Consider the following 57,671-nt stretch of genomic DNA (forward strand, 5'->3'; position numbering starts at 1 on the left):
ACAATGGAATTATTAGTGAATTTTCAACCTGCTAATAACGGAGTTGAACAATGCCTATTAAAAATAAATCGTTAGTTTTTCAGCAAACCCTAATTAGTAAATAAATAAAGATTCCTGCCATGATGAAACGAATGTATTTAACACTACCCTCATTGATTTTTACGATCCTTGTCCTTGCCTCGTGCAACCGGTACACCGATTATTCCAATGTACCTTATGAAGAAAACGACCCTCCGGCCTGGGAAGATCCCACAGTGTTCCAAATTAACAAGCTGGCACCGCGGGCACATTTTATCCCCTATAAAACTGTTGACCAGGCCCGCGCCGAAAATAAATGGCAATCGCCTTTTTTGCAGTCTTTAAACGGAACATGGGAATTCAATCTTTCCCAAAACCCCTCGGAACGCCCTTACTGGTTTTTCAAAGATGATTTTGACACCCGCGACTGGGACGAAATAAAAGTACCGTCGAACTGGGAACTGGAAGGTTTCGACTATCCGATTTATACCAACGTAACCTACCCGCACGAAAAAACACCGCCTGTCATTCAGGATCATTACAACCCGGTGGGTTCGTACAAACGTACGTTCTCCATTCCATCCGACTGGGACGGCAAAGACATCATCCTGCATATTGGCGCTGCCAGTTCAATGGTAAATGTTTGGGTGAACGAAGAATACGTGGGTTACAGCGAAGACAGCAAAACTCCTGCAGAATTCAATATTTCCAAATTCCTGAAACCCGGAGAAAATTCGCTTGCCATCGAAATTTTCAGGTGGTCTGATGCCTCTTATCTCGAGGACCAGGACTTTTGGCGGATGAGCGGAATCACCCGCGACATTTATCTTTTAGCCCGAAATCCACAGCAAATTAAAGACTTTAAAGTGCTCTCCGGGCTTGACGAAACCTATACCAACGGTCAGTTCTCACTCGCCATTGATGTGTTAAACGAGGGAGAAAGTGCCGGCGCAACGGAAATTGAGGCTGTCCTTTACGACAATGGCAACGAAGTGGCAGCTTTTACAGAAAGTGTCAGCAACGGAAAACAAAACATTCAGTTTGAGGAAGAAATACCCAACGCAAAATTATGGTCGGCTGAAATCCCCAACCTTTATGAGCTGATTATCACCCTGAAAAACAATGATGAAATCGTGGAGGTTATCAGGCAGGATGTAGGTTTCAGAACCATTGAAATCAAAGATGCAATGCTTCTTGTAAATGGTCGGTACGTTTATATGAAAGGTGCCAATTTACATGAACATCACCCCGTCAACGGCCATGTGGTTGACAAAGAAACCATGCTGAAAGACATCGAGGTGATGAAATCGCATAACCTGAATGCAGTGCGCACCTCGCATTATCCGCAACCGGAACTCTGGTACGAGCTCTGCAATGAATACGGATTGTACGTGATTGACGAAGCCAATATTGAATCGCACGGAATGGGGTATGGCGACGAATCGCTGGCAAAAGACGAAGACTGGAAACAGGCACACCTGTACCGCACCAAAAACATGTACGAACGCGACAAAAACCAGCCAAGTATTGTCACCTGGTCGCTGGGTAACGAAGCCGGCAATGGCGTGAATTTTATGGCCACTTACAATTACCTGAAAATGGCCGATCCAACACGGCCGGTGCAGTACGAGCAGGCTCACGGTGGCGAAAACACCGATATTTTCTGCCCCATGTACATGCACATTGAAGGGATGGAACGTTATACACAGACCAATCCCACCAAACCGCTCATTCAGTGTGAATATGCGCACGCAATGGGAAACAGTGTGGGTAACCTGCAGGATTACTGGGATGTGATTGAAAAATACGATGTATTGCAAGGTGGTTTTATCTGGGACTGGGTCGATCAGGGACTGCTGACAACCAACGAAGAAGGCGAAGAGTTTTTTGCTTACGGCGGCGACTTCGGGCCCGAAGATGTGCCCTCCGACGGAAATTTCTGTCTCAACGGCCTCGTTGAACCCGACCGCACTGTAAAACCTCATTTGCTGGAAGTGAAAAAAGTTTACCAGCACATCGGGTTCGAGCCGGTTGATTTGCAAAAAGGCATTTTCAGCATTAAAAATAAATATGCATTCCGAAATCTTTCCGATTTCAATTTTACATGGGAAGTAACCGGAAATGGCGAAACCATAAAATCAGGTGAACTTGAAAACATTAACCTGAACCCGGGAGAATCGGAAAATGTAACGGTTGATGTTTCATTGCAACCCGAACCGGGAGTGGAATATTTCCTGAATGTTTCGGCCAGTTTGAAGGAAAAAGACGGGTTGCTGGAAGCCGGAACAGAACTGGCTGCCGAACAGTTTGAGCTGCCCTTTTCTGCTCCTGAAAAAATGCTAGCAGTTGCCGGTATGCCGGAAGTTTCAGTTGATGAAACCGACAATGAAGTAGTTGTTTCAGGAGAAGGATTTACCGTTACTTTCGACAAAAATGCAGGCCTCATTTCAAGCTATAAAACGGGTGATCGCGAATTCCTTCAATCAGGTCCGGTGCCCAATTTCTGGAGGGCTCCTATCGACAATGATTATGGAAACAACCTGCATAATCGCAGTCGTGTTTGGCGAAAAGCAGGCGAAAACCGGCGAATTATAGCTGTTGCTGTGAGCAGAAAAGCGAACAACCTCGTTGAGGTAGAATTCAAATTTGACCTGGCAGATGAAAACAATGAAAAAATTGCCGATTATCGTTCCTCTTACTCGGTTTACGGTTCAGGCGATGTGTTAGTTGAAAACCATTTCAAAATGACAAAAGATGACCTGCCCGAAATTGTGCGCATGGGAATGAACCTGGTAATGCCACACGAATACGACCAGATGACCTGGCTGGGGCGTGGTCCGCATGAAAGTTACTGGGACCGAAAAACTTCGGCATTGGTGGGGCTTTACAACGGAGCCGTCGCTGACCTTGGTTGGGAATACCTGCGTCCGCAGGAGAACGGTAACCGGACCGATGTGCGCTGGGCAGCCATCACCAACCCAGAAGGTTACGGTTTGTTTTTCGATGGCAGACCGCTGCTGAACGTGAGTGCGCACCATAACCTGCTGGAAGATTTTGAGTCGCCGGAACGCACCGACGGACGCCAGGTGGAAGGTGTACGCGTAGTGAATCGCCACACCACCGATGTGAAACCACGAGATTTGACGTCGGTAAACATCGACTACAAACAAATGGGCGTAGGCGGCGACAACAGCTGGGGAGCATGGACACATGATGAGTACCGCCTCACCGAAGATGAATACAGCTATTCATTCCGAATGAAAGCGATTTCTCCGGAAGATAATCCGAAGGAAATGGGTAAACAGAAATTGTAAAAGACTTATTTTGAGAAAGCCGCAGAGGGAATTTTCGGATCCTCTGCGGCTTTTTTTTGTTTATCCCGGATTACAAATTTTGCCATCTATTGAGTTTCGCTGTATAATTGAGTTAAACAAAAAGCCCCGCCAAAGCGGGGCCTTCTGTTAGGAGAACATGCTAACAATAAGAATCACAGTGATTTCTATTGTTAAATTAGTTAAAAACTGTTGCATAAATCGCAACATCTGTTGCCTTTGTCGAAAAAATTTCCGACTTTTACCAAACAAAGTCAGGCGTCCTTTGATTGGCGTCTTATTTGTCACCATAAAAACATTTAATCAAATCCGGTCCTACCACGGCCGGATTTGTTAGTTAAAATCTTTAATACAAAAATACTTAACATAGAAACTAATAAGAACAATTTTTTGCAATAAAAAATTAAATGTTATCAACCCCAATTTGTTATCACGCTATTAATGAGCAACTTACCTTATTGCTTTCTAGTAAAAGTTTACCAAAACAGAAATAAAATTCTACGATAATCTTGTTTTTTAAATCAAATTTTCGGGTAGAAAAATCTAACTTTTTGAAGCGCTTGGGAATAACAAATTATGTGCTAAACATCTTTATTTGTTGAAAACTATTTTTATGATAAAAAGTTTGCGCCCACGTTTTCCTCCACATATTCTATTCATAAATCAGCTAATTCTTTTTTTTGATTCTTTGTTACTTTTCAACTCCATAAGAAAAGCAAAGCCCGTCTGTCAAGACAAAACCCGAACATTGATTATTTAGTAAAGAATTCATTTCACTGGTAAAACGATTTTATCTTTTTCAATTATCTTTAACCAAATTAAAAACCTGGAACCAATGAAAAATCTGCTTCTTTTGCTGGCAATAATTCTTGTAACTTCCTGCACTACCACAAACAAAAGCAATCTGGATCTCCTAAAAATCCAGGAAAGTAATCCCAAAATCTCCGAACTCAGCCCGGGGACTGTATTTGAAAAAGAAGTGCTTAAAATTCAACCACACTCTGAAAGTCAAAATCTGGTAATTTGGGAAGGCAACGACGCTTCCATCTGGGAAGATGCCAACTACCTGGTTTGCGAAATCTGGCATGCCAACGATTTCAGCGGGGTCATAAATCTTGAGTTTTTCAGGAATGAAAAAGCCGGTGAAACCATTGTGGCACAAAGCGGCGAAGAATCAGGAAATGAAGCAGAAACACCACGAATGGCAGCAAAAATTGGTGTGCTGCCCAAACTAAAGACCAAGCTGATTTTTCCGCTTGAGCACCTGAATGGGCAGGAAATTTTTATGCCCCGTTTCCCCCGGCAACTCAAAGGAACAGTGCTTGGAAACCGCATGAAACCTGAAGAAATTTCGAAGGTTGCTATAAATTTTGCGCCGTGGATGGAGCCCTATTTTATGCCCGAATTTGAAGTGGCAGCCGTTTATCTCACAAAAGAAGTTCCTCAACCGTTCCCGGATTTGGAATCGCCGATTGTTGACAGCCTCGGGCAATGGACTGCGCGCGACTGGCCCGGAAAAACAAAAAGCAAAGCCGAGCTGAAAAATTTGCTGGAGGAGCAGTTAAATTCAGCATCGTCATCCAGCTTCCCCGAAAACTGGAGCAAATACGGCGGCTGGAAAGAAAAACAGTTTGAAGCCACCGGTTTTTTCAGAACGCACCACGACGGCAACCGCTGGTGGCTGGTTGATCCGGAAGGGTATGCCTTCGTTTCAGTGGGTGTGGATTGTATAAGAAACAATGCTACCGGCATGATTTCCGGTCAGGAAGATCTTTTTGAATGGCTGCCCGACTCCACCGATGCAGTTTTTAAAGATGCTTATTCCCGACGTGGCGATCAGGTTCAGGTTGATTTTTACAAAACCAACCTGACGCGCGTTTTTGGTGAAAACTGGCGCGAAAACTGGGAAACCATCACCTCGGGACAAATCCGTGAATTCAGGCTCAATACCATTGGCAACTGGTCGGATATTGAGTACGCCCAAAAAGCGCAGATTCCTTATGTTCTGCCTCTCGGCGGATTTCCTTCCACAGAAATTAAACTGTTCCGCGATTTCCCCGATGTGTTTTCAGAAGAATACCTGCAAAATGCCCAACGATATGCACAACAGCTCAGTGAATTTAAAAACGATCCCTACCTCATCGGTTATTTTCTGCGGAATGAGCCCCACTGGGCTTTTGGTGCGCACGACATTGCCTACGAAATGTTTGCAACGGAACAACCGTCAGAATCAAAAAATATGTTTGCAAAATGGCTTTCGCAACGTTACAAATCGATTGATGATCTGAGTGATAAATGGGGAATCGAATTTGAAAGTTTTGAAGCCATCACCGGGCATATTTTCGAAGATTATCCTTCAGCAATTGCGAAAGAAGATTTCTGGCTTTTTTCTGAAATTCTTGTAAAAAAATATGTGGATGTGCCGTGTGATGAAGTAGAAAAAATCGATCCAAATCACCTGAATCTCGGAATGCGTTACGCGTGGATCAGCAGCGACCTGCTTTACAAAGCCGGCGACCGGTTCGATGTATTTTCCATCAACGGGTATGGAAATCCGGGGCCGCCTGAAACTGCTGAGATTGCAGAAATAAGTGGTAAACCGGTGATGATTGGCGAATTTCATTTTGGCGCCATCGACCGCGGATTGCCGGCCACTGGAATTCAGGGAGCACTGAACCAGGAAGCCCGTGGGAAAGCCTACCGTTATTACCTGGAGCAGGGACTTGCAAGGCCTGAACTGATTGGCATCCATTATTTTCAGTGGCTCGACCAGCCTGTTTTTGGCCGCTTCGACGGCGAAAACTACAACATCGGTTTTATGGATATTTGCAACCGCCCGTACAAAGAGCTGACAAATGCAGCCATCGAAAGTCATTCAAAAATGTATGAAATTGCTGACGGGCAGGAAGCACCTTTTGACGAAGTGATTCAGAAAATTCCATCAATTCATTATTAAAATATGCTAAAAATGACGTGGATTCACTTTTTGCTTTTTGCTGTTTTTTTCTCGTGTACAACAGGAAACGACAATTCTTTTTCAGAAGAAAGTGCAGTTGAAGTTACCCTCAAACCTGAAGTAACCTACCAGGAAATTCATAATTTCGGCGCTTCGGATGCCTGGAGCTGCCAGTTTGTTGGCAACTGGCCCGATGAAATAAAGAACCGAATTGCCGATTTGCTCTTCAGCCTGGAAATAAATGAAGACGGTTCGCCCAAGGGAATTGGCTTGAGTTGCTGGCGGTTTAACATTGGTGCCGGCAGTGCGCGGCAGGGAAATGATTCAGGAATTGACGATCCGTGGCGGCGGGCAGAAAGTTTTTTACAGGATGACGACAGCTACAACTGGGACAAACAAAGTGCCCAGCGCTGGTTTTTGCAAGCAGCCGAAGAACGAGGTGTGGAAACATTCATCGGATTTGTGAACAGTCCGCCGGTGGCACTCACTAAAAACGGCAAAGCCCATTCCGATGGTGGAAATTCGATGAACCTGACGGCTGAAAACCTTCCAAAATTCAGTGAATACCTGGTGGAGGTTATCCAAAATATTCAGCAAAATGAAGGTGTGTTATTTGATTACCTGTCGCCGGTAAACGAGCCACAATGGGACTGGGAAGGCGGTCAGGAAGGTTCACCCTGGAAAAATTCGGAAATTGCCCAACTGTGCCAAATTCTGGGAAATGACCTAAAAAATGCCGGCTTGTCCACGCAGATTGAAATTACCGAGGCCGGGCAGCTCAACCATCTGTACGAAGCGGGGAATGATGCAGAACGCGGAAATCAAATCAGGGAATTCTTTTCGCCAACCTCTGATAATTTTGTGGGCGACATTCCGAACATGGCACACAAAATTGCCGGACACAGCTATTTTACCACTACTAACGATGAGGTTCTGAAGGAAGTACGGACGAAACTTCGCAAAGAAATTGAACAGGTTGACCCGGAACTTGAATTCTCGATGAGCGAATTTTGTATTTTGGGCGATAACGACGGTTTCAGGGGAAACGGCCGTGATTTGGGAATGGAAACTGCTCTTTTTGTAGCCAACGTGATCCATGCCGATTTGACCATTGCCAACGCAAGTGCCTGGCACTGGTGGCTGGCGGTGAGTCCGTACGATTACAAAGATGGTCTGGTTTATATCGACAAAAACAAAACCGGCGGCGATATTTACGAATCGAAATTGTTGTGGGCACTCGGCAATTATTCGCGGTTTGTGAGGCCGGGCGCAACAAGAATTTCTGCAGAATACCCGGAAACTTCGGATTTAAAAATTTCTGCTTTTCAAAACAAAAACGGGGAATTGGTCACAGTTGTCCTGAATCGGGGAAATTCAGGAAAAGAGCTTAAACTAAACCTCCCGGGTAGTTCAAAAACAGGAAGGATTTATGAAACTTCAGAACAAAATGATTTGAAATATTTGAGCGAATTCAAAATAAGGGATGAAATACAAATTGCTCCGCGAAGTGTTACTACACTAGTGTGGAATCAACCATGAACTGTCATTTCGACGACGCAGGAGGAGAAAACTCTATCTGTAGGAGCAGATTTCTCCTCGTAAACTCGTCGAAATGACAGTCACCGGTTATATCATTGCCTCATTATGCCAAAAAAATTGGGTGAGGACTCGAAATGACAATCCCTGATTTTACGTTTGACTTGACACTAAACCGGCTTATTCAAGAATAATCTAATAGAAGGCTCGGGGCGACTAAGATTCAGTAAAACTTAATTCAAGTGTACGATTTTTCTCTTCACTAAACAAATTGCACCTTTTAGACTTTTATAAGAACTCTCAACTTTTGAGATTTTCAATTACCTTTGCGCGAAACAACAAAAAATGGAATTTAAAAATTTCACCTATCTTTTATTAATGCTCGGATCGCTTGCTGTTCCGCTGGCTTTCAGTTTTGAAAAACAGGTGCGTTTTTACACCAAACTGAAATACCTTCTCCCTGCAATTATTTTTACAGGGGCCATTTTCATTATTTGGGATTTACGTTTCGAAGAGCTGGGCATCTGGAAATTTAATCCGGAATATGTAACGGGCATTTACATTTTAAACCTCCCGTTTGAAGAGTGGCTGTTTTTTATTGTTATTCCCTATTGCAGCGTTTTTATATACGAAATCCTGAACGTAAAACTCCCCCACTTCGAAAAGCCCCAAATTTTTGTTGGTGTAAGCCTGGTTTTACTGGTTGTTTTTGCCTTAACGGCTTATTTCTTCCGTGAAAAACTTTACACCTTCTTCAACTTCTTTTTGCTTACCATCTATTTTGGTTACACTGTTTTCCGCAACCGTTTCAAGCAGCACTACACCAAATTCTATCTCACTTATCTTATTGCCCTGGTACCCATGCTAATTATAAACGGAATTTTAACCGCACTACCTGTAGTTGAATACAACGATATGCATATTCTCGGTCTCAGGATTTTTACCATACCAATTGAAGATTTTGGTTATTTCTTTCTGCTGCTGCTAATGAACCTCACCATTTATGAATACCTCAGGAAAACGCAGTTTTATTAACCGTAAAAAAGAACCCGCTGAAAATGAAATTTCTATACAAAACCGGAATTCACATTTATGCATTAGCTATCCGGTTGGCTTCTCTGTTCAATCCAAAAGCCCGCATGGCAATAAAAGGCCGGAAAAACTGGACCAAAAACCTGTCAAAAAAAATTGAGACCAATTCGCGCTACATCTGGTTGCACTGCGCCTCGCTGGGCGAATTTGAACAAGGCCGCCCGGTTATTGAAGAAATTAAAAAGCAATATCCGCAATACAGGATCATACTCACTTTTTTCTCCCCTTCCGGGTATGAAATCCGTAAAAATTATCCGCTGGCCGATATCGTTTCCTACCTCCCTTTTGACACGCCACGAAATGCAAAAAAGTTCCTGAAAATTGTACAGCCCGAAAAAGCATTCTTTATAAAATATGAATTCTGGCACTTTTATATCTCTGAATTACAAAAACAAGGCATTCCGGTGTATCTCATTTCAGGAATTTTTAGGGAAGGCCAGCACTTTTTCAAAAACAACGCCTGGGGGCGCTGGTACAAAAAGATGCTGTTCCGGTTCAAACACTTTTTTGTTCAGAATAAGAAATCTGCCGAATTGCTATCTTCAATTGGTGTTAACAACTTTACCGTTTCGGGCGATACCCGTTTCGACCGCGTAGCGGCTATAGCTGCGGCAGCCAAAGAAATTCCGGCAGTTGAAAAATTCAGGGGCCAATCCAAACTGATTATTGCCGGAAGCACCTGGAAACCAGACGAAGAACTACTTGCAGCATTTATCAACAATACCAGCAATGTAAAAATGATTGTTGCTCCTCACGAAGTTTCAGCTGCAAATATTAACAGGCTGAAACAAATGTTGAAAAAGCCCGCTCAATTGTTCAGTAATATCCAAAATAATGTGCCAGGTGAATGCCAGGTGTTGATAATTGATTCCATCGGGGTACTCTCATCGCTCTATCGCTACGGAGACGTGGCCTACATAGGTGGTGGCTTTGGAGTTGGCATCCACAATATTTTGGAGGCAGCTACCTATGGATTACCGGTAATTTTTGGCCCCAATTATTCAAAATTTAAAGAAGCTGTTGACCTGGCCGAACGTGGTGGAGCCTATGCTATTCATAACCAAAACGAGCTAAACACTACTTTTAAATCATTACTCGAAAACCCTGAAAATTTGAAAAATTCAGCTGCAGTTTGCAAGAAATATGTAGAAAAAAACACGGGAGCCACATCTGTTATCATAAAAAAAGTTTTCAACAAACAGCACAGTTTGGCACACTAATTTCAGGCAAAAAATTGCCCGAAAATTTGATTTTTCGAACCAAAAATCCCATTACAAAAAATTGTGCTTTTTGTTCCTAAATTTAAAAATTTGGTAAACTTTTTTCAAAAAGTAACATGACAAAAATCTGAACTACAGCACACTAACAAATCAAAGTTGATAACTTTTAATTTTTTTATCAGAAATAATATTCCATTTGTTTGCTATCTGTTTTATCTTGCAATGCACAAATCCAAAACAGAAGACAGAACGCTATTTTTACTATAGAAAATTATTAATGTATTAAATATATTAGCTGAACACTATGGCATACGAAGAAGTAACAGTAAAAACCACGAGCGGGGAAAAAATATTTTCGCAGGAAGAAGCGGTAAAAGCATCTCAGGAGTATTTCAAAGGCGATGATTTGGCTGCAAGGGTATGGGTAAACAAATATGCCCTTAAAGATTCTTTCGGAAATATTTTTGAACGTACACCCGACGACATGCATCATCGTCTGGCCAAAGAAATTTCCCGCATTGAAAAAAAGTACCCTAACCCGTTAAAAGAGAACGAAATTTACCAGGTACTTAAGGATTTCAGGTACATTGTACCGCAGGGTGGCCCCATGACCGGGATTGGCAACGACTACCAGGTTGCCTCACTCTCCAACTGCTTTGTTGTTGGCAACGATGGCAACTCCGATTCGTACGGCGGCATAATGAAAATTGACCAGGAGCAGGTGCAGCTCATGAAACGCCGCGGCGGAGTAGGGCACGACCTTTCGCACATTCGCCCAAAAGGCTCACCGGTAAAAAACTCGGCACTTACCTCAACTGGCATTGTTCCCTTTATGGAGCGTTACTCCAATTCCACACGCGAAGTGGCGCAGGATGGCCGTCGCGGGGCACTCATGCTTTCCGTGGCCATTAAACACCCCGATTCCGAAAGCTTTATTGATGCCAAACTGGAACAGGGAAAAGTTACCGGGGCAAACGTATCGGTAAAAATTCAGGATGAATTTATGAAAGCTGTGGGAGAAGAGAAAAACTACGTTCAAAGCTACCCGACAAACAGCAAAAACCCCACCTACAAAAAAGAGATTGATGCCACCCGCCTTTGGAAAAAAATTGTAAAAAATGCCTGGCAATCGGCCGAACCGGGAATTTTGTTTTGGGATACCATTACCCGCGAATCGGTTCCCGACTGCTATGCCGACCTGGGTTACCGCACCGTATCCACCAACCCGTGTGGCGAAATTCCGCTTTGCCCCTATGACAGTTGCCGGCTGCTGGCCATCAATCTGTATTCGTATGTTGAAAACCCGTTTACCAGGGAAGCCAAATTCAACTTCGGACTTTTCAAAGAACATATTCATTTTGCCCAACGCATTATGGACGACATCATCGATCTGGAACTGGAGAAAATAGATGCCATACTTGAAAAAATTATCTCGGATCCGGAAGATGAAGAAATAAAGTTTGTTGAAAAAAGCCTGTGGAGTAAAATCAGGCATAAAGCACAGGAAGGCCGTCGCACAGGAATTGGCATCACTGCCGAAGGTGATATGCTTGCCGCATTGGGGCTGGAGTATGGAAGTGATATTGCTGTTGATTTTTCAGAAGAAATCCATAAAAACATAGCACTTGAATCATATCGGTCTTCTGTATTTCTCGCAAAAGAGCGTGGCCCTTTCTCTATTTACGATGCCAAACGAGAAGCCGACAACCCGTTTATTACCCGGTTAAAAGAAGCCGACGAAAAACTTTACGAAGACATGATGAAATACGGCCGGCGCAACATTGCCCTGCTTACCATTGCGCCAACCGGAACCACCAGCCTGATGACACAAACAACATCGGGAATTGAACCTGTTTTTCTGCCAGTTTACAAACGCCGCCGCAAGGTAAATCCAAACGATAAAGATGTTCGTGTTGACTTTGTTGACGAAGTGGGCGATCACTGGGAAGAATTCACCGTATTTCATCACAAATTTAAAACCTGGATGGAAATACAGGGATACGAACTTAACCGCGAATATACTCAAGAAGAGCTGGACGAAATGGTAAAAAAATCACCTTATTACAAGGCCACTTCCAACGATGTGGACTGGTTGTCGAAAGTGAGGATGCAGGGCCGTATTCAAAAATGGGTTGATCACTCCATCAGTGTAACCATTAACCTGCCATCGACAGCCACCGAAGAGCTGGTTGGAGAACTCTATTTCGAGGCCTGGAAAAGCGGATGCAAAGGTGTAACGGTTTACCGCGACGGCTCACGCTCAGGCGTGTTGCTTTCGAACAATGAAGATGACAACAAAAAAGTAGATATCTTCCCCACAGACCGGCCGGACAAACTGGAAGCCGATGTGGTTCGTTTCCAAAACAACAAGGAAAAATGGATTGCCTTTATTGGGTTAATGGACAACAAACCCTACGAAATTTTTACCGGGTTATCGGACGATGAAGACGGGATTCTATTACCCCGCTCGATAACAAAAGGCTACATTATTAAAAGCAAGGATTCCGACGGAATTTCGCGCTACGATTTTCAGTACGTGAACAAACGCGGCTACAAAACCACTATCGAAGGGCTTTCGTTCAAATTCAACCCGGTTTTCTGGAACTACGCCAAATTAATTTCGGGAACACTGCGGCACGGAATGCCCATTCATAAAGTAGTAGAGCTGGTAACCAGCCTGCAGCTCGACAACGAAACCATTAACTCGTGGAAAGCCGGTGTGGCAAGAGCACTGAAAAAATACATCCCGAACGGGACGCTGGCCGAAGATGCCAAGTGCGCTGAATGCGGCTCGGAAGACGTGGTTTACCAGGAAGGTTGTTTAACCTGCCTCTCGTGTGGAAACTCAAAATGCGGATAATACTGCAAAGGCTGAAACTAAAAAACCAGGATTATCAAATAATCCTGGTTTTTTATTGCCTGTCATGCAAAACAACAGGCCAAAATATGATAATAAAGGTTAGGCTTCAATCATTTTTTTGTAATCGTCGGGTGACAATAAATCATCCAGCTCCGATGAATCATTGAATTTTATTTTTACCATCCAGCCTTTTCCGTAAGGATCTTTATTCACTATTTCAGGCTCATCTTCAAGAGCTTCATTCACTTCTGTTACCTCGCCACCCACGGGCATAAACAAATCGGAAACTGTTTTTACCGCTTCCACGGTTCCAAAGGTTTCGCCTTTATCGAGCTCTTCGCCTTCGGTTTCAATTTCAACAAAAACAACGTCTCCCAATTCACCCTGGGCAAAATCGGTTATTCCAACTGTGGCAATGTCACCATCAACTTTTACCCACTCATGGTCTTCCGTGTATTTTAAATCTGCAGGTATTTTCATAATAATTACATTTTTTTAGTTTTTTTCAAAATTAAAACATTTTCATGAAAACAAAGCCCGAATCCGAAATCGTTTTTCCTGATTTTAAACCAGACCATAAATTTATGCTTCACTTTTCGTATTATTGCAGGGATTGAAATAAATGATTTTGAATATGTATTCAGAAAAAGCAACCTCGATAAAAGCCCTTGAAAAGGCCGCCAAAAAACTCGTTGAGCAGTTTCCCGGTCAGCGGATATTCGCCTTTTACGGAAAAATGGGAGCCGGAAAAACAACATTCATCCAGGCTATTTGCAAAGTTTTAGGATCGACTGATAATGTTATCAGCCCCACTTTTGCGCTCATCAATGAATACAAATCCGCTGAGCAGCATTCCATTTTTCATTTTGATTTTTACCGGATTGAAAGCATGGAAGAAGCATTCGACCTGGGGTATGAAGATTACTTTTTCAGCGGTGAATACTGCCTGATTGAATGGCCCGAAAAAATTGAACCCCTTCTCCCGGAAAACTATGTGGAGGTGAAAATTGAAGCACAGGAAAACGAAAACCGGATAATCACTGCACGAACAGTTTAACCGAACCTGCAAATTCAGCAATTCCCTATTTTGAAAATTGCACATTTGAATGTAACTTGTTACGCCAATTACAGCAAATAATTAGTACTTATGACAACCGGTAAAGAATCATCAGAAAGGGCTTCGGTTTCAAAAACCATGTTAATGCCTCAGGAAGAGACACTCGAAATACAAAGCAGAGGAAAAAAAATGAAAATCGGCATCCCTTCAGACTATTCAAAAGTTGAATACCGGGTTCCATTAACGCCGCAAGCTGTTGACCTTTTAACTTCGTACGGGCACGAAATTTACATTGAAACCAAAGCCGGGCTGCATGCCAGCTACACGGACGATGACTACCGCAAAGCCGGTGCTGTAATTGTTGAAGATAAAGAGGAAGTTTTTCAGTGCGAAATAATATTAAGAGTAGCGCCTTTCAGCACCGACGAAATTGAACTCCTCCGCGGCAATCAAACAGTAATTTCAAATATGCAGATTCAGGCGCACTGCAGCGAATCGATTCAAAAACTGATGCAAAAAAAGGTAACAACTATTGCCTTCGAAAGCATTGAAAACGAAGATGGGTTCATGCCTGTGGTGCATCAGATGAGCCAGATTGCCGGTGCCACTTCCATTACCATTGCCAGTGAATACCTGAGCAACGCCCACAAAGGGAAAGGTGTGCTTTTTGGCGAAGTTACCGGTATAACACCTGCCGAACTGGTGATTATTGGAACCAGCACAGTAGCCGAGTACGCTGCCCGCGCAGCCCTGTCGCTTGGTATTCTTGTAAAAGTTTTCGACACTTCGGTTTACGATTTAAGCAAACTGGAAGAAAAACTCGGTCAGAGAATTTTTACTTCGGTATTTTACCCCAAGGTTCTGCGCAAGGCGCTTGTTTCTGCCGATGCGGTAATTGGAGCCATGTCGTTTAACACTACTCCGAAGTTTAAAGTCTCCGAAGATCTTGTAAAACAAATGAAAGAAGGCTCGGTAATTATCGACCTGAACGCCAGCCAGGGAGGATGTTTTGAAACGTCAACATGTACCAATCTGAATAATCCGACCTACGTTAAACATGGAGTGGTGCACTACTGTGTGCCCAATACGCCGTCAATTGTTTCGCGCACGGCTTCCATTTCGCTCAGCAATATTCTTATTCCCATTTTACTGGCTATTGGCGACAGCGGCGGTGTTGACAATTACATCAAAACGTCGAAAGGATTCCGCAAAGGAGTTTACATTTACCATGGAATTTTAACCAACCGCGAAGTGGGCAACCTTTTTAATCTTCCATCGAACGATATTAACTTGTTGCTGGCGGTATTCTGAAATTTCTTCAACCGATTGAAACAGATAAAATGTTTAATTCATTAAATAAATTCTACCCTTTTAATGACGATCTGAAGCTAAATTTACAGTCCATTTCCGGTGTCAGTCTCGGGCTTTTCCTGTTTTTGCTGTTTTTGCAGCCACTCGATCCTCCTGTTACTGATTTCAACAAAAAATTGCTGATAATTACCGGATATGGAGTTATTACACTGATTTTGCTTTCGCTGCTTCGTATATTTGCCCCCTCGCTTTTCCCTAAATTATTTTTACCGGAAAAATGGACCCAGAAAAATGAAATCGTGCTGCACATCATTTTTGTCATTTTAAACAGTGTTGCCTTTGCCTTTTACACTACCTATGTCGCCAACATTGAAATTACTTTTTCGCTTACGGTAAAAATCGTTTTGATTTCGCTTTTCCCCACGCTGTTTTTAGTCATTATTTATGAATACCACACGCTGAGATTGCGGTTACAACATCTGTTAAATCAAGACAACGATTTCAGTCAACCGAAAGCAGAAAAAGGAAGCGACGACCTCATCGAATTTGAATCGGAAAACCAAGGTGAATATTTTACACTTTTCCCTGAGCAAATAATAGTGATCAGGGCGGCCTCAAATTATGTGGAAATTATTTACAAAGACAAAAACAAGGTTGCCCGGCGATTAATCAGAAGCACGATGAAAAAAACTGAAAAGGAACTTTCGAATGTTCCTTTTTTGCTGCGGTGCCACCGTTCCTGCATTGTAAATTCAAATTATATTCAGCAAGTGCTGAAAACCCCGGAAGGACTCAAATTAAAACTCTACGATTATCCGCGCGAGATAAAAGTGTCGCGGCAGTATGTGCTCTCGGTAAAAAATGCCATGGAGAATCCGGTCTGACCATTTCCGGCTGTCCCGCGCCAGTGGCTTTCGTCCCAAAAGTACCTGAATAGCAACATTCTCCTGCCACAAATCCCTAAAATTTCCTCATGAATAGAACCATTGGTAACTTTGATTTAAAAATCAGATTACCATGAAAATTTTAATGATTTACCCGGAATACCCCGATACGTTTTGGAGTTTTAAACATGCACTCAAGTTTGTATCGAAAAAAGCGGCACATCCGCCGCTCGGGTTACTGACCATTGCACCGATGCTTCCGGAAAGCTGGCCAAAAAAACTTATCGACCTCAATGTTGAAAAACTCAGAGAAAAAGACATTTTGTGGGCCGATGCTATTTATATAGGTGCCATGTCAGCACAATACAAATCAACAGTTGAAGTCATTCAGCTTTGCAAATCATTCAACAAAACTATTGTGGCTGGTGGCCCTTTGTTTACAGAAGATTTTGAAAAGTTTGCTGAAGTGGATCACCTGGTGCTCAACGAGGCGGAAATTACACTTCCCCGGCTTCTCAGGGACCTGGAAAACGGACACCCTAAAAAAATTTACCAAACCGATGAATTTGCCGATATCCGGCAATCACCGGCACCCGATTATTCACTCATAAACCTGAAACAATATTCATCGAAAAGTATTCAGTTTACGCGCGGTTGCCCGTTCAATTGCGAATTTTGCGATATTACGGCACTGCTTGGCCATAAATTGCGAATGAAAACCACGCAGCAAATTTTAACCGAGCTCCAGTCTTTATACGATTTAGGAGCCCGTGATGCTATCTTTTTTGTGGATGATAATTTTATCGGAAATAAAAATGTACTTAAAAAGAAACTGCTTCCGCCGCTCATTGAATGGATGGAAGCACACGGAAATCCTTTCTCATTTTCTACTGAAGCATCAATAAACCTGGCAGATGACCCGGAATTGATGAAATTGATGACACGCGCCGGATTTTCCTCGGTGTTTGTGGGAATTGAAACGCCGCAGGATTCAAGTTTAATGGAGTGCCAAAAAGCACAAAACCGAAACCGTAACCTGATAGACAGTGTAAAATCCATTCAGAATAACGGAATGGAAGTACAGGGAGGATTTATTGTTGGGTTCGATAGCGACACACCAAATATTTTCAAACAGCAAATCGAATTTATACAGCAAAGCGGAATTATATCAGCTATGGTTGGGTTGCTGAATGCTCCTACAAAATCGAGATTGTACCAGCGTTTATACAAAGAGGGCCGCATCCTGAACAAAATGTCAGGCGACAACACCGATGCCACAATGAATTTTATACCGAAAATGAATAAAGAGGTTTTGGCAAATGGTTACCGCGATGTGATCCGTGGAATTTACGCCGGAAAACCTTTCTATCAGCGCATTCGCACGTTCTTAAACGATTTCAACCCACAGGTAAAAGTCCGCACAAAACTCACCTCCAATAAAATTCTGGCAATGGTAAAATCTGTATTCATTATCGGTATTTTCGACACTGACCGGAAATATTACTGGCAGCTGTTTTTCTGGAGTTTGTTCAACCGCCCGAAAGTTTTTCCACTGGCTATTACTTACTCCATTTACGGCTACCATTACCGCCGTGTGTTCAAAAAAATGAATTTCTTTTAAAAGTTTTAGGATTTCAATTTTCTGTTTTAACAAGTATCGTCATTGAAATTGGTTCGGCTTTCAGCTCTCCCGAAACCGTATCGCCATGCCCGTCTGCATTAAACTCATCTCCTTTAACGGCAATCCGGTAATTTCCTGCAGGAAGTTCAATCAACGTCTCCTTGCGGTTGGCGTTAAAAATCAGGAGAATTTCTTCCCACGAATCACCCACTTCGCGGCCGTAAATGCAATAAGAAACAACGCCAATTTTATATTCGGTACAGAATTTAATATGGTTTTGAATCTGGCTGGTCAATGGCATCCTGAACGCCGGATGGTTTTTCCGCAGATGAATCAGGTTCCTGTAATAGGTAAAAACGTCGTGATATTCTTCTTTCCGGGCCCAGTCGATTTGGTTCACCGTATCAGGCGATTTGTAGGAATTCGGATTTCCACCCTTGGTGCGGCAAAACTCAACACCCGCATGTAAAAACGGAATTCCCTGCGAAGTGAGTACAATGGCACCCGCCAGTTTCACCATTTTGCGCATTTCATCGTCGCCGGCTTTTGGGCAGCTTGCCTTTAGCTTGTCCCACAGCGTATAATTATCGTGGCACGATGCGTAGTTGATACATTGGGTAGGTTCGCTGGCCCAGGGTTGTTTGGCCGATTCAACATAGTCGTACACAATTTGCGGATGATGCACCGCACCTACTATGCCAAACTTCACTGACTCCTCACGCAATTCGAGGCCATTTACAAACCCTTTGGTTTTTTTGCTGCTGTGGTTGCCTTTCAGGGCATCCCTGAGGTCGTCGTTAAAACAGGCCACACCGGGTAATTTCGGGCTATTGCGTTTCACGGCGCGTTTCTCTTCCGGCATCGGGCTTTCGCCGCCTGTCCAGCCTTCGCCGTAGAGCAACATTCCGGGCCTGATTTTATCCAGCTCATCGCGGATAATTTTCATGGTTTCCAGGTCATAAATCCCCATCAGGTCGAACCGGAACCCATCCACATGAAACTCTTTTGCCCAGTATTTCAGCGAATCCACAATAAATTTCCGCACCATTGCCCGCTCGGTGGCTACTTCGTTGCCACACCCCGATGCATTGGCAAAACTGCCATCTTTTTTCTGCCGGTAAAAATAGCCCGGCACGGTTTGGTTAAAAACCGATTCTTTGGTAAAAAAAGTATGATTATAAACCACATCGAGAACAACTCCAATTCCGTTGGCATGAAGCGATTGAACCAGTTTTTTCAACTCTTTAATCCGCACTGTTCCATCATACGGATTGGTAGCGTAGGAACCTTCCGGCGCATTGTAATGCAACGGATCGTATCCCCAGTTGTATTTTTCGAGTGGCTTTTCTTCATCAACAGTATAAAAATCGTACACCGGCAGCAGGTGAACATGGGTTATTCCCAGTTCTTTCAGGTGCGATAAACCAGTAGCTGCACCACTTGCGGTTTTGGTTTCTTCTTCAGTAAAACCCAAATATTTTCCTTTATGCTGAATGCCGGATGATTCGGAGATGGAAAAATCGCGCACGTGTGTTTCATAAATTACGGCATCGGTAAATTTTTTCAACTCCGGCCCCTGGTCATTTTGCCAGTTTTCAGGATTTGTTTTCTGCGGATTGAAAATTATTCCCCGCTTGCCGTTCACACCAACACAACGGGCGTACATATCCGGCATTTCAGCCAGCCACTCGCCATCGTTAATCCGAAAGGTGTAAAACCGACCCTCGTAATCGCCCATCAAAACAGTTGACCAAGTCCCGTCGCCCACGGCCTGCAGCTGGGTTTTGTGAAAAGCTTCGCCGGTCGATCCGTCCTTATAAAGCCTGAATTCAATCATTTTTGCTGTTGGGGCCCAAATTTTTATCGTTGTCTTTTCAGGTGTCCAGAATACCCCCAGGTCATCTCCTTTGTACGAGGGATAAATTGAAAAATCGATATGGTTAAATTTCCAGTCTCTCATTAAAACTTAAATAATGTTTTTCGTAAAAACACACTTTTTGTGCCCAGTCGTTTCCCTTCCACTTCTTTAACCAACACGCTCGCTTTGGGTAGTTTTTTAAGGGTTTTATCGTGTGAATAAAAACGGTTTAAATCAATTTTTAAAGAATGGCTTTGCCCTTTGTCCAAATACAACGGATAAAATGAAGCATTATTGGTTCCCTTAAGCTTGAATTTTCGTTTATACCAAATACTGCTGAGAACCAGCAATGGGCGATCGATATCAACCGCAGAATTGCCTTCGTTTGTAACAGTCAGCATAAGTTCATCGGGATAATACAAGCGATCTTTTACCAGGGCAATACTCACCTTTTTCCTTTTGATGAACGGCCCTCCTTTTATTTGCGAAAAAGCGGGCAACTTCACAAAATAGAACAACGCCCCAATTGCGGCTACAAGTACCAGGAAAAGCCACAGAAGCTTGTGGCCTTCGGGGCCGATTTCGTTTTGAGCCCAAAGTGGTTGCGTTAATATTGTCAGAAAAAATAGTATTAAAAGGCGTTTCATCCGCTTCATTTTGCGACAAAAATAGCAGAATTTTTTTGATGCGTGGAGTTTAGTTATCAACCAGACACAAAATATTAACACCCAAAAAATTAGGGCACTTCAGTAATTTGTTAAAATTGCTTTTTTCATCTGTAACTTTCCACTTCATACTCTTTTGGTGGCTCTTTCTCCAGCGGGGTGAAAATAAGCATTATATTTTTCCTGAAGCAGACAACTATAGTTTCTCCATGAAAAATTTCTTTGACGCAACTTTTTCTCAAAATTTGAAGTCTGATTTAAAACACTTTCACCCATGAAAAAAATTCTGTCTCTTTCACTGATTTTTATGATAACATTGGGAATTAATTCTTGTAAAAAAGAAAACGAGAACGAGCCCGAACGGGTTTACACGAAAACGATTGAACGAAATTTCTCGAACGACTTTGAAAAAGATTTAATTGAAAAAGCCGAAACTTTTTCTGGAATGGGAACAGTACTGCAGACCGGTGTGCGCCATGTGGATAAATAAAGAACGCATTGCCGTATTTAATGAAAACGGCCAACTGCTCGATGTGTTTCTTGATGGCCCCATTTCCGTTCCGGTTTCGTAACCAAACTCCGGTTATTAGAACTGCCAATTTGCGCACTGTTATTTTTTTGTAAGGAAATCAGACATTTTACGGTCATTTTGTTAAATAAAATACTTTTTTGTATTTAATTTGAAGTCATAACCGATTAATAACCGAAAAAATAACAGTCATGAAACAATTGGTATGTCCTGTATCCAACGAACGAATAAACGAACGCCTTACACGCCTGAATGCATTTTTCACCATTTTGATTGTGGCTGCCGGGTTTGTATTTAACTCTGTCATCTTTCCATTGGTGCTACTGGCCGATTTTTTTATCCGGGCGTTTACCCGATCGAAATACAGTCCGGTGAGCTTTGTCAGTGCCGGCCTGGCACGACTACTGCACCTGAGCAAAAAACCCATCGACAAAGCGCCCAAAATTTTTGCTGCCCGCCTGGGCTTTCTAATGACCCTGGTAATTGCCACGCTGTTTTTACTGCAGCTCTACACGGCATCGATGGTTGTTGCAGGCATCCTGGTGTTTTTTGCTACGCTTGAGTCTGCATTCGGAATTTGTGTAGGCTGCATTATTTATACCTATTTTATTCTGCCATTGTACAAATAAACCTCAAAAACAGCAGCAAATATTGTTGCCCAAATTTTCTGCCATTCTAAAGGAATTTATTACCTTTTACCGGGAAATTAAAATTTTAAAAGATGAACAATCAGTATAATACAATGGTAGAGGCGGTTGAAGAGCTGAAAAAAAGAGGCTTTTCGCAAAACATGTCTGTAAACGAAGACGGGAAACTGGCACTTACTGACGGAAAAACATTTCCAGCCGAGGAAGTTACATTGGTGGAATACCATCGTTTTGAAGGCGAAACCAACCCTTCGGACAGCAGTATCGTTTACGCGGTTGAAACCACTTCAGGAACCAAAGGAACAGTTGTTGACTCTTACGGAGCTGACGGTTCAGAAACAACTTCTGATTTCATGAACAAAGTGAAACAATAAAAAAACCGGTGAGTTTGTAGTAGCCGTTCACCGTCATTTCAGCATTTAGGTAATCAAGGGTGTCGTTATTGGAAACCATAAATTTTTTACCGTCGAAAGTTACCAACGCATTCAGTTTCACCAGCGATTCGGGTTTTTCTTTTCCGGGTTGAAAGGCAAAAACGAGCAGCGTGATAATTGCCAGGACGGAGGTAATTAGTGATATTTTGGTTTTTAGTTTGCCCACTTATGCACGCTTATTATAAATCCTGAAAAAAATCCCTAACCGAAAGAATCCGCTCACTGCTTCTTTTAGTAAATAACAGGTGTTCAAAATCTCTCTTTTTTTTGTCCAATTCAACTGTTTCTAAAATTTTGAACACTTCATTTTTTAAATCCTCAAGGTTATGAATATTTAGCTTTTCAGCAAGAAACGAATAATCGGGTTGAGTTTGTGCCAGCAAAAACATCACGTCATAGAAATCCCTTCCTTTTTGGCGCGATAGCATTGCAGAGATTTTCATTGAGCATATTACACTATCGGGAGGAACAGGAAACGGGAAATATAGTCCACAACCTTTTATATTAACTACTTCCGGTTTGTAGGGCATTTGTTGATCCTCACTCTCAATTTTAATTAAAAACCGCTCCTCCCGGTGTCCGGAAAGACCTAATTCAAAAAGCAGTTCGGGAAAATAGATATTCCTGCGAAAGGCTGTCAATTTTTTATTCTCACGATCACGTACTTCAACCCGAAGCCCGTCACGCTTTAAAAAGGTTATTACAGCGTCTGTCATTTCCGTAAACTCTTCTTTGGAAGAATCTTTGCAATCAAAGTCCAGATCTTCGGAGAAACGATCAATCCCTTTTACAAGCCTTAAATATGTCCCCCCAATAAAAGCAATCTTTTCAATAAATTGGGTTGAAGAAAGAAAATCCAGAATTAACAGCTGGATATATTCTTTCAGCATATATTTTTGAAATGAGGCATTTTCTCTTATTCCCGGGTGAAAGAAATTTTTTATCAATTCAAGTTGCATCATAAGTTATAAGTGCTTTTCAATAAATTCACTCTTTTGGGGAGCGCTTTACTTTTAAATTTTGATAAATAATTGTCCAATCGTGAGAGGTCGAGTTCATCAAGTAAAAAATCTTCATCAAGTCGTAAATCTTCCATTTCCTTTTCTGTATTGTAAAAGGGATAGAGATACAGCAGATCCAGCAAAGCTTTTTCGGGTCGGGCAAGTTGCAGTGAATGTCCATTGGCAATAGGTTTGATATCATAACCAAACATCAGTTCCTCCCGAACACTTTTGTATTCATACTCACCAAATTCATTTTGAAAACTTGCTGTTTTCAGCGAGGTAACGCTTGTAATTTGCATCACTGCTTCAGGAATAATCCCGTAAAATGAAAGGGCAGTATGCAGACTAATGTATGAAGGACGATAAATCCGGTTTGCAAAGAACAGGATAAAGTCGGGTTTGCTTTTGTATTCAGGGAATGTGTAATACCCCTGTCGTAACCGAATTAAAAGGCCTTTTTTAACCCAACGAACAAAATTGTTCCTGTCGAAATCCGGCTTCCAGGCATAAACCTGGTGCGTATTAAAACACCCCAAATCAAACATCCTGTTTTTAAATTCCAGATAATTCATCGGCTACTAAAATCTGTTAGCAGATTTCCTATTTCTATTTTGCATTAAAAATAGTGCATTTTAGAAATAAAACCAAATGATTTTATGTAAAAAAGTTTGACTCCGCCGGAGTCAAATGTTTATAGAAATCTTGATTTTCTATAAACCTGCGACCCCGAGGTCGAATAAACCACATCACAACCTAATCATATTATTTCCTTTTCAATCGTTCCACCACATTTTCTTTTCTCCTCCGCGACACCGGGATTTGTTCCCCGTTTTTGAGGTTTAACAGGCTGCCGGATTTCAGAAAGGCCTCCACGTGTTTCAGGTTTACCAGATGCGTTTTGTGTGCCCGCACGAAACCGAACTCCTGCAGCAAATCTTCAAATTCCACCAAAGTTTTAGCCACCAGCAGATGTTTTCCGTCTTCAAAATAAATGTGTGTATAATTCCCTTCGCCCTGGCAACGGACGATTTTATCCACATCGACATATTCGATGCGGTCGCCAGAAGGCAGCCCGATGCGCGGATTGCCGGGCTGGCTGAGGTTGTGGTACAATTGTTTCATCCGGTGGTTTTCCTGCTTTTCGCGGATGCGTCCGGCTACTTTTTCCACGGCCACTTTCAGGTCGTTGCGGTTGATGGGTTTCAGGATGTAATCGGCAGCGGAAAAACGGATGGCTTTGATGGCGTAGTTGTCGTAAGCGGTAACAAAAATTACCTCGAAACTGAAGTCCTGCAAATGCTCCAGCAGTTGAAACCCGTTGGCGCGGGGCATTTCGATATCGAGAAAAACCAGGTGGGGCGGTTGTTCCCGGATGAGCGACAGCGCCGCCTCCACCGAAGCCGCTTCGCCCAGCAACTCCACTTCGGTGCAATATTCCCGCAGGATTCCGGCCAGGTTCTCCCGCCCGTGCTTTTCGTCGTCAACGATGATGGATTTGAGTTTCATTTTTATTTTTTTCTGGAGGCGACTGCACTGGCATGGCCTGTTTGATGTAATAATGCACCGATGAGTCAGGAACATAAATAGGCATATTAAATCGAAGATTAACATCCGGCCGGGCTATCGGCATTCGATAAGGGTCAAAATTATCTTCACCGGGTGTTGCAATTTCGGGCGAAAACGAAAACTCAGGGTTTCCCGGAAAAGTATCTGAAAGAAAAAGGCTGTCGGGTTGCGGCTTAAATTTTGGAGAAATCTCAAACTGATTGTATCGCTCTGCGTTCTTTTTTTTGGGGTGGAATTCTGTTTGTGCAAACAAGAAAACAGGGTGAACAATGAAGGCAAATAAAAAGAGTAAAGTTCTCATTTTAGATTTTTTGTCTGCCAATTTTTATTGCAATGCTATTTTCAGGATAAACTACATATCGTGCAGGTTTTGTTGATCTTTTTAGTTTTTGGAATCCATTTTTACAATAATTTCCTTTAACAAATCATTATGTTGCTGTTTCAAAGAAATAAATTTATTCACCCACTTGTAAATAAAATAAAGAATGACAAATATTATCGCCAGATAAAAAACAACAATTATTAGCATCGGAAAGAATGGCATTAAGTTCATAATATAAATTTTTAAAATTTTAAATAATTAAACAGTACTAATTTTTTATAAATCAAACTTTTATAATGTTTTGCGTGAGCTAATTAATCCAAATACTCTTCAAACATCTTTTTCAATTCCGCATTCGATGAAGCAAAATACACTTTGTCTTTCAATACAGAACCGTCTTTGCCAACCAAAACGTAGTGTGGAATTCCGCTTACTTTAAACCGGGCAGCCATTTTGTTCCACTCATCCTGCGTCAGGTAATAATGTTCCCCGTCGATATCGGGCATCAGAATTTCCCAGGTTTTCTTTGGCGACGACGGATTTGTAATATAAACAAACCTGATGTTTCTGTTTTTCAGCTCTTCTTTAAGCGGCTTTATCCGTTCCATTCCCGAGCGGCAGGGACCACACCAGGTGGCCCAAAAATCGACAAAAACCAGGTTCCCTTCGTATTTTTTCATGATGGTATCGAACAGGTCACCGTCTTTTGCATCGGGCGTTTCATTCACCACAAAACCCGATTTATTGCTGAATGCTTCTTCTTTCCGGGCAATTTCATTTTCAAGTTCAGCGCTCTGATCCAGCAAATAATCCACGATAAATGGGTTTTCAAAGTCACTGCGCAAATTTTCAATTTGATATTCAGCCAATGGCTTAAAACTTGATTTCATTCGCTGTGAAACATCCTGGGCTTTTATGATATCCCATGCAAATCCTGAATCGAAACCAAAATATTCCCTGAATCCTTCCCTGCGTTTTTGTTCCCGAATATTATTTAATTTTTCCAATCTGATTTCTCTGTAAATCTCATCGTATTTTGTTCTGAATTCCATGTACTCTGCCGAATCTTTAATCATAAATCCAGCCAGATCATCTTTTGTTTCACATGTTGCCAGTCGGTTCAGCAATTCTTTATTTTGTGAATCCAAAGTAATTCCCATTTTTTCAAAATCAGCGGCGGTAATATCTTGGTCTCCAACAGCTATTATTCCTTCCCGCCGCACAGGATCCGAAAACTTTAACCGGTTAATAAAAATGTCGTAATCGCCGCCGGTAGTTACAGCCAGCGGATTATTGATTTCCTCAGCAGCAATAAAATCAAAAAATCCGCTGTCCAGCTCTTCGTTTTCAAGCGGGATTTCCCGTTGATCGCGCGGCACATTATTTTTCCTTCGATAGGCCGAAGTTCGGTTCATGTTATAAGAGAGAATATTTTGCGCATTGCGGTAGGTAATCTGCATATCTTTGATTTGCTGTGCTTTTTTACATACTGGGTTGTTTTGAATGTATTCCTTCAGCGCATCCTGTTCTTTTCTTTTTATTTCGAGATTGTATTCTTTGTATTGTTCCGGCGACATATCCAGAATTTTTTCACGCATATAGTTGTAATCAAAATACCGGATATCTTTCATTGCCAATAAGTCACGGTTTACTTTTTCGGTAGCTCCCATAAACAGATTTCCCGGCTCCGGATCATCGTGGTGCCTGGACAAGTCGAAAAACCGGAAAGTGGTTTTGCCCGGTTCAAAATAGATACTTTCATTGGTACGCATAAATCTGACATACAACAATTGAGGATAAATCATGGGAATACTTGCAGAAAATGTTCCGTCGTCATTTATCGTAATCAGATAGGATTCCTGTGCGGATGCAAGAACATTATCTGCGTAAACCATCCCCGTTTCCCCCATTCGCGGATCATAACCATTTATGTAGCCCTTGTAATACGCGGTGTCCTGGTTAAAAACAGGCAACTGAAATTCTTCGTCGTTTGGAATTACAAAATCTGATTTGCTTGTTTGTTCTTTGCTAAATAACTCCAGGTTAGCCTCATCCGGGCCGATAAGCAGTTTGTCTCCTTTTTGTTTTACTACCAGCTTTTTCTTTTTGCCCTTTTTTTGAAGCATCAACTGGTAAATATCCTCCTTTTGGCTGATGAGTACCTGCTTCCAGATTTCGCTGTCGTAAATCACCAATTCGTCGAAAAAACCGTACATCCATTCATTGCTGCCGTCGGTACGCAGCCAGCTGCCGAGCAATTCTTCCGGGAAAAAAGAGAATTGCTCTCCGGGAACCAGTTCAATGCCAAATATTTTCCAGTCGGATACCATGTAATCGATTGTTTTAACATCATCGTCAACCGGCGGGAAATACAACGTGTATTCATTTAACCCGTTTTCAGGTGTAAAATGCTTCTCATTTATTTTTATCCCTTTGGCGTGTTTTACGTAAAGTTTTTCACCGCCTTTGCTGTCCTGAATCCATGTTTCCTCTGGAACGCGAATCCAATTGTTCGGTGCAAAATGCACCCTCAAATCCATTACAGTGGCGGTGTCGTGCAGTTCAATTTTTAAAATTTTGATGAAGGGTGCGGTTGTGCCTTTAAATTCGGGCCATTCGATTACTTTTTGGGCATGGCTAAAAAGAATGAACCCGAGAAATGCGAAGGTTACAATTAATTTTTTCATGATAGTAGTTCCTGGTTTTGGTTTGAATTTACGCTATTAAGATAATGATAATCCTATAACTATTAGCATTGTACAATATAATTTAACAATATTTTTTTAATTTGGAATAGTTCTAAATTCTTCATGCAGAGGATACATGTAAAACAATTTCCCTTCTAAAACTCTTTTATTCAATCCCCAGTTTTTGTTTCACCAGCGGAAATAAATCGATGCTTTGATTCGATTTATACAACACCACGTTGGAACCCGTTTCAAAAACGTACATTAGTTCCTGTTCCCGGGCAACTTCGTTAATTGCTCCCTGTGCTTTCTCGTACAGCGGATTAAGCAGTTCCTGGTATTTTCGCTGAATTTGTTGCTGCGCATTTTGCTGAAAGCCCTGAATACGTTCGCTCAAATTTTGTAGCTCGGAAATTTTTGAATCGCGTTTCAGCTCAGAAACATTTTCATCCATTTGTTCCAATTCGCCCAGTTTGGTTTGATAGTCTGTCTGCATTTCGCCCAGAATATCTTCCATGTCAGTTTGGAATTTAGTAAATTCTGTTTCAACGGTTTCACGCTCCGGCATAACCTGAATCAGCGCCTGCAAATCGATGTGCCCGAATTTTAAGGTTTGGGCGTTTCCAACAGTTGCAATAATGGAGAAAAGAATTGCAACGCAAAGAGGAGTAAATTTTCTCATGATTGTTGATTTTTAGTTATTTGCAGTAAAGTTGAAACAATCATTTCAAAAGCGAACTTAACAAAAGTTAAAAATCGACATGCAATATGTTAACTGTTTTAAACGAAGCGCTGTTTTTCTAAATTTCTGTTAATCACGAATTAATTCTACCGGCGAGTCAGCTATGGACAGTCATTTCGACGAGTTTGCGAGGAGAAATCTCTCATTTTAGAAGCAGATTTCCTGCCCGACGGAGTCATTCAGGCGGGCTCATCTTCGTGCCCTGGAGTCTTAGTGGCGGGAAAAGGAAAATGCCACGAAGTCACCAAGACGCCAAGGTTCACGAAATTTTTTATTTTCCAAGTTGTTCCAGCAACCGTTTTTTCAGTTCACTGTTTTCCATTTGCATTAAATGGGCATTTACAATTTTCCCGCTTTTATCTACAAGTGCGTAGTGCGGAATGCCGTAAATATTGAATTTTTCCGTCAGGTAGTTCCATTCGTCGCCCGAAACACGGACGTGCTCGCCTTTAATATCCGGGATTTTCTTTTCATACTCGTTTTCAGGCGAAGTTGGATTGGTAATATAAAGAAACACCACATCCTCACCGGCCAACTCTTCTTTCAGCGGTTTTATTTTTTCAATGCCGGCCAGGCACGGTCCGCACCAGGTTGCCCAGAAATCGACATAAATTACCTTTCCCCGGAATTTTTGAATGATGGAATCGAATAACTTGTCGCCTTCGGTTTTTAATTCCGGTGTATCCTCATCGCGGCTCACTTCTCTCTGCGCTTTTTCCCGGTAATATTCAGCAAAAACCAGTTCCTTCAGGTAATTGGTTTTAACGACCTCTTTTACTTCCTCAAATTCAGCCTCATTCAATGGTTTCTTTTCGTTTTGCAATCCGGCCAAATAATTTTGCAAGGCTATAATTTCCATTGGTAATCCTTCCGGCTCAATTTCCATTGCGTTTAAATTTGTTTCAATATTTTCCAGGTAAAAGCGATTTGAAATTTCAACCATTTCGTCTTTGTGTTTTTCGTTAAATTTCAGCAGTACTTCGCGGTATGTCTGGTTAAAATTTCTGGCTTGTTCACCATCGTAATTACCGGCCAAAAGCCGAATGAACTCAAACATATCCTTTTCCTCGCCTGTGAAGTTGGTATTCTTCTCCTTTAATTCTTCTTCAAGTGCCAAAAGTCGATAATAATAGGCTCCCTGCTGACGCACCAGATCCATGTATTTGAGCGACTGCAAAAGCGAGAAATATTCATTGCTGACAAATGCCAAATCAGATTTTACAGGCGTATCATTAAATTTACTTAGCAAGCTTAGGTTGAAGTCCAGCGGAACAATAGCTATTTGTTCGGCCTCATTTAACTTCTGGTTGGCATAAATTTTTGCCAGGTTCACATTTCCGTTGTACCGGAGGGCATTGTTTGCCGCCCTGAAATCAATATCGAACTTTCTTATTTGTAATGCTTTTTTGTCGATGGTCTTTTCATTTTGAAGGTTCTCTAACCGTTCCAACTCATTTTTCTTTGTTTCGAGAACGTAATCGATGTATTCTTCGTCCGGCATTCCGATAATTCCATCGATAAATGCCATCTGCGGTGTTGCCACTTCCATTGTTTCATGCAGTCCATAATTTACAGCAGCGCTTTCGCCCATAAAAAGCGAAGGGTAATCTTTTAATTTCGAATTTGTTAAATGAAACAGCGACTTGCCGGGCTCGAAGAATACGCGTTCGCCACCCGAAGGCAAACTGACTGAAATTTCCTGTGGTAAATCAAGGGGAAACTCAACCGAGAAACTTCCGTTTTTTTGAATGCGAATAACATAATTTTCCATTTGGTTGTTCATCGGGTTTAAATGACGGATCATGCCGGTGCTCACTCCCAGCCGCGGCGAATATCCCTGGATAAAACCGCTGTAAACCACCTTCCCGGGATTTACCAGCGGAACACCGAAAGGTCCGTCGTCCTTCATTATTGCTAACAGGCCGGCATCTTTCGAGTAGGTTGAAAGCGGGCCGTTTTCAGATTGCATTACACATTGATTTTTATCTTTAGAAATGCAATGCAACATTGTTTCTGCCTCCTGATTTTTCAGTTTGATTTCAAACCCATCGTCAGTAGGAAACACAGAAGCATATTCCCAGGTTTTGCCGTCGTAAACCGCCAGCGAATCGAAAAAGCTGAATGCCCAGTTTCCGGTTCCGGTTGAAAACCAGTTGCCGAGCAACTCATCAGGCACCGGGGAACGGTGGGGTATTTCCCTGATTTCGACATCGTAAAAATTCCAGCTGTTGGCCACAGGTTCGCCAAAATCAATTTTAGTGACATCGGAATTTACTGGTGGAAAAAACAACTGGTACGAAATTTCTTCCATCCGGTCTTTTTCCCAATGCACCTGAACCCCGATTTCAGCCCCTTCGGCTTTGGTGATGTAGAATTTTGTGGTGTCTCCAACGGGCTGGATGTAACTCTTTTCATGAATGGCCACCCAGTTGTTTTGCGGAATGGTCACATGAAACGATAAAATAGTGGCATCGTCGGTTAGTTCAACTTTTGTCAGCTCAATGTAGTTGGTAGATTTAATCCCGTAACGGGGATTTTCGATTACGTTTTGTGCGGCGGCCGAGACGGCCAGAAATATCAGCACTGAAATTAAAACAAATTTGTTCATGGCTGTTTGATTTTTAGTTATTCAATTTACGAAAAAATTTTACTTCTCCTCCGGCACCCAAATCTCCACCCGCGTGCCGGTTTCGTCGTTATCGGTGAGATCGGTGATTTGCAGCCGGTATTTTTCGCCCTGCTTTTCCTGCATGATTTTCAACCGCTCCTGCATCAGTTTGGAGCCTTTGCCGTTTTTGGCTGTGGCCAGTTTTTCTGCCGCCGGCCGGCCAATGCCATTGTCTTCGATACGAATCAAAATAAAAGAAGTATGCGCTAAGCGGTTATCAGCCGCTAAGTGCGTGTGCTCTCTCAAAACTTCAATCTTCAGCTTCCGCTCTCCCTCTTTATTCTGCAAGCCGTGAATCACGCCATTTTCGGCAAACGGCTGCAGCAGCATGGACGGAACCGGTGTGTTGTGGGGATCGATTCCTTCACCTATTGTTATCTGAAAATTGAAATCGAACCGCAGTTTTTCGAGGTTGAGGTACTGTTCAACGGTTTCCAGTTCTTCGGCCAGCGAAACCTCTTCTTTTTCGGAGTTTTGCAGCACTTTGCGGATGAGCCCGGCAAAGTCTGATAAATACAAATGCGCCTCGCGGCCCTTGTTTTGCTGCACCAGGTTTTGCACTGAGTTGAGACAGTTAAATAAAAAATGGGGGTTCATTTGCGACCGGATGGCTGTGAGTTCCAGCTCGCGCAAACGCCGCTGCTGTTGCTCTTTCCGGAAATGCTGACGAGCCCTCCATTTCCATGTTAACAAGCTAATAGTAACAAGTAGAAGAATTCCAATTAAAACATAGATTATTAGTTGAAGTTGGGATTTATCGAGTTCCTTTTTTTTTACCATCAGGCTGTGTTTGGCCAGGTTCATGACATCAATGGGGTTTTCGCCAAAACCTACCCGTTTCCCGTCTTTATCGTAAGCGATAAAATGATAGCGATCTTTTTTGAAAATGTTGCGCAATTGCTGGTTATGATTCGCCAGGAAAAGCTGGTGAGCTACGGGATTTGCCCGTTCAATATAATTTTGCCAGTCCTCAAAATTGCTGCCTTCCATCACCAGCACAAAATTGATTTCAGGATTTTCTTTGGCCAGGTCATCCCAGAAATAGCGTTCCCGTTCCCAAATGTCTGTGATGTAAAAAACGGTGGGTTTTTCTTCGAAAAAGTCTGAAAAATAAATCGGTTCTCCTTCCGGATTTAAAAACTGCGTTTCAGGCACGTAATTTTCGTTTTGCCATTTCAGGTGGTTTTCCATCAACTTTTCAATGGCGTTTGCAAATTCCCGGTTATTCACCAGGCGCAGCATTAAATCGAGGTGCCTGGTAATTTCATTTTGAATAATTCGCTGATCTTGTGAGGAATAATCGAGCGTGTTCATTTTTTCCTGCAAAAGGGTTTCTGCTAAATGACTGTAAAGTGCGTGACCGGTTAAAACAGTTTTAGTGAGTTCAACTTTTTGGGGTAAATCACCGAAATAGCGCCACCCTGACTGAACCGGAGCATTAAACCGATTGGAAGTTCTGAAATTGCCAATTCGATTCATTTTCGAAATTTGATAACTCAAAAAATCGTCTGCCAGTTGGCGGGAATGGATGCCGTAATCGTTGTAGTTGCGATGCAGGTAAAAATCACGAACTAAACTTTCAAGAAATTTAACATCCACTTTATCCTCTTCAGGAAAATAAAGCCTTCCAAACGCAACGTTATTGATTTGCTCTATCAGGTTTAAATAATAAAGTGCCCCGGTCAGTAAAAAAGCATTTAATTCAGTTGTGACAAAATTAAAGACGGGCTCAGAAATCTGGTTCCGATATTTTTCAATGAATAAATCTTTGTTCATCAGTGCATTTTGCAACCCGGAATATTTTATTTTCCTGCCATCCAGGTAAAGAAAGTTGAAATTGAAATTTTGGTAAAACAAACCATACTCTTTCCAAAAGTTGTAAATCAGTTGGGAGGCCTGGTGGTTATCTCCCGAGAATTTCACCTCCCACGGAAATGTTTCTCCTTTGGCTTCAAAATGAATATCATTTCCCGGTTCGGCATAAAACGCCAGCAGGGGAATATCATCCACCCGGTTTGTCTGTCCAAATTGAATATAAATCAGCCCGGCATGTTTTAAATCCGTTTCCAGCCTGAATGCATTGTTTTCATCCAGAAAAACAGTTTTCTGGTAAAGTTCTTCACCGAACGGTTCGCGCAAATAACCAACAATTACCTTTTTCTGTTTGGTATTGTCAACCTTCCCGGAAATGATAATTCGGTTTTCAGAAATGTTTTTAATTGATTGCAGATGGGTTTTATTCTCGGTGTAAATAAGTCGGTGTGGTTCGCCATACGCCCACAGTGCATATTTTGAAGAATCGATTTGAGTTGTCGTATTTTCAATCAAATACTTTTTTTCTGCTTGATACGAAAAATGCCGGCTGTGCAACCCGGGTTCAATTTTCTGTTTTGTCAGATGATAAGTGAAGAGTGAATCTGTAACCGTCCTGTTTTCTTTGAATGCAGAAGGTTCAATTCCCTCAACTTCGAATTCCGGTTCTGAAACCATTAATATCGATTGCAGGTGTTGTGTAATTTGAGGAATTCCTTCGGTGTTAAAATCGGAAGTGTGCCGCTCAACTGCTTTTTCATCAAATCCTTTTCGCCGGAGCAGATTGCGGACTTCCTCCAAAACCTCTGCCCGGTTGTGCAGTTTCAGTTCCATAGTTTCCCGATCAAATTCATATTGATAGAAATCTATCCACGGCAACAACTCTTCCCAAAAACTGTCGTAACGGTTTTCGTAAAATGCGTCTCTAAATTCAGGGAAACGGTAATCTTTATACCGTGGCGGAATTAATTCCGGATTTTCGGCCTTGTTTTCAATTACCGAAACCAACAGGTACTCTTTGTTTTCGGGTTGCAGTGTCACGCACCTTATTCTCAGGCTTTTCGTTTTAATATATTCGTCGAAACGTTGTTGATTTTCAGGCAAAACATATTTTGTTTCTATAAACTCATAAATGTATTCTTTTCCGTTTTCGGGCTGCAGAACAATTTTTTCGTTTTGCGCTGATGTGAAAAAGTTTATCAGAAAAAAGGCAACAAAAGCCAAAATAAAAATTTTCCGTTTCATACCCGTTAAAAATTGGTTTACCCAAAGGTGGTACAAAAAGCTGAAAATGAAAAGGGAAACTTATTAAACGGTAGAGTTGGGTTATTAAACGGCGAGCAGGCAAACAAACAAAAAAGAGCTTGCATTAGCAATGCATAAAAGTTTGCATTAGTAATGAAAAGTATGTACTTTTGAGAAAATAATTTGATTATGCTGCTGGAAAGTCAAATAAAAGAAGTTTTTGAGTATCAAAACAGTTACCTCGATAAATTACCGGAAGGAACTCCCCGGGAAATTCTTGAAGAAATAGATTTGGAAGAGCCACATATTACCATTCTTACCGGAATACGGCGAAGCGGAAAAAGTACCGTGTTGCTTCAATTGAAAAACAAATTACAGCAATATAACTACTTCAGCTTTGAAGATCCCCGGCTCACTGCATTTGAAGTCAATGACTTTTTTAAACTTGAAAAAATATTTGAATCCAGCAACGATACATTCCTTTTCGATGAAATTCAGAATGTTGAAGGCTGGGAAAGGTATATTCGTGTTTTGCACGATCAAAAAAAGAAAGTGATACTAACCGGTTCAAATGCACGAATTTTAAGTAAAGAATTGGGAACAAGCCTGACCGGAAGGCAGATCATGTATGAAATTTTTCCTTTTTCATATACAGAATTTTTAAAGCACCTCAACTTAAGCACAGGGATTGAAAGCTTTTCTGAATACTTAAATTCGGGAGGATTCCCGGAGTTTCTAATTTCGAAAAAAAGGGAAGTTTTGCTGAATCTCTATAATGATTTGATTTACCGTGATATTGTAGTAAGGCATGGATTAAGAAATCCCAAAGCATTGCAGGAGTTGGGGGTTTACCTGGCCAACAATGTTGGAAAAGAGTTTTCATACAACAAACTGTCAAAAAATTTTGATTTAGGATCTGTTAACTCTGTGCGATCATATATTTCCTATTTCGAAGACGCTTTTCTGTTTTATACCGTACCCCGCTTTAGTTTCTCCTTAAAACAGCAGGCTGTCAATCCTAAAAAAGTTTATGCGGTTGATACCGGGTTAATTTCAATATTGTCACTTTCTTTTTCAAAAGATCGTGGTAGATTACTTGAAAACAAAGTATTTATCCACTTGAAAAGGCTTGAAAAGGAAATTTATTATTTCAGAAAAACCGGGGAGTGTGATTTTATTGTATCCCAAAACAGCAGGGTTGAAATGATTGCACAGGTTTGCTATGAATTAAACAATGACAACCTATCAAGAGAAATAAATGGCTTGACGGAGGCAATGGATGAACTTAAATTTGAAGAGGGATATATTTTTACATTTAATCAGGAGGACCACATTGAAAAAAATGGAAAAACAATCCTTGTTGTTCCGGTTTGGAAGTTGATGAGTGGAAAATAACAACGAATTACCTCCACAAAAAAAAGGCACACAACCCTGTTTGGTAAACAGAAGCTGTGTGCCTTTTGGAGCTGGCAGTAAAGCAGCTACTACTATTCCTGGTCTTGCTGGATTTTTTGCTGAAGCCTTTGCTGCAGTTCAGTATCGGTACGAACAGCCATCATAATTTGCTGATAGCGTTGTACCGTTAAGTCATTTTCAGTAATCACTTTTTCCATCTCTTTTTGCACTTTTGCCTGAATCTGCTCCACTGCCTGGCTGGCTTTGGCAAAGTTCTGAAGCTCATCTTCACTGGCATCCACTTCCTGGTTGGGATCCTGCTGCGCCTGCATGATTTCATTAAACCGCTGAACTTCAATTCCCTCATCGGCTACAGCACTCATCATTTCCTGCTGAACTCCCTGGTTCATCGACTGGAGCTCCACAAAAACAGATGCAAACTGGTTAATTTCTCCATCCGAAACATCAATATCCTGCTGTTGTTGGGGCATTTGTTGCGGCACCTGCGCAAAAGCAACCGATGCAGCCATTGTAAAAACTAAAATTAAACTGTACAGTTTTTTTGATAAAAGCATAATAATGTAATTTTTATAATTTTCAATGTCAATAATAATTTTCGAAGAAATAAGTTTACATGTGGAATACCTGAGAATAAATGTCAAAAAACTTTAAAAAAAACCACCATTCCCCGTTGACTTGAAATTTTCCCTTTTGTTGCATTTGCTATAACCTCCGGCATACCAATGTTCCAGGGGTTAAACTTATTTAGCAATAATAATTTCAGCATTAAAGTAGGTTGAAATCTGTCACCTGTCAATATTCCCTTTCCAAAAGTCAACCCAGCAGTTTGCAGTCGGGTTAGTTGTATTCGCCATGTAATTGAGGTTGTTTATCGACAAAAATCAAAAAACTGTAACGGCAATGCAAATACCTCTGTCTTAACTACAGACAATTATTCATCAAAACAGAAAAGTCATGAAAACAAAAACATTCGTATTATCAGTATTTGCACTGTTGCTGGCATCCACAGTGCTGGCAACAAAACTCCCGACTATGAAAGTAACTCCATTAGAAGCAGAAAAAACGCTGGTGTCTTTTGAATCAGAAATGCCGGCAATGTTTGAACTAACGGTTAAAGACCTGGACGGAACGACACTTTACTACAAAAAATCGGAACAGCCGGTAGCCGGTTACCAGGCCGTTTTCGATTTTTCGGAAACAGGCAACGGCAGCTATGTAGTTTCGCTCAATTACAAAAACTGCAGTCTCAGCCGCAAGGTGGTGGTGTGGAACAATAAATTGGAAGTAGGAGAAGAAATCAGACTTTTTGCACCGGTTTATTCTTTTGAAAACAACCAGCTAAAGGTTTCATTTTTAAATCAGGCCTGTAAAAATGTGTTTCTCAATGTATTCCAAAACGGCGAATATGTAACGGGAACAAAACTTGGAAAAGAAATGTGCATCCAAAAAACAATTGATTTTTCGAAACTGGAAAAAGGAACTTATGAGATTGTATTAAGCGACCATTTTAAAGATTATGAATATACCGTGAGTAAATAAACCTGCTTGTTTCTCTAGTGAAAAGCTCCGCCAGGCGGGGCTTTTTTTATAAATCCCTGTACACCTAACTAAAAAAATAGCTCTCCATAGTTGACCACGCCGGATTACAATTCACAGATTTTCGCAGAAATTAATAAAAATCAGCGTTTATCTGCGATATTTGCGGGGAATCATTTTTTTCAAAACAAAAAGTAATTATTCGAACCCATGTTGTACCCATAAACTTTTACCAATTGCCTTTCTGCAAAGCATGAAAAAATTAATGGACTGGTTTATTAAACTATTTACAACGGTCAAAGTCCAAAACATTGTTTAATTCGAAAATAAGAAAATTACTACCGTGCATATTAAAATTGAAGGACTGAGCAAGGTTTATAAAAACGGGAATTACGCCATAAAAAACCTGAATCTGGATATTCCGAACGGCATGTTTGGTTTGCTGGGGCCCAACGGGGCAGGAAAATCGACACTGATGCGGATATTGGTTACGTTAATGAAACCAACAAAAGGGAAAGTGTCAGTGAATGAACTCGACATTGCCAAAAACCGCCGCGAAATAAGGGCCATGCTGGGTTACCTGCCACAAGATTTCAGCTTCTTTTCAAAACTGAAAACCTACGAATTTCTGGATTATGCAGCACGCCTCGCCGGCATGAAAAATGCTTCTGCACGTCGCACGGCAGTTGACCAGATGCTCGAGGAAGTTGGCCTTTTTGAGGCCCGCGACCGCAATGCCAACAAACTGTCGGGCGGTATGAAACGGAGGCTGGGAATTGCACAGGCGCTCATCAACGACCCCAAAATTATTATTGTTGACGAACCCACCACCGGCCTCGACCCCGAGGAACGTATTCGTTTCCGTAATCTCCTTTCAACCCTGAGCACACGCGATGTAATCATTATCCTCTCCACACATATTGTTGGCGATATTTCGAGTACCTGCGACAATATGGCCTTGCTCAACCAGGGGCAACTGGCTTTTAACGGTTCGCCCGAGGAGCTGGTTAAAAAAGCCGAAGGCAATGTATGGCTCATTAAAGCTACTGAAAAAGAATACCTGGAAATAAACGAAAAATACCCGGTTATTTCAACAATACCTACCGAAGGTGGCTGGGAAATACAAGTTGTTTCGCCCGAAATAAACGGATATTATGGCAAACAAATAGACCCCAACCTTGAACATGCCTATGTTCATTTCATGGAAAATAAACTCAATCAATGGTCAAATTCATAATAATTAAAGCGGCAAAAAATGATTTCATTTCATAATATATTATCCATTGCCAAATACGAGCGGAAAACATTACTGCGTAGCTGGTTTTTCCGCATTTTCAGCATACTATCGCTTTTAGTTCTTTTTGGTCTGAATTTCGGGATGATTATTGAAGGCGGCGGAGAACAGGGCTGGGCAATCCGGAGTATTCCCTCAGCCATTCCCTACTTCAACCTGCTCATCCTGAATGTGGCACAGGCAATTATTGCAGTTTTCCTGGCCTCCGATTTTTTAAAGCGCGACAAAAAACTCGATACCACCGAGGTAATTTACATGCGCTCGATGACCAACGGCGAATATGTAATCGGAAAAACATGGGGAAACCTGCAGGTATTTTTGGTGTTGAATATTGCTGTAGTAATTATGGCGTTAATATTCAATGCGCTTTCGCAATCCACTGCCATAAACTGGGAAGCTTACGCCTATTACCTCGTACTCATCAGTGTTCCAACGCTCATTTTTATTATGGGACTTTCGTTTCTGCTCATGAGTGTAATCCGCAACCAGGCCATCACATTTGTAATTATTTTAGGATACATTGGAGTCACACTTTTTCTGCTTGAGGCAAAATATTATTACCTTTTCGATTACATGGCCTTCAACATCCCCATGTTGAGTTCCGACATTGTTGGATTTGGCAACCTCGATAAAATTATAATGCACCGTGGCATTTACCTTTCATTGGGACTTGGGTTTATTTTTCTGACTATTTACTTGCTGAAACGGCTGCCCCAGTCAGATTCGATGACTGTTTTTTCACTCCTTTTCGGCATTCTGTTTTTTGCTGCCGGGGGTTACCTGGGCTACAATCATATTAACGATTTTAAATCGACTGAAAAGCTGCGCAACGAACTTGTGGAACTGAACAACAAGTATGTTAATGAACCCGTGCCATCCACTACAAGCCATTCCATTTTGCTTGAACACAAAAACAATACAATTGAGGCCGTTTCGAAAATGACCCTGAAAAACGAAACCTCAAATGACATTAACAAACTTATAATCAGCCTGAACAACGGGCTTAAAATCAATAGCCTGAAATGGAACGGCTCCGAAATTCCTTTCACCCGCGAGTTCCACGTGCTCACGCCATCGCAAAATATCAGCCTTTCGCCGGGCGAAGAGGGAACCCTGGAAATTGAATATGCCGGCACGATCAACGAGGACATGACCTACCTCGATATCGACGAAAAAACCCGGCAGGAGAAATTCGGAAAATTTGTGCTGAACGTAGAAAAACGTTACGCATTTCTCACCCCGCAATATGTTTTACTCACCTCGGAAACAAGCTGGTACCCCAAAACCGGCGTTACATACAGCTCTGAAAATGTGGGCTGGAACCATCCAGAATTTATTGATTTCGACCTGGAGGTAAAAACAGATCCGGCACTGAAAGCAATTTCCCAGGGAAATATCACCGAAGTGGCACCGGGGCATTACAAATTCGAAAGCAATCTGCCCTTAACCCAAATATCGCTGGCCATTGGAAATTATGAAGAGAAAAAAATCGAGCAAGACAGTATCGAGTTTGGAATCTGGCACATCGAAGGCCACGATTATTTCACTGAATCATTTTCTGAAATTCAAGATACTATCCCGCAGTTAATCAATGAACGGTTATCTGATTTTGAAATAACTTATAACCTCGATTACGCTTTTGAGCGGCTGTTTTTAGTTGAAGTGCCTGCACAATTCAAAACATACGAGCGCGTTTGGGCCTCACGGCATGAACTGATCCAGCCCGAACAAATTCTCATTCCCGAAAAAGGGTACTCCATGAGGGAAGCTGACTTCGAAGGAATGAAAAAACGGATGCAGCGGTGGGGGCGCCGAGGAAATGATAATATGACCGAAAAAGACATGCAAATCAGGCTGTTTTACGATTTTGCACGGATTTTCAGCGAAGAACTGGCCACCGATTTTCAGGGTGGGCGCGGTGGATTTACCGTTGTGGAATACCCCAATCCCTATTTCATTTTCCCACTGTTTTATAATTTCCAGAACAACATACAGTCTGAACAGTACCCCATAATAAACCGCATTTTTGAAGCTTACCTGAAAAGCCAGTCGATGGACATGCGCAGGGGCTGGATGCGCGACATGCAGGGAATGAGCGACGACGAGCTGGCCAATATTGCCCTGCAGGACAGCACATTCGAGGAAATTATCGCCGATCCTGATCAAAAAAGAATTGTCGATAATGTAATCAAACTAAAAGGGGAAGTCCTTTTTTCAATGGTGGAGTGGCGCGCCGGCCCGGAAGAATTTGAAAAATTTCTGCGCCAGATATTAACTGAGTGCCGCTTCAAAAATATTTCATTTGAGCAGTTTGACCAACGCCTCAAACAGAAATTTGACGTTCAGCTTTTACCTTTGATGGACGACTGGTTCAAGGCCAAATCGCTGCCCGGTTTTCTCTTTTCAAATATTGAAGCTGTAAAAGTAAAATCAGACGAAATGATGAAAACCAAAGTTTCGCTGAAAGTCACGAATTTTTCTGATATTGAAGGCATTGTGAAAATTTCTTTCCGACTGGGTGGCCGTGGTGGCCCCGGAAGAGGCCCCGGAGGAGGTGACGACATGATTAACAAACTGGTTTACCTCGAACCGCATCAAACCAAAGAAGTTTCGTACATGCTCGATGCCGATCCGCGGATGTACATGATAAATACACTTACTTCACAAAATATTCCGCAGCTTATTATGGACGGCATGGGAGGTATTGAAGAAGATCCGAAAGCAGTTGCTTTTGAGGGCGAAAGAGTAGTGGACGAACCAGTAACAAAAGAACAGCCGGGTGAAATTATTGTGGACAATGAAGATCCGGAATTTGAAATAATGACCACCGAAGATATCAGCCTGCTCGAAAAATGGCTGTTGAACGATGAGTTAACCGACAAAAGAAAATATTCAGGTATGAATTACTGGCGGCCGCCATCAAACTGGACCGCAGTAACCAACTCCGAGTTTTACGGTGAATATGTGCGCTCGGGTTATTACATTAAAGCCGGCGACGGTTCGCTGAAAGCCCGCTGGCACGTACCCGTTACCGAACCGGGTTATTACGATGTGCATTACCACCTGTACAAATCGAGAAGGATGAGGCGACGAGGCGGCGATGAAAGAGGTGAATACAATTTCACCATTCACAGCGACGACGGTACCGAAGAACAAACCTTGTCGATACAAAGCGCCGACGAGGGATGGAACCACCTCGGTTCGTTCTACTTTTCGCCCGACACAGCGCTCATCGAGCTTTCCAACGAGTCGCAAATGCGTATTATTTTTGCTGATGCAGTGAGATTAACAAAATTGTAAAACATTTAATCAAAAAATATGATGCTTTTAACTACAATGAAACGAATGCAAAAAACAATTTTCCTTGGACTGATACTGGTGTTTATTGTCCAGGGAGCCAACGCACAGGAAGTGCTTACCCTCAATAAAGCATTTGATATTGCTGAAACGGGAAGCCCCGATTTGAAACGATCGCTGCTTAACCTGGAGCGTTACCAAAAAAGCCTCGAAGCGCAGAGAGCCGCGTTAAAATCACGGTTTTCGCTCGATGTTTCACCCGTGATGTTCAGCCGTAACCGCCGGTTCGACAACCGTGTTTCCGAATGGTACACCAACGAAAATTTTGAAACCAATGCACTTTTCAGGGTAGAACAACCAATACTGATTACAGATGGAACCCTTTCGTTAACCAACGAGTTTGGCTGGTCAAGCAGCTATTCAGATGCCAACGACCTCGAGAGCGAAGTGTTTTACAATAACCTGTACCTCAATTTAAACCAGCCCCTGTTTACCTACAACAGGCAAAAACTGGAGCTGAAAGAGCTGGAGCTGAATTTTGAAAATGCCAACATCAGCTACGCCATGCAGCGCCTTAACCTGGAACGGAATGTGACCGAATTCTTTTATAACGTTTACATGGCCCAGATGAACCTGAACGTGGCAAAAGATGAACTGGAAAACACCCAGAAGAGTTACGACATCATAAAAAATAAAGTGGAAGCGGGACTTGCCGCACAGGAAGAATTATACCAGGCAGAACTGAACCTGGCTACTTCAAAATCAACAGTACAAAACTCCGAAGTTTCTTTCGAAAATGCCAAAGACCAGCTAAAACTTTACCTGGGAATGGATTTGTACGAAGACTTTTCCATCCTGGCCGATGTGGCCGTTAACCCGGTCCCGGTTGATTTGGAAAAAGCCATAGAAACAGGGCTTGAATCACGCATGGAACTGCGCCAGCGCGAAATCGACATCCAGTCGAGCCAGTTTGAACTCATCCGCACAAAATCAATGAATGAATTCAGAGGCGATGTGAACCTCCGGCTGGGTATTTCGGGCGATAATCCAAGCCTCGATAAAGTTTTCGATGCACCCACCAACAGCCCGTCGGTAGCCGTGAATTTCAATATCCCGCTTTTCGACTGGGGTGAAAAGAAAGCCCGTATTGCCGCGCAGGAGGCTGCTGTTGAATCGCAAAAGTTAAACCTTTCCGATGAGCGGAACCAAATCATTATCAGTATTCGCCAAACTTACCGCAACCTGCAAAACCAGTTAACACAAATTGAAATTGCAAGGCAAAACCAAACCAACGCACAACTCACCTACGAAATCAATCTTGAAAGATACGAAAACGGCGACCTTACAGGTATGGATCTCAGCCTTTTCCAGAACCAGCTTTCAGAATCAAAAATATCATACAACCAGGCACTTATCAACTATAAAATTGAACTGTTAAACCTGAAAATACAAAGCTTATACGATTTTGAAAATAATGAGCCGATTCTCCCATCAGAACTTTATATAGAAGAAAACCAAAACAATTAAACTCAGAAAAAATTATAAAACGATGAAAAGAATAAAAATCCTTACATTAATTGCAATTGTTGCAGTGTTTGCCTCTTGTAACAACCAGGGGCAGTCTGAAAGTACCGAATTAGCTGTACCTGTTTCAGTAGAAGACGTAAAACCCCAGAGTATTCAGCAGTTTGTTACCACAACCGGTACCGTAAATGCAACATCGCAGGTAACGGTTAATTCTGAAATGGCAGGAGAATATTACCTGCAAACCAACCCTGCAACAGGCAGGACTTTTAAACTGGGCGACAGGGTACAGAAAGGGCAGACCATCATCCGCCTGGAAGATGAAGAATACGAAAACAGCATTGCAATAGAAGCCGTTGAACTGAACCTCGAAATTTCGCAGCAGGAATACGAAAAACAAAAATCATTATATGAAAAAGGCGGGGTTACTTTATATGAACTGCGCAATTCAGAGGTGTCGAAAACCAACGCGCAATACAACTACGAAAATGCCCAGCTTCAACTGGCCAAAATGAATATTAAAGCACCATTTACGGGAGTTATTGTTGAATTGCCCAACTACACCAGCGGAACACGTGTGGCATCAGGCTCGCCTATGTTTACACTAATGAGCTATACCGATATGTTTATGGAAATTAACCTTCCTGAAAAAAGCATTACCGAACTGGAAGTGGGTCAGGACGTGCTGGTTACTAACTATACCCTCCCGGAAGACACACTCAAAGGGACCATCACCCAGCTCTCGCCGGCAATTAGTACCGAAACCAGAACATTTACCGGAAAAATTGACATTGATAATCCGGAGCTGAAACTGCGCCCGGGAATGTTTGTGAAAGCCGATATCATTACAGCTGAAAAAGACAGCACCATTGTTATTCCAAAAGATATCATCATGTCGGCCGGTCGTGGAAAATATGTATTTGTTGTGGGCAGGAACAGTGCCGCCGATGACCGCTGGATTACCACCGGAATTGAAAACCAGAACAATGTGGAAGTTCTCGAAGGGTTACAGGTTAACGACCGGTTAATTATAAGAGGATTTGAAACATTACGCGACGACTCGAAAGTGAAAATTATCCGGTAATCCGTTCCCGGAAAATCATCAGAAATATTTAAACAATGAAGAAACTAACACAATTTTCTGTCAATTACCCGGTAACCATACTGATGATTATCCTGGGAGTCGTTCTCCTCGGGTACATTTCGTATGACAAGCTTGGGGTTGACCTGTTTCCCGACTTAAATTCACCACGCATTTTCGTGGAAATCCAATCGGGCGAACGCCCGCCCGAGGAGATGGAAAAGCAGTTTGTTGAAGACATTGAAGCGCTGGCCATCCGCCAGTCGGATGTACTTCAGGTATCTTCCATTTCGAAAGTGGGAGCGGCCCAGATAACTGTGGAGTACGCGTGGAATAAAGATATGGACGAGGCGTTCCTCGATCTGCAAAAAGCGTTGAACACCCTCACCCAAAATTCAGATATCGACGATCTGAAAATTACGCAACACGATCCCAATACCGCCCCGGTAATGCTCATTGGCGTAAAACACAATGAAATTACCGACATGAACGAAATCAGAAAGGTTGCCGAAAATTACATCCGCAACGAACTGGTCAGGCTCGAAGGTGTGGCCGACGTGGAACTGTCGGGCCAGGAAGAAAGTGAGGTTATTATTAAAACCGACCACTACCGCCTTGAATCGCAGGGCCTGTCGCTCGATGACCTCAGCTCACGAATCCAAAATTTTAACCGCAATGTGTCGGGTGGAAGGATTAGTGAAATGGGCCTTCAGTATATTGTGAAAGGCGTTAGCCTGTTAAGCACGGTTGAAGATTTTGAAAACCTGATTGTGGGTTACAAAGCCGTGCGGGCCGAAACCGAAGGGCAAACGCGTGTGGAAATGGCACCGGTTTACCTCAGGGATGTGGCTACTGTGGAAATTGGGAATAAAGAACCGGCCAACATCGTGCATATTAACGGCGAACGTTGTGTGGGACTTTCAATCTATAAAGAGACCAAATACAACACCGTAAATGCAGTAAATCAAATTAACGATGCACTGGTTGATATTGAAAGGGCGCTGCCCGGCTACTCGGTGGAACTGGTCAGCAACCAGGGCACATTTATCAGCAATGCCATTGGCGAAGTGCAAAACACCGCGCTGCTGGGTATTTTGCTTGCCGTGTTTATTCTTTTCCTTTTCCTCCGCAGAATAGGGACAACATTCATTGTTAGTATCGCCATTCCTATTTCCATCATTGCCACTTTCAACCTCATGTATTTCAACAGCCTCACCATAAATATTATGACACTGGGAGGTTTGGCCCTGGGCGCAGGCATGCTGGTTGACAATGCCATTGTGGTACTCGAAAATATTTTTAGAAACCACGAAAACGGCCTGAGTGCCAAAGATGCTTCGGTTACAGGAACGGCAGAAGTGGGTGGTGCTATTACCGCTTCCACGCTCACTACAATTATCGTTTTCCTCCCCATTGTTTATCTGCATGGTGCATCGGGCGAGCTGTTCAAAGACCAGGCATGGACAGTGGCCTTCTCGTTGATTTCTTCACTTTTTGTAGCCATTTTTGTAATTCCCACGCTTTACCACCGCATTTATAAAAACAAAAAATCGCCGGTAAAAAAACGCTCAGTAAAAGTTGGCGGTTACGGCAGATTTCTTGAAAAAATCCTCAGGGTAAAATGGCTGGTAGTGATTTTAGCCGCTGCACTTGTTGCAGGATCGTTTATGCTGGTGCCCGGAATTGGCACCGAATTCATGCCCAAAACCGAAACAAGGGAATTTACCGTTGACCTGAAATTGCAGGAAGGCACAGAGTTACAACGCACGGAATCGACCGTACAAAATATTGAAACCATTCTTACAGATTACCTCGGCGACAACCTCGATAAAATTTACTCGCACTCCGGGCCATCAACCGGTTTTGGCGGCGATGAAAGTTCAGTTTTCGAAGGAGAAAACACCGCCGAAATAAAGGTAATTCTCAAAAAAGAATCAACCATATCGGTAGAAAGCGCCATTGCTTCCATCGATAATCTCACCAGCAACATTAACGGGCTTGAAGTTACTTTCACCCAGGAACAAAGTGCACTGAAATCGATACTGGGCACTGATGAAGCGCCGGTTGTGGTTGAAGTGCGCGGGGAAGATCTCGAAGAGATTGAATCCATCATGAGCCAGGTGAAAGATCGGATGACCGGTATAGACGGTTTGTTCAATGTAAAATCATCGGTTGAAGGCGGAGCACCAGAGGTGGAAGTTTTTGTTGACAGGGTGCGTGCAGGAATGTACAACATCGACATCAACTCAGTAATTACCCAAATTCAGGATCAGCTGGAAGGGAAGAACGCCGGCCAGCTTGAGAAAGACGGCGAAATGCGCGACATCACCATAAAGGTTCCTGAAAAAGGACTGAACGAAATTGGCAACCTGAAAATTACGGCCAATAACCAGGAATTCAGATTAAGCGAAATTGCCGAAATCTCCTACGGAACTTCGCCCAAAGAAATTTACCGGAAAAACCAGAACCGCACGGGAAGGGTAACCGCCCAAATGGAAAAAGGGCTTGCCCTCGACCACGTGGCAACTACCATCAGGCAGGAAACAGCAGAAATTGATTTGCCGGCGAATTACCGGATTATGGTTACCGGCGAAGAAGAGAAAAGACAGGAGTCGATAGAAAGCCTGGGTTTCGCACTGTTGCTCTCCATTGTATTGGTTTACATGGTAATGGCTTCGCAGTTCGAGTCGCTCATCCATCCGTTTACCATTTTGCTGACCATTCCGCTGGCTGTGGTAGGCAGTATTCTTATCTTTTTTGCCCTGAACAAAACGTTGAATATCATGGCGCTCATCGGGTTAATTATGCTTGCCGGAATCGCGGTAAACAACTCCATCATTTTGGTGGACCGCATTAATCAGCTCATTCGCGAAGGACTCGACCGGAAATCGGCAATTTTACAGGCCGGACAGCAGCGTATCCGCCCGATTTTCATGACCAGTATTACCACAATACTTGCCTTGCTGCCCTTAACATTTGGGTTTGGCGAAAGCGCTTCGCTGCGGTCGCCCATGGCGCTGGCAGTTATTGGCGGTTTGGTTACATCAACACTTTTAACACTGGTTGTAATCCCTTGTGTGTACGATATTTTAGACAGGTTTAAGGAATTATTTATTCGGAGAAAAGATATAGAACACAGATGACACGGATTGAACAGATTAACACAGAGAAATATGGAGAATAAAAATTATTTGCATGCCCAAACAACTGAAAGAATTATAAAATGCTTTTATAAAGTTTATAATGAACTTGGATACGGGTTTTTGGAAAAAGTATATCAAAATGCACTTTTTTATGAATTAATAAATGCCGGTTTCTACTGTGAAGCTCAAAAACCGATTAAAGTCTATTATTCGGAGAAATTGGTGGGGGAATATTATACCGACATTATCGTAAATAACGAGATAATTTTAGAATTGAAAGCTGCCGAAGCATTAGTTGAAGAACACGAATTTCAGCTGATCAATTATCTCAAAGCAACAGAAATAGAGATTGGTTTATTGCTCAATTTTGGGAAAAAGCCTGAGATAAGAAGAAAAATTTTTACAAACTAAAACAGTGAATATCTGCAAAATCAGTGTCATCAGCGTTCCAAATTAGGAAAACATGAAATTCATCATAAATAGAAAAATACTCATCAGCATGTTGTTTATCGGGCTTACCCTGTTGGGGTATGTTTCCTATAAACAACTGCCGGTAGAGTTAATGCCCAATGCCGAGCTCCCCATGCTTTATGTCCAGGTTAATTCGCGTATCGAAGTCGATCCGGACTACATGGAAAACCAGGCTGTAATCCCGATTGAAGGGGCAATCAGCACTATGGAAGGAGTTGAAAGCATTGAGTCGAACCTGGATAACCGCTCGGCCTCCATCCAGGTTAACTTTAAGCAGAATGTCAACTTTCAGTATGCCTTCCTGAAACTTCAGGAAAGGATTGACCAGGCCACCGACGAACTCGACGAGAACTTTAATGTTACCGTTAACCGGGTTGATATACAGCAAATCAGCAACCAGTTTATGGAGTTGCAGATTCGCGGCAGCGGAGGAACCGACAGACTTAGAAATATTGTTGACCAGGATCTTGCCGCCGAGTTCGAAAATATTGACGGAATTGCAACAGTAACGGTTTTTGGCGGAAAGGAACGTTCCATTGAGGTAACCTACGACAAAAATGCCATCGAGGCTTACGGAATTACCCCGTCGCAAATTCAAAGTGCCATTTCGCAAAACTCAACCAACCGCGCTTTTACAGGTTATCTGCACGAAAATCAGAAGCAATACTTTGTACACGTAACAGCCGAATACGACCATGTTAACGACATTGAAAACATTGTGCTGGCCGAAGGCCCCATTCTTTTAAAAGATGTCGCCGATGTTTTCTTCGGGGTAAAAGAAGAAGAATCCATTAGCCGCGTGAACGGACTGGATGCCGTATCGATGATGCTGGTGAGCGATTCGCAGGCCAATCTCATCGATTTATCGCACAATGTACAGCAACGCATTGCAGAGCTTAACGAAGAACTGGCAGCCAAAGATGTTGAAATTGTGGTGCAGACCAACACGGCCGAAACCATGGAAAAAAACATCGACCAGATTATCAACCTGGCGCTGGTAGGCGGGCTGCTTGCCATTTTCGTGCTCTGGATTTTCCTGAAAAACCTGCGCATTGTTTCTGTAATTGCAATGGCCATTCCGGTTTCTGTGTTCACGGCATTCAACCTGTTCTATGCATTTAACATCTCTATCAACAGCTTAACCCTCGTAGGACTGGTGCTGGCCATTGGGATGCTCCTCGATAACAGTGTGGTTGTGCTCGAAAATATTTACCGCCTTTCGGGGCGGCGCTTCAGTCCCGACCAGGCAGTGGTGCAGGGAACAAAAGAAGTTTGGCGTTCCATTATTGCAGCCACACTAACCACCATCACTGTTTTTCTGCCTTTCCTGTTTTCAACAGAATACATGATTAAACTGCTCGGGAACCACGTTGGGGTATCCATCATTTCAACCCTCACCGTATCGCTGTTTGTGGCACTACTGCTCATTCCCATGGCAGCCCATCTTTTGCTGAAAAGAAAATCATCGCACAATATTTTTTATGAAAAAGTAACCACCAATAATCGCACAATCCAGGTTTACATCCTGCTGCTGAAATCAGCCATGCGGTCGCCTGCCGCAACGGTTATAGGCGCCATCATTATCTTTTTCATAACCATATTTATTGTTTTGGCAGTTAGCGTAAACAACCTCGAAGAAGTTGAAGAGACACGATTTTCACTTTATGTGACTATGCCCACGGGATCAACCCTCGAATCAACCGACAAAGTAGTCACAGAGGTTGAAACCCGCCTCGAAGAAATTGAAGAACGAGAAGACGTTATTGCCAACATACAGGAAGAAGAAGCCATTTTAACGGTTGTGCTTCAGGAAGATTTTGAAGATATTAACGACCGGTCAATTGCCGAAATAAAGGCAGAAGTTGAAGGGTTGGTAAATAATATTTCGCAGGCCAACATCAGCTTATCGGCGCCCGCTTCAAGCTCCAGATTTGGAGGCGGCGGCGCTGGTGGCGGTATGGAAAACTTCAGCCGTTTCATGGGCATTGGCACCAACCGCGAACGCATTGTTATAAAAGGCGAAAATTTTGAAATGATGAAAGGTGTTGCCGAAGATTTGCAATACTATATCGAAGATCTTGAATCCATTCGCAGCGCTAATGTCAGTGTTGCCGGGAACCGTCCCGAGCTGCACCTCTATTTCAACCAGCTGATTTTAACAGAACTTGGCGTTTCGCTCAATAATATTGCTTCGGAGCTGGGCTCCTTCTCTCGCGAATTTTCTTCAGGCGTTAATTTTAAACAGGGAACCGAAGAGTACGAAATCATCATAAAAGAAAATCTCACAGAAGAAGAGGAAGAAGCCGCATCCGAAAAATCAATCGACGATTTACGACGGCTCCAGGTAAACAATAACGAGGGAGCGGTTTACGACCTGCAAGACCTTGCCGATTTGGTTTACGATGAAGGAATGTCGAGAATTACACGTGTGAACCAGGAAAAACAAATTGAACTGTTTTACCGGTTTGTGGAAGAAGCCGAACAATCGAAGGACCTGCTCGAAGCTTACCGCCTTGAAATTGACCAGATTGTGAGCAGCTATAAAATGCCGGCCGGAATTGCCATTGAAGTAATTCATGAAGAAGACCAGTTTTCGGAATTCTACTTCCTGATCGCCGCTGCCTTCATTCTCATTCTGATGATTCTGGCATCGGTCTTCGAATCGCTGACAACACCAATTGTACTGATGTTCTCTGTACCGCTGGCAGCCATTGGTTCGTTCCTGGCGCTTATTTTTACCGGCAACAGCCTGTTCAATGCCAACACGCTCACCGGGTTCCTCATATTGCTTGGGGTGGTGGTTAACAACGGAATCATATTAATCGACTTTACCAACATTCTCCGGAAACGGGGAAACCGGAAATCACGCGCAATTATAACTGCCGGGCTTTCGAGGGTCCGCCCGATTTTAATCACTGCAATTACCACAATTGTGGCCATGTTACCACTTGCGCTGGGGCAGTCAGAGTATGTTGGAGCTATTGGAGCGCCATTTGCCATTACCGTAATTGGTGGTCTGGCTGTGAGTACGCTGCTCACCCTTATTTTTGTGCCCACTCTTTATTTCGGTATGGAAAACGCGGTGAACTGGATAAAATCGCTGCACTGGGGATTAAAAGTGCTGCAACTTGTACTATTTGTTGTGGCTGCATTTTACATCTATTTTGAAGTGGAAACATTCATCTGGCAACTACTTGGTTTTATGGCAATTGTGATACTCATCCCCGGAGTTACTGCATTTATACTTACCAGCTTGCGACAGGCCAGTTCAAAAGTAATCGACGAAAATGAACCCATCCGGATTGTGGTACGCCAGTTGGTAAAAATTTACGACCGCGACAGCCGGTTTGTGCGCGAATGGAAATCGGGCCTAAAAATCAGAGAACGTGCCGGGCTGCTTAAAAACTACCGGCATTTACGCGACTTTTACGACCTCATCTGGCAAATCCCGCTTTTTGTTTTCCTGGTATATTTCACCTTCTTTTACATTCAAAGCAACCTCTGGATGTGGGTTTTGTCGCACTTTGTTTTCTTCTTCCTGTTCCTGTTAAACGTGCCGCTGTCTCAGGTACTGAAAAACAAATACGAGGATACTTCAAAACCGGTATTCCTGAAAATCGATAAAATCATTAAACGGGTTATTTTCTGGGTTGTTCCTGCATTGTTCCTCTTTATCTTCTTCTTGCGTTGGGACAATCTCGGAATGGTAATTTTTGTGGGAATAATCTGGTACCTGCTGCTGGTGATTTACGAATCGGGCGAATACGTTCATAATAAAAAACTAAATATTGCCCGCATCACCGGAAGGTTCTCAAACCTTCGCCGTGGTTATTTCACACTGGTGCGCCAAATTCCTGTTATCGGAAAACGGAAGGTTCCATTCCGCGCACTCAACGGCGTTTCGCTGGAAATTAAAACCGGGATGTTTGGGCTGCTTGGCCCCAACGGAGCGGGTAAATCTACCATGATGCGCATAATTTGCGGAATTCTGGAGCAGAGTTACGGGAAAATATGGATTAACGGGCTCGACACACAGAAACATCGCGAAGAGTTGCAGGGGCTGATTGGTTATCTGCCGCAGGCTTTTGGAACTTACGAAAATATGTCGGCATGGGAATTTCTCGATTACCAGGCCATTCTGAAAGGAATTAAAAACCCCGACACCAGGAAAGAAAGAATGGAATATGTATTGAAAAGCGTTCACATGTTCGAAAAGAAAGACGATAAAATCGGTTCCTTTTCGGGCGGAATGAAACAACGGATTGGAATTGCACAAATCCTGCTCAACCTGCCGCGAATACTGGTTGTTGACGAACCAACCGCCGGCCTCGACCCGCGCGAAAGAATACGCTTCAGGAACCTGCTGGTAGAACTGAGCCGCGAGCGAATTGTCATCTTCTCAACACATATTATTGAAGATATTTCGAGCTCGTGCAACCAGGTAGCCGTTATTAACCGTGGCGACCTGAAGTATTTCGGAACACCGAACGATATGTCGAGAATGGGTGAAGGATTTGTTTGGCAAATGACAATTCCGGCCACGGAGTTTGACCAGTTTACAAACAAACAACTTATTATTCACCACATGCGCGATGGCGAAAATATTAAGCTGCGGCTGCTGTCAAAAGAAAAACCGGCACCCGAAGCCGTTAATGTTTCGCCGCACCTCGAAGATTCATATTTGTGCTTATTAAAAGACTTTGTTTAAACACTGGAAAATGAAACAAAAATTAGATATAAAAAACACGTTGGTTAATTCAACACGAATGGTGAGGTACAACCTGAAAATCATTTTTGCCAACCGGTTTATCTGGTTCCTGATTGCAGCGTTTGCCTTTTTTATGTTTTTTGCCATTCAAACGGTTTTAAATGGCGAAGCCCTTACCGAAGGAACAGTTTACGGATTGCTCATATTTCCAGGCATCCTGCTTATTTTTTACCCTTCGGTATTTGGCATCCAAAACGACGACGATTCCAGGATGCTCGAAATACTTTTCGGTATTCCCAACTACCGCTACAAAGTGTGGCTGGTACGTTTGCTGATGATTTACGTCCTGATTTTTATTATCATCATGCTTTTTACGGCACTGGCTTCCATACTGCTTTACAACGTGAATATCCTGGAAATGTCGTACGAACTGATGTATCCCATTGTTTTTATGGGCTCGCTGGCATTTATGTTTTCTACCATAATTAAAAACGGAAACGGAACGGCGGTTGTGATGGTTTTAATTGGCGTGGCCCTCATTATTTTACAAGATGCCGTTGAACGTACACAATGGAATGTATTTCTGAATCCTTTTGAAATCCCGAATAATTTTAACGAAATCATTTGGGAGGGACTCATTGTCAAAAACAGGATTTTCCTCGGTGTGGGCATTGTTGTATTTATTCTTTACGGACTGTTTAATTTGCAAAAACGGGAGAAATTTGTGTAAATTTTAAGCCTTATTGACCTCATTTCCAACAAAACAACAGAAACTAAAACCGGGTTTTTAAGCTGCGTTTCATTATAATTCAAAAGCCGAAAAAAATAATGATTGATTCCAAATTTGTATCTTTGTAAAAAAGCAATTTATATGGAACTTACAGTTAACATAAAAGACCAGGCTAAAATTGCAGCATTTCTTAACTTAATAAAAAAAATGGATTACGTTGAGATTATTGATGTCAAAGAAGGTTCAGACAACCTACCTCTTGAACACCGTGATTTATTGGATAAGAGATTGGAACGTATAAAAAATGGAGAAACAACTTTCAAAAATTGGGATTCCATTAAAATGAAGTATGAAAACAAAGAAATTTAGTATCGAATTATCAGACGAAGCAGAAACTGACTTTGATAAATCATTCGAATACTATTTTAAAGAAAACCCGAAAGTTGCAAATAGATTTTTTAGAAGAATCAACGCAAGTATTGAAGATATAAAGCTGAACCCATTTACTTTCCCTTTTGTACACAAGGATGTCAGAAAGTATGTAGTAAAAAAATTTCCTTTTGTAATTTACTATCAAATAAATAACTCAACAATCAGGATAATTGCTATTTTTCATACAAGCAGAAATCCTAAAATTTGGAACAACAGAGTATAAGTTACAAATTCAAATTTTAATTACCACTTATAATAAACAATTATAACTTTTCCGGTTTTTAAACCTTTACATAATGAATGAAGGCCTTCGCAAAATCTACTGAATCAAAAAAATAAATTATTTTACCTTTGCCGGTCAAAAAGATTACAATGGAGCGGAAAGATATTGAGATAATGGCACCGGTAGGTTCGTACGAATCGTTGATGGCAGCCATACAGGGAGGAGCAGGATCAGTGTATTTTGGGGTGGAGCACCTGAATATGCGGTCGCGTTCATCAAACAACTTTTCGCTCGACGATTTACGCAAAATAGTTGAAATTGCTTCCAGGAACCACGTAAAAACCTACCTCACACTCAATGTTGAAATTTTTGATGGTGAAGTGAGCCAGATGCACGCCGTGCTTGATGCAGCGCATGAGGCTGGCGTTTCGGCAGTAATTGCCGCCGACATTTCGGTTATTCAGTATGCCCGTTCCATTGGGCTCGAAGTACATATTTCAACACAGGTAAATATCACCAACACCGGCGCAGTAAAATTTTACGCGCAATTTGCCGATGTGGTTGTGCTGGCCCGCGAAATGAACCTGGGCCGGGTTCAGGAAATCAGCGAAAAAATTCACAAACAGCAAATTAAAGGCCCCTCGGGCAATCTCGTGCGCCTTGAGATGTTTGTTCACGGAGCGCTCTGCATGGCCATCAGCGGAAAATGCTACCTTAGTTTGCACGAAATGAATTCATCGGCCAACCGAGGAGCCTGCCTGCAAACCTGTCGCCGTGCTTACACTGTTACCGACAAAGAAACCGGGGCCGAGCTGGAAATCGACAATGAGTACATCATGTCGCCCAAAGATTTGAAAACCATTCATTTTCTTAATAAAATACTGGATGCAGGTGTTTCTGTACTAAAAATTGAAGGCCGTGCCCGCTCACCCGAATATGTAAAAACAACGGCTGAATGTTACCACCAAGCCGTTCAGGCCTGGAAAGAAGACACTTTTACCGAAGAAAAAATTAATGACTGGAACCAGCGCCTGTCCACAGTTTTTAACCGCGGGTTCTGGGATGGGTATTACCTGGGGCAACGATTGGGTGAGTGGAGCGCCAATTACGGTTCGCAGGCAACCAAACGAAAAATCTACATCGGAAAATGTACCAATTATTTCACCAATATTCAGGTTGCTGAATTTAAACTGCAAACCAAAAACCTGAAAACCGGCGATGAAATTATTATTACAGGCCCCACAACCGGAGTAGTGCAAACCACGGTAAAAGAAATCAGGTTCGATTTGAAACCGGTGCAGGAAGGACTGAAAGGCCAGCGCATTTCGGTACCCATTGACACAAAACTGCGACGCTCCGACAAACTGTTTAAAGTTGTTGATGCCAAAGAAGTTAAGCAACGAAAATAACGATTCTTTTCTGGTTCTTTTCAATTTCGAAAAAGAAAGAATTAAATTACGCGCTGCTAAATAACTTTAACAATGAAAAATTTACTGCTGATTCTATTAGCATTTTTACTAGTTACTGAATATGCCGAAGCCCAGGTATTACGTTTCCGGGCGAGTGCAAACAGTAGTATTTTCATCAAAGAACCCGGGGAGCCGGAAGTTAGCCACCCCATGAAAGAAACCCTTTCTCACAAGGGGAGTGCTGATTTTACACCCGAACTTAACCTTGGGGCCTCAATAGAAATAATGGCCCCGGTAACTACCGATTTTGAGCTGGGCGTTGAATTTGATTACACCAACCTTTCGGGTTATACCGAAACCGCCCCGCTGCATAACTTTTTTCTTTCAAGGTACAATCCACTTCCCGATAATTACAAATATCCGGATGAAACCCTCATCTACAACACAAACATTTTCAACATTTTGGGAACTGCCCGTTTTTACATTTTTCCCGTTTACGAAGATGTTATCTTTTTCACAAAATTACACGGGGGAATTGCTTTTGTAGGCACTGATTTTACTTTTCAGGATCCACAGTACAGCGTAGGGTACGAAGTTGGCGTGTTGTACTCACAAGGCACAAAAAGCAATGAAGATCCCAAAGATCCGGCATTTACCGGTGGCGGTGGACTGGGATTAACTTACAGGTTGTCCGACGCGCTGGATATTTATTTCGACGGAACAATTTCTGTTACCCATTCAGATGTTGTTAACGGCGTGCCCAATTACGATTACCTTGTTTATCAGGGAGAAGAAACCATCCAACGGACAACAGGCTGGGCAATAACTTCACAGGTTAGCTTGGGAATAATTTTCACCACTATTCCCAACCGCAAGTTGAAAAGTAATAATTACACCCGCACCCGTCAGTTTCATAAAAGTATTTTCTGAAAACAGTTTTCCGAAAACATTAACTTATAAAATTGAAAAAATGAAAATCCTGGTATTTACAATATTGATAACCGCCTTTTGGGCTGGTTCTTCAGTTTCTCCCCCAAAAGAAGAACTAAAAAAACATATTCAATCCAACGAATATTTTGCATTTGTAAAAGAAAAAGCGGTTGAAGTTGTCAAAACCGGATTCAATGCCGGCGACGGATATGGCGAAGTGTGGATTCGCGACTACAACACCTTTATCGAACTTTCGGCAGAGGTTTTTGAAGCTGAAGTATTGAGGGAGAATTTGCTGGTTTTTTTCAGAATGCAGGGCGACGACGGCAACATCATCGATGGTTTTATTCCCGCTGAAAAAGCCGGCGGAGGGTACAATTACATTTACTCGGAACTGGAACCGCGCTATGCCGGGCACAAAAACACAGTGGAAACCGACCAGGAATCGTCATTGGTACAAGCGGTTTACAAGTATGTAGTGGCCACCGGGGATTCTTCCATCCTCACCGAAAGAGTGGGCGATAAAACCGTTTCAGAGCGTTTGGAAGAGGCAATGGAATTTCTGCTGAACCACCGATTCAGCAAAAAATACGGCTTGCTTTGGGGTGCCACCACTGCCGACTGGGGCGATGTGCAACCCGAACACGAATGGGGAGTTTACCTCACTAATGACACACATTACGCCATTGATATTTATGACAATGCCATGTTCCTGATTGCCCTCGAAAACATGATGGAGCTTCTGCCTGAAAAAAAGGAGAAATGGCAGCCGGTGCATCAACTTATTTTTGAAAACTGTCGTAAGCATCTGTGGGATAATACCAACAAAAAATTTATTCCCCACATCTATCTAAACGGTTCACCTTTCCCTGATGATTTTAACGAAAATAAAATTTATTACCATGGAGGAACGGCTGTGGCCATTGAAGCCGGACTCCTCTCCGGGGATGAAATAAAAATTTCCATTGAAAAAATGGAGGAAAATATAAAAGCTTCCGGCGCCGCTTCCATCGGATTAACAGTTTATCCGCCCTACCCCGAAGGATTTTTCAAGAATGAAAGCATGTATCCGTACGGCTACCAAAACGGCGGCGACTGGACCTGGTTTGGCGGGCGTATGATACAGCAACTCCTAAAAAACGGTTTTGTGGAAGAAGCTTACGAACACATGCAACCTATGGTTAAACGGGTGAAAAACAATAATGGTTTTTTTGAGTGGTACACCGTAAACAACGAGCCAAAGGGCTCGGGCACATTCCGCGGTTCGGCAGGTGTGCTTTGGAAATCCATTCAACTGTTTGAGGAATTTGCCGAATCAGAAAGCGAATAAAATTTGGTTAACCAAAATTAAAAACCAATGAGCAACAAAAAAGCGGTGGAGATTTCCACCGCTTCTTCCTTCCTGAAAGAC

Annotated in this window: 42 protein-coding genes (1 of these 42 running past the window's edge); 29 read left to right on the forward strand and 13 right to left on the reverse strand. The window is 42.4% G+C overall.

Translation table 11 applies throughout. The features are described 5' to 3' along the window. Positions 1-119 precede the first annotated feature (119 nt). The 6 genes from BUC07_RS09655 (at position 120) to BUC07_RS09680 (ending at position 13,014) form a co-directional block, all read left to right on the forward strand. The gene (locus BUC07_RS09655) at positions 120-3,332 is read left to right on the forward strand and encodes a beta-galactosidase, LacZ type (protein WP_073168853.1); all 3,213 of its coding nucleotides are present in this window, start codon (positions 120-122) and stop codon (positions 3,330-3,332) included. A gap of 853 nt (positions 3,333-4,185) precedes the next feature. Continuing rightward, positions 4,186-6,306, forward strand: coding sequence for a beta-galactosidase (locus BUC07_RS09660; protein ID WP_073168855.1), 2,121 nt, complete (start codon positions 4,186-4,188; stop codon positions 6,304-6,306). Between the two features lie 12 nt (positions 6,307-6,318). Next, positions 6,319-7,845, forward strand: a complete 1,527-nt coding sequence (locus BUC07_RS09665; protein ID WP_073168857.1) for a glycoside hydrolase family 30 protein — start codon at positions 6,319-6,321, stop codon at positions 7,843-7,845. A gap of 342 nt (positions 7,846-8,187) precedes the next feature. Further along, on the forward strand, positions 8,188-8,877 hold the full coding sequence (locus BUC07_RS09670; RefSeq protein WP_073168859.1) for a lycopene cyclase domain-containing protein: 690 nt from the start codon (positions 8,188-8,190) through the stop codon (positions 8,875-8,877). Between the two features lie 23 nt (positions 8,878-8,900). Continuing rightward, positions 8,901-10,154, forward strand: a complete 1,254-nt coding sequence (locus tag BUC07_RS09675; RefSeq protein ID WP_073168861.1) for a 3-deoxy-D-manno-octulosonic acid transferase — start codon at positions 8,901-8,903, stop codon at positions 10,152-10,154. Positions 10,155-10,458: 304 nt separating this feature from the next. Continuing rightward, entirely contained in the window at positions 10,459-13,014 is a 2,556-nt protein-coding gene (locus BUC07_RS09680) for an adenosylcobalamin-dependent ribonucleoside-diphosphate reductase (protein WP_073168863.1), read from the forward strand. 99 nt (positions 13,015-13,113) lie between these two features. Here BUC07_RS09680 and gcvH read toward each other — a convergent pair whose 3' ends face one another. Continuing rightward, positions 13,114-13,494: a glycine cleavage system protein GcvH gene (gene gcvH, locus BUC07_RS09685; protein ID WP_073168865.1), complete on the reverse strand. Its 381-nt coding sequence runs from the start codon at positions 13,492-13,494 to the stop codon at positions 13,114-13,116. 154 nt (positions 13,495-13,648) lie between these two features. On the opposite strand from gcvH, the gene tsaE reads away from it, so the two are divergent. The 4 genes from tsaE to BUC07_RS09705 all read left to right on the forward strand — a co-directional run bounded on the left by tsaE (position 13,649) and on the right by BUC07_RS09705 (position 17,887). Then, a complete protein-coding gene (gene tsaE / locus BUC07_RS09690) occupies positions 13,649-14,071 on the forward strand; it encodes a tRNA (adenosine(37)-N6)-threonylcarbamoyltransferase complex ATPase subunit type 1 TsaE (RefSeq protein WP_073168867.1) in 423 nt (140 codons plus the stop codon). A gap of 90 nt (positions 14,072-14,161) precedes the next feature. Then, the gene (locus BUC07_RS09695) at positions 14,162-15,382 is read left to right on the forward strand and encodes an alanine dehydrogenase (RefSeq protein WP_073168869.1); all 1,221 of its coding nucleotides are present in this window, start codon (positions 14,162-14,164) and stop codon (positions 15,380-15,382) included. Positions 15,383-15,411: 29 nt separating this feature from the next. Next, positions 15,412-16,266: a LytR/AlgR family response regulator transcription factor gene (locus BUC07_RS09700; RefSeq protein WP_073168871.1), complete on the forward strand. Its 855-nt coding sequence runs from the start codon at positions 15,412-15,414 to the stop codon at positions 16,264-16,266. A gap of 133 nt (positions 16,267-16,399) precedes the next feature. Further along, complete coding sequence (locus tag BUC07_RS09705; RefSeq protein WP_073168873.1) at positions 16,400-17,887, forward strand: B12-binding domain-containing radical SAM protein; 1,488 nt, start codon at positions 16,400-16,402, stop codon at positions 17,885-17,887. A gap of 13 nt (positions 17,888-17,900) precedes the next feature. On the opposite strand, the gene pulA is transcribed toward BUC07_RS09705, so the two are convergent. Both pulA and BUC07_RS09715 read right to left on the reverse strand, forming a co-directional pair. Continuing rightward, a complete protein-coding gene (pulA, locus tag BUC07_RS09710; protein ID WP_073168875.1) occupies positions 17,901-19,847 on the reverse strand; it encodes a type I pullulanase in 1,947 nt (648 codons plus the stop codon). Continuing rightward, positions 19,847-20,392, reverse strand: coding sequence for a hypothetical protein (locus BUC07_RS09715; protein ID WP_073168876.1), 546 nt, complete (start codon positions 20,390-20,392; stop codon positions 19,847-19,849). Before BUC07_RS09715 ends, pulA begins: the two co-directional genes overlap by 1 nt. Before the next feature lie 292 nt (positions 20,393-20,684). On the opposite strand from BUC07_RS09715, the gene BUC07_RS09720 reads away from it, so the two are divergent. The 3 genes from BUC07_RS09720 (at position 20,685) to BUC07_RS09730 (ending at position 21,960) form a co-directional block, all read left to right on the forward strand. Then, the gene (locus BUC07_RS09720; RefSeq protein WP_073168878.1) at positions 20,685-20,900 is read left to right on the forward strand and encodes a hypothetical protein; all 216 of its coding nucleotides are present in this window, start codon (positions 20,685-20,687) and stop codon (positions 20,898-20,900) included. A gap of 230 nt (positions 20,901-21,130) precedes the next feature. Beyond that, positions 21,131-21,568, forward strand: coding sequence for a DUF4395 domain-containing protein (locus BUC07_RS09725; protein WP_073168880.1), 438 nt, complete (start codon positions 21,131-21,133; stop codon positions 21,566-21,568). A gap of 92 nt (positions 21,569-21,660) precedes the next feature. Beyond that, on the forward strand, positions 21,661-21,960 hold the full coding sequence (locus BUC07_RS09730; RefSeq protein ID WP_073168881.1) for a hypothetical protein: 300 nt from the start codon (positions 21,661-21,663) through the stop codon (positions 21,958-21,960). Here BUC07_RS09730 and BUC07_RS09735 read toward each other — a convergent pair. The 9 genes from BUC07_RS09735 to BUC07_RS09775 all read right to left on the reverse strand — a co-directional run bounded on the left by BUC07_RS09735 (position 21,938) and on the right by BUC07_RS09775 (position 34,066). Next, positions 21,938-22,186: a hypothetical protein gene (locus BUC07_RS09735; protein WP_073168883.1), complete on the reverse strand. Its 249-nt coding sequence runs from the start codon at positions 22,184-22,186 to the stop codon at positions 21,938-21,940. The genes BUC07_RS09730 and BUC07_RS09735 overlap by 23 nt on opposite strands. Before the next feature lie 13 nt (positions 22,187-22,199). Further along, positions 22,200-22,982, reverse strand: coding sequence for a nucleotidyl transferase AbiEii/AbiGii toxin family protein (locus BUC07_RS09740; protein ID WP_073168884.1), 783 nt, complete (start codon positions 22,980-22,982; stop codon positions 22,200-22,202). Next, positions 22,979-23,596 carry a type IV toxin-antitoxin system AbiEi family antitoxin domain-containing protein gene (locus BUC07_RS09745; RefSeq protein WP_073168886.1) on the reverse strand — a complete coding sequence of 206 codons (618 nt, stop codon included), beginning with the start codon at positions 23,594-23,596 and terminating at the stop codon, positions 22,979-22,981. The genes BUC07_RS09740 and BUC07_RS09745 overlap by 4 nt, the downstream gene beginning before the upstream one ends. A 190-nt stretch (positions 23,597-23,786) precedes the next feature. Next, positions 23,787-24,530: a LytR/AlgR family response regulator transcription factor gene (locus tag BUC07_RS09750; RefSeq protein ID WP_073168888.1), complete on the reverse strand. Its 744-nt coding sequence runs from the start codon at positions 24,528-24,530 to the stop codon at positions 23,787-23,789. After that, complete coding sequence (locus BUC07_RS20910) at positions 24,505-24,891, reverse strand: hypothetical protein (RefSeq protein WP_073168890.1); 387 nt, start codon at positions 24,889-24,891, stop codon at positions 24,505-24,507. Before BUC07_RS20910 ends, BUC07_RS09750 begins: the two co-directional genes overlap by 26 nt. Positions 24,892-25,226: 335 nt before the next feature. Further along, complete coding sequence (locus BUC07_RS09760) at positions 25,227-27,599, reverse strand: TlpA family protein disulfide reductase (RefSeq protein ID WP_073168892.1); 2,373 nt, start codon at positions 27,597-27,599, stop codon at positions 25,227-25,229. Between the two features lie 166 nt (positions 27,600-27,765). After that, positions 27,766-28,281 carry an OmpH/Skp family outer membrane protein gene (locus BUC07_RS09765; protein WP_073168894.1) on the reverse strand — a complete coding sequence of 172 codons (516 nt, stop codon included), beginning with the start codon at positions 28,279-28,281 and terminating at the stop codon, positions 27,766-27,768. A 331-nt stretch (positions 28,282-28,612) separates the two neighbouring features. Beyond that, positions 28,613-30,949: a redoxin family protein gene (locus tag BUC07_RS09770; RefSeq protein ID WP_073168895.1), complete on the reverse strand. Its 2,337-nt coding sequence runs from the start codon at positions 30,947-30,949 to the stop codon at positions 28,613-28,615. Positions 30,950-30,988: 39 nt separating this feature from the next. Next, the gene (locus BUC07_RS09775; protein WP_073168897.1) at positions 30,989-34,066 is read right to left on the reverse strand and encodes a sensor histidine kinase; all 3,078 of its coding nucleotides are present in this window, start codon (positions 34,064-34,066) and stop codon (positions 30,989-30,991) included. Positions 34,067-34,255: 189 nt separating this feature from the next. Here BUC07_RS09775 and BUC07_RS09780 point away from each other — a divergent pair, with 189 nt between their 5' ends. Next, entirely contained in the window at positions 34,256-35,461 is a 1,206-nt protein-coding gene (locus BUC07_RS09780) for an ATP-binding protein (protein WP_073168899.1), read from the forward strand. Positions 35,462-35,553: 92 nt separating this feature from the next. Here BUC07_RS09780 and BUC07_RS09785 read toward each other — a convergent pair whose 3' ends face one another. Then, complete coding sequence (locus tag BUC07_RS09785; protein WP_073168987.1) at positions 35,554-36,036, reverse strand: DUF4168 domain-containing protein; 483 nt, start codon at positions 36,034-36,036, stop codon at positions 35,554-35,556. 400 nt (positions 36,037-36,436) lie between these two features. On the opposite strand from BUC07_RS09785, the gene BUC07_RS09790 reads away from it, so the two are divergent. The 15 genes from BUC07_RS09790 to BUC07_RS09860 all read left to right on the forward strand — a co-directional run. Beyond that, on the forward strand, positions 36,437-37,021 hold the full coding sequence (locus tag BUC07_RS09790) for a hypothetical protein (RefSeq protein WP_073168901.1): 585 nt from the start codon (positions 36,437-36,439) through the stop codon (positions 37,019-37,021). A gap of 340 nt (positions 37,022-37,361) precedes the next feature. Next, positions 37,362-38,255 (forward strand): ABC transporter ATP-binding protein, encoded by an 894-nt coding sequence (locus BUC07_RS09795; RefSeq protein ID WP_073168902.1) that lies wholly within the window; start codon positions 37,362-37,364, stop codon positions 38,253-38,255. A gap of 18 nt (positions 38,256-38,273) precedes the next feature. Next, the gene (locus BUC07_RS09800) at positions 38,274-41,612 is read left to right on the forward strand and encodes a golvesin C-terminal-like domain-containing protein (RefSeq protein WP_073168903.1); all 3,339 of its coding nucleotides are present in this window, start codon (positions 38,274-38,276) and stop codon (positions 41,610-41,612) included. A 36-nt stretch (positions 41,613-41,648) separates the two neighbouring features. Further along, a complete protein-coding gene (locus BUC07_RS09805) occupies positions 41,649-43,136 on the forward strand; it encodes a TolC family protein (RefSeq protein ID WP_073168989.1) in 1,488 nt (495 codons plus the stop codon). 22 nt (positions 43,137-43,158) lie between these two features. Then, a complete protein-coding gene (locus tag BUC07_RS09810; protein ID WP_073168905.1) occupies positions 43,159-44,217 on the forward strand; it encodes an efflux RND transporter periplasmic adaptor subunit in 1,059 nt (352 codons plus the stop codon). Positions 44,218-44,252: 35 nt separating this feature from the next. Further along, positions 44,253-47,357, forward strand: coding sequence for an efflux RND transporter permease subunit (locus BUC07_RS09815; protein ID WP_073168907.1), 3,105 nt, complete (start codon positions 44,253-44,255; stop codon positions 47,355-47,357). 30 nt (positions 47,358-47,387) lie between these two features. Further along, positions 47,388-47,768: a GxxExxY protein gene (locus tag BUC07_RS09820; protein ID WP_073168909.1), complete on the forward strand. Its 381-nt coding sequence runs from the start codon at positions 47,388-47,390 to the stop codon at positions 47,766-47,768. Between the two features lie 52 nt (positions 47,769-47,820). Beyond that, on the forward strand, positions 47,821-52,536 hold the full coding sequence (locus BUC07_RS09825; RefSeq protein WP_073168910.1) for an efflux RND transporter permease subunit: 4,716 nt from the start codon (positions 47,821-47,823) through the stop codon (positions 52,534-52,536). Between the two features lie 10 nt (positions 52,537-52,546). Then, positions 52,547-53,266: a hypothetical protein gene (locus tag BUC07_RS09830; RefSeq protein ID WP_073168991.1), complete on the forward strand. Its 720-nt coding sequence runs from the start codon at positions 52,547-52,549 to the stop codon at positions 53,264-53,266. 141 nt (positions 53,267-53,407) lie between these two features. Then, positions 53,408-53,635: an addiction module protein gene (locus BUC07_RS09835; protein ID WP_073168912.1), complete on the forward strand. Its 228-nt coding sequence runs from the start codon at positions 53,408-53,410 to the stop codon at positions 53,633-53,635. After that, positions 53,616-53,921, forward strand: coding sequence for a type II toxin-antitoxin system RelE/ParE family toxin (locus tag BUC07_RS09840; RefSeq protein ID WP_073168914.1), 306 nt, complete (start codon positions 53,616-53,618; stop codon positions 53,919-53,921). The genes BUC07_RS09835 and BUC07_RS09840 overlap by 20 nt, the downstream gene beginning before the upstream one ends. Positions 53,922-54,070: 149 nt before the next feature. After that, positions 54,071-55,330 (forward strand): peptidase U32 family protein, encoded by a 1,260-nt coding sequence (locus BUC07_RS09845; RefSeq protein ID WP_073168916.1) that lies wholly within the window; start codon positions 54,071-54,073, stop codon positions 55,328-55,330. 72 nt (positions 55,331-55,402) lie between these two features. Continuing rightward, complete coding sequence (locus BUC07_RS09850) at positions 55,403-56,260, forward strand: hypothetical protein (RefSeq protein WP_073168918.1); 858 nt, start codon at positions 55,403-55,405, stop codon at positions 56,258-56,260. A gap of 40 nt (positions 56,261-56,300) precedes the next feature. Further along, a complete protein-coding gene (locus BUC07_RS09855; RefSeq protein ID WP_073168919.1) occupies positions 56,301-57,590 on the forward strand; it encodes a glucosidase family protein in 1,290 nt (429 codons plus the stop codon). Between the two features lie 27 nt (positions 57,591-57,617). Beyond that, positions 57,618-57,671 carry the 5' portion of a hypothetical protein gene (locus BUC07_RS09860; protein WP_073168921.1) on the forward strand. It continues 129 nt past the right edge of the window, so only the first 54 of its 183 coding nucleotides appear in the window; it begins with the start codon at positions 57,618-57,620; its stop codon lies off the right edge, out of view.

This window comes from Tangfeifania diversioriginum, assembly GCF_900141875.1.
GTDB lineage: Bacteria > Bacteroidota > Bacteroidia > Bacteroidales > Prolixibacteraceae > Tangfeifania > Tangfeifania diversioriginum.

What these genes read in the sequence shown, in the direction of transcription:
- BUC07_RS09655 (WP_073168853.1), top strand. Translation starts at nt 120, where the DNA reads ATGATGAAACGAATGTATTTAACACTACCCTCATTGATTTTTACGATC.
- BUC07_RS09660 (WP_073168855.1), top strand. Translation starts at nt 4,186, where the DNA reads ATGAAAAATCTGCTTCTTTTGCTGGCAATAATTCTTGTAACTTCCTGC.
- BUC07_RS09665 (WP_073168857.1), top strand. Translation starts at nt 6,319, where the DNA reads ATGACGTGGATTCACTTTTTGCTTTTTGCTGTTTTTTTCTCGTGTACA.
- BUC07_RS09670 (WP_073168859.1), top strand. Translation starts at nt 8,188, where the DNA reads ATGGAATTTAAAAATTTCACCTATCTTTTATTAATGCTCGGATCGCTT.
- BUC07_RS09675 (WP_073168861.1), top strand. Translation starts at nt 8,901, where the DNA reads ATGAAATTTCTATACAAAACCGGAATTCACATTTATGCATTAGCTATC.
- BUC07_RS09680 (WP_073168863.1), top strand. Translation starts at nt 10,459, where the DNA reads ATGGCATACGAAGAAGTAACAGTAAAAACCACGAGCGGGGAAAAAATA.
- gcvH (WP_073168865.1), bottom strand. Translation starts at nt 13,494, where the DNA reads ATGAAAATACCTGCAGATTTAAAATACACGGAAGACCATGAGTGGGTA.
- tsaE (WP_073168867.1), top strand. Translation starts at nt 13,649, where the DNA reads ATGTATTCAGAAAAAGCAACCTCGATAAAAGCCCTTGAAAAGGCCGCC.
- BUC07_RS09695 (WP_073168869.1), top strand. Translation starts at nt 14,162, where the DNA reads ATGACAACCGGTAAAGAATCATCAGAAAGGGCTTCGGTTTCAAAAACC.
- BUC07_RS09700 (WP_073168871.1), top strand. Translation starts at nt 15,412, where the DNA reads ATGTTTAATTCATTAAATAAATTCTACCCTTTTAATGACGATCTGAAG.
- BUC07_RS09705 (WP_073168873.1), top strand. Translation starts at nt 16,400, where the DNA reads ATGAAAATTTTAATGATTTACCCGGAATACCCCGATACGTTTTGGAGT.
- pulA (WP_073168875.1), bottom strand. Translation starts at nt 19,847, where the DNA reads ATGAGAGACTGGAAATTTAACCATATCGATTTTTCAATTTATCCCTCG.
- BUC07_RS09715 (WP_073168876.1), bottom strand. Translation starts at nt 20,392, where the DNA reads ATGAAACGCCTTTTAATACTATTTTTTCTGACAATATTAACGCAACCA.
- BUC07_RS09720 (WP_073168878.1), top strand. Translation starts at nt 20,685, where the DNA reads ATGAAAAAAATTCTGTCTCTTTCACTGATTTTTATGATAACATTGGGA.
- BUC07_RS09725 (WP_073168880.1), top strand. Translation starts at nt 21,131, where the DNA reads ATGAAACAATTGGTATGTCCTGTATCCAACGAACGAATAAACGAACGC.
- BUC07_RS09730 (WP_073168881.1), top strand. Translation starts at nt 21,661, where the DNA reads ATGAACAATCAGTATAATACAATGGTAGAGGCGGTTGAAGAGCTGAAA.
- BUC07_RS09740 (WP_073168884.1), bottom strand. Translation starts at nt 22,982, where the DNA reads ATGATGCAACTTGAATTGATAAAAAATTTCTTTCACCCGGGAATAAGA.
- BUC07_RS09745 (WP_073168886.1), bottom strand. Translation starts at nt 23,596, where the DNA reads ATGAATTATCTGGAATTTAAAAACAGGATGTTTGATTTGGGGTGTTTT.
- BUC07_RS09750 (WP_073168888.1), bottom strand. Translation starts at nt 24,530, where the DNA reads ATGAAACTCAAATCCATCATCGTTGACGACGAAAAGCACGGGCGGGAG.
- BUC07_RS20910 (WP_073168890.1), bottom strand. Translation starts at nt 24,891, where the DNA reads ATGAGAACTTTACTCTTTTTATTTGCCTTCATTGTTCACCCTGTTTTC.
- BUC07_RS09760 (WP_073168892.1), bottom strand. Translation starts at nt 27,599, where the DNA reads ATGAAAAAATTAATTGTAACCTTCGCATTTCTCGGGTTCATTCTTTTT.
- BUC07_RS09765 (WP_073168894.1), bottom strand. Translation starts at nt 28,281, where the DNA reads ATGAGAAAATTTACTCCTCTTTGCGTTGCAATTCTTTTCTCCATTATT.
- BUC07_RS09770 (WP_073168895.1), bottom strand. Translation starts at nt 30,949, where the DNA reads ATGAACAAATTTGTTTTAATTTCAGTGCTGATATTTCTGGCCGTCTCG.
- BUC07_RS09775 (WP_073168897.1), bottom strand. Translation starts at nt 34,066, where the DNA reads ATGAAACGGAAAATTTTTATTTTGGCTTTTGTTGCCTTTTTTCTGATA.
- BUC07_RS09780 (WP_073168899.1), top strand. Translation starts at nt 34,256, where the DNA reads ATGCTGCTGGAAAGTCAAATAAAAGAAGTTTTTGAGTATCAAAACAGT.
- BUC07_RS09785 (WP_073168987.1), bottom strand. Translation starts at nt 36,036, where the DNA reads ATGCTTTTATCAAAAAAACTGTACAGTTTAATTTTAGTTTTTACAATG.
- BUC07_RS09790 (WP_073168901.1), top strand. Translation starts at nt 36,437, where the DNA reads ATGAAAACAAAAACATTCGTATTATCAGTATTTGCACTGTTGCTGGCA.
- BUC07_RS09800 (WP_073168903.1), top strand. Translation starts at nt 38,274, where the DNA reads ATGATTTCATTTCATAATATATTATCCATTGCCAAATACGAGCGGAAA.
- BUC07_RS09805 (WP_073168989.1), top strand. Translation starts at nt 41,649, where the DNA reads ATGAAACGAATGCAAAAAACAATTTTCCTTGGACTGATACTGGTGTTT.
- BUC07_RS09810 (WP_073168905.1), top strand. Translation starts at nt 43,159, where the DNA reads ATGAAAAGAATAAAAATCCTTACATTAATTGCAATTGTTGCAGTGTTT.
- BUC07_RS09815 (WP_073168907.1), top strand. Translation starts at nt 44,253, where the DNA reads ATGAAGAAACTAACACAATTTTCTGTCAATTACCCGGTAACCATACTG.
- BUC07_RS09820 (WP_073168909.1), top strand. Translation starts at nt 47,388, where the DNA reads ATGGAGAATAAAAATTATTTGCATGCCCAAACAACTGAAAGAATTATA.
- BUC07_RS09825 (WP_073168910.1), top strand. Translation starts at nt 47,821, where the DNA reads ATGAAATTCATCATAAATAGAAAAATACTCATCAGCATGTTGTTTATC.
- BUC07_RS09830 (WP_073168991.1), top strand. Translation starts at nt 52,547, where the DNA reads ATGAAACAAAAATTAGATATAAAAAACACGTTGGTTAATTCAACACGA.
- BUC07_RS09835 (WP_073168912.1), top strand. Translation starts at nt 53,408, where the DNA reads ATGGAACTTACAGTTAACATAAAAGACCAGGCTAAAATTGCAGCATTT.
- BUC07_RS09840 (WP_073168914.1), top strand. Translation starts at nt 53,616, where the DNA reads ATGAAAACAAAGAAATTTAGTATCGAATTATCAGACGAAGCAGAAACT.
- BUC07_RS09845 (WP_073168916.1), top strand. Translation starts at nt 54,071, where the DNA reads ATGGAGCGGAAAGATATTGAGATAATGGCACCGGTAGGTTCGTACGAA.
- BUC07_RS09850 (WP_073168918.1), top strand. Translation starts at nt 55,403, where the DNA reads ATGAAAAATTTACTGCTGATTCTATTAGCATTTTTACTAGTTACTGAA.
- BUC07_RS09855 (WP_073168919.1), top strand. Translation starts at nt 56,301, where the DNA reads ATGAAAATCCTGGTATTTACAATATTGATAACCGCCTTTTGGGCTGGT.